Annotated in this window: 47 protein-coding genes, 1 pseudogene and 1 riboswitch (1 of these 49 running past the window's edge); of the genes and pseudogenes, 18 read left to right on the forward strand and 30 right to left on the reverse strand. The window is 75.0% G+C overall.

Annotated features, from left to right (window positions below; translation table 11 throughout):
* Positions 1-49: 49 nt before the first annotated feature.
* A complete protein-coding gene (locus ACFQ8C_RS10830) occupies positions 50-1495 on the reverse strand; it encodes a glyceraldehyde-3-phosphate dehydrogenase (RefSeq protein WP_360610183.1) in 1446 nt (481 codons plus the stop codon).
* 196 nt (positions 1496-1691) lie between these two features.
* On the opposite strand from ACFQ8C_RS10830, the gene ACFQ8C_RS10835 reads away from it, so the two are divergent.
* Entirely contained in the window at positions 1692-2927 is a 1236-nt protein-coding gene (locus ACFQ8C_RS10835) for a cytochrome P450 (protein ID WP_383454641.1), read from the forward strand.
* Here the strand turns inward: ACFQ8C_RS10835 and ACFQ8C_RS10840 are convergent.
* The 3 genes from ACFQ8C_RS10840 to ACFQ8C_RS10850 form a co-directional block, all read right to left on the reverse strand.
* On the reverse strand, positions 2875-3450 hold the full coding sequence (locus ACFQ8C_RS10840; RefSeq protein WP_383454643.1) for a hypothetical protein: 576 nt from the start codon (positions 3448-3450) through the stop codon (positions 2875-2877). The two genes, ACFQ8C_RS10835 and ACFQ8C_RS10840, sit on opposite strands and share 53 nt — an antisense overlap.
* Before the next feature lie 42 nt (positions 3451-3492).
* Positions 3493-4530, reverse strand: coding sequence for a serine hydrolase domain-containing protein (locus tag ACFQ8C_RS10845; protein ID WP_383454646.1), 1038 nt, complete (start codon positions 4528-4530; stop codon positions 3493-3495).
* A 99-nt stretch (positions 4531-4629) separates the two neighbouring features.
* Complete coding sequence (locus ACFQ8C_RS10850; protein WP_383454648.1) at positions 4630-6369, reverse strand: VanW family protein; 1740 nt, start codon at positions 6367-6369, stop codon at positions 4630-4632.
* 341 nt (positions 6370-6710) lie between these two features.
* On the opposite strand from ACFQ8C_RS10850, the gene ACFQ8C_RS10855 reads away from it, so the two are divergent.
* The 8 genes from ACFQ8C_RS10855 (at position 6711) to ACFQ8C_RS10890 (ending at position 14978) form a co-directional block, all read left to right on the forward strand.
* Entirely contained in the window at positions 6711-7514 is an 804-nt protein-coding gene (locus ACFQ8C_RS10855) for an IclR family transcriptional regulator (RefSeq protein ID WP_383454651.1), read from the forward strand.
* Between the two features lie 46 nt (positions 7515-7560).
* Positions 7561-7890 carry a putative quinol monooxygenase gene (locus ACFQ8C_RS10860; protein WP_383454653.1) on the forward strand — a complete coding sequence of 110 codons (330 nt, stop codon included), beginning with the start codon at positions 7561-7563 and terminating at the stop codon, positions 7888-7890.
* Between the two features lie 86 nt (positions 7891-7976).
* Positions 7977-9011, forward strand: a complete 1035-nt coding sequence (locus ACFQ8C_RS10865) for a LacI family DNA-binding transcriptional regulator (RefSeq protein ID WP_383454656.1) — start codon at positions 7977-7979, stop codon at positions 9009-9011.
* A gap of 77 nt (positions 9012-9088) precedes the next feature.
* A complete protein-coding gene (locus ACFQ8C_RS10870; RefSeq protein WP_383454659.1) occupies positions 9089-9376 on the forward strand; it encodes a hypothetical protein in 288 nt (95 codons plus the stop codon).
* A 92-nt stretch (positions 9377-9468) separates the two neighbouring features.
* Complete coding sequence (locus ACFQ8C_RS10875; protein WP_383454661.1) at positions 9469-10539, forward strand: phosphatase PAP2 family protein; 1071 nt, start codon at positions 9469-9471, stop codon at positions 10537-10539.
* 43 nt (positions 10540-10582) lie between these two features.
* Entirely contained in the window at positions 10583-12802 is a 2220-nt protein-coding gene (locus ACFQ8C_RS10880) for an NADP-dependent isocitrate dehydrogenase (RefSeq protein WP_383454663.1), read from the forward strand.
* A 96-nt stretch (positions 12803-12898) separates the two neighbouring features.
* Entirely contained in the window at positions 12899-13189 is a 291-nt protein-coding gene (locus ACFQ8C_RS10885; protein WP_383454666.1) for a hypothetical protein, read from the forward strand.
* Between the two features lie 124 nt (positions 13190-13313).
* Entirely contained in the window at positions 13314-14978 is a 1665-nt protein-coding gene (locus ACFQ8C_RS10890) for a sigma-70 family RNA polymerase sigma factor (protein ID WP_383454668.1), read from the forward strand.
* Between the two features lie 89 nt (positions 14979-15067).
* Here the strand turns inward: ACFQ8C_RS10890 and ACFQ8C_RS10895 are convergent, their stop codons facing one another.
* The 4 genes from ACFQ8C_RS10895 to ACFQ8C_RS10910 all read right to left on the reverse strand — a co-directional run bounded on the left by ACFQ8C_RS10895 (position 15068) and on the right by ACFQ8C_RS10910 (position 19053).
* Entirely contained in the window at positions 15068-15835 is a 768-nt protein-coding gene (locus tag ACFQ8C_RS10895) for a CAP domain-containing protein (protein ID WP_383454671.1), read from the reverse strand.
* Between the two features lie 186 nt (positions 15836-16021).
* A complete protein-coding gene (locus tag ACFQ8C_RS10900; RefSeq protein ID WP_383454674.1) occupies positions 16022-16921 on the reverse strand; it encodes a universal stress protein in 900 nt (299 codons plus the stop codon).
* A 133-nt stretch (positions 16922-17054) separates the two neighbouring features.
* Entirely contained in the window at positions 17055-18437 is a 1383-nt protein-coding gene (locus ACFQ8C_RS10905; RefSeq protein ID WP_383454677.1) for an acyl-CoA dehydrogenase, read from the reverse strand.
* A gap of 160 nt (positions 18438-18597) precedes the next feature.
* Positions 18598-19053 (reverse strand): RrF2 family transcriptional regulator, encoded by a 456-nt coding sequence (locus ACFQ8C_RS10910; RefSeq protein ID WP_383454680.1) that lies wholly within the window; start codon positions 19051-19053, stop codon positions 18598-18600.
* Positions 19054-19625: 572 nt separating this feature from the next.
* On the opposite strand from ACFQ8C_RS10910, the gene ACFQ8C_RS10915 reads away from it, so the two are divergent.
* On the forward strand, positions 19626-20507 hold the full coding sequence (locus ACFQ8C_RS10915; RefSeq protein ID WP_383454683.1) for a glutathione S-transferase C-terminal domain-containing protein: 882 nt from the start codon (positions 19626-19628) through the stop codon (positions 20505-20507).
* A gap of 12 nt (positions 20508-20519) precedes the next feature.
* Here ACFQ8C_RS10915 and ACFQ8C_RS10920 read toward each other — a convergent pair whose 3' ends face one another.
* The gene (locus ACFQ8C_RS10920; protein WP_383454685.1) at positions 20520-21557 is read right to left on the reverse strand and encodes an SDR family oxidoreductase; all 1038 of its coding nucleotides are present in this window, start codon (positions 21555-21557) and stop codon (positions 20520-20522) included.
* 141 nt (positions 21558-21698) lie between these two features.
* Here ACFQ8C_RS10920 and ACFQ8C_RS10925 point away from each other — a divergent pair, with 141 nt between their 5' ends.
* Positions 21699-21908, forward strand: coding sequence for a DUF5133 domain-containing protein (locus ACFQ8C_RS10925; RefSeq protein ID WP_383454688.1), 210 nt, complete (start codon positions 21699-21701; stop codon positions 21906-21908).
* 45 nt (positions 21909-21953) lie between these two features.
* Here ACFQ8C_RS10925 and ACFQ8C_RS10930 read toward each other — a convergent pair whose 3' ends face one another.
* Positions 21954-23225, reverse strand: a complete 1272-nt coding sequence (locus ACFQ8C_RS10930) for a D-alanyl-D-alanine carboxypeptidase family protein (RefSeq protein WP_383454691.1) — start codon at positions 23223-23225, stop codon at positions 21954-21956.
* Between the two features lie 257 nt (positions 23226-23482).
* Here ACFQ8C_RS10930 and ACFQ8C_RS10935 point away from each other — a divergent pair, with 257 nt between their 5' ends.
* Complete coding sequence (locus ACFQ8C_RS10935) at positions 23483-24754, forward strand: cytochrome P450 (protein ID WP_383454693.1); 1272 nt, start codon at positions 23483-23485, stop codon at positions 24752-24754.
* A gap of 5 nt (positions 24755-24759) precedes the next feature.
* Here ACFQ8C_RS10935 and ACFQ8C_RS10940 read toward each other — a convergent pair whose 3' ends face one another.
* From ACFQ8C_RS10940 to ACFQ8C_RS10960, 5 genes are all read right to left on the reverse strand, one after another.
* Complete coding sequence (locus ACFQ8C_RS10940; protein ID WP_383454696.1) at positions 24760-25032, reverse strand: hypothetical protein; 273 nt, start codon at positions 25030-25032, stop codon at positions 24760-24762.
* A gap of 62 nt (positions 25033-25094) precedes the next feature.
* Entirely contained in the window at positions 25095-25577 is a 483-nt protein-coding gene (locus ACFQ8C_RS10945; protein WP_383454698.1) for an NUDIX domain-containing protein, read from the reverse strand.
* Positions 25578-25646: 69 nt separating this feature from the next.
* The gene (locus ACFQ8C_RS10950; protein WP_383454701.1) at positions 25647-26648 is read right to left on the reverse strand and encodes an FAD-dependent oxidoreductase; all 1002 of its coding nucleotides are present in this window, start codon (positions 26646-26648) and stop codon (positions 25647-25649) included.
* Entirely contained in the window at positions 26645-28078 is a 1434-nt protein-coding gene (locus ACFQ8C_RS10955) for an FAD-dependent oxidoreductase (RefSeq protein WP_383454704.1), read from the reverse strand. The genes ACFQ8C_RS10950 and ACFQ8C_RS10955 overlap by 4 nt, the downstream gene beginning before the upstream one ends.
* Positions 28075-29544: an FGGY family carbohydrate kinase gene (locus tag ACFQ8C_RS10960; protein WP_383454707.1), complete on the reverse strand. Its 1470-nt coding sequence runs from the start codon at positions 29542-29544 to the stop codon at positions 28075-28077. Before ACFQ8C_RS10960 ends, ACFQ8C_RS10955 begins: the two co-directional genes overlap by 4 nt.
* A 398-nt stretch (positions 29545-29942) precedes the next feature.
* Here ACFQ8C_RS10960 and ACFQ8C_RS10965 point away from each other — a divergent pair, with 398 nt between their 5' ends.
* Positions 29943-30971, forward strand: coding sequence for a hypothetical protein (locus tag ACFQ8C_RS10965; protein ID WP_383454805.1), 1029 nt, complete (start codon positions 29943-29945; stop codon positions 30969-30971).
* 94 nt (positions 30972-31065) lie between these two features.
* Entirely contained in the window at positions 31066-32601 is a 1536-nt protein-coding gene (locus ACFQ8C_RS10970; protein ID WP_383454710.1) for an amino acid permease, read from the forward strand.
* Positions 32602-32687: 86 nt separating this feature from the next.
* On the opposite strand, the gene ACFQ8C_RS10975 is transcribed toward ACFQ8C_RS10970, so the two are convergent.
* Complete coding sequence (locus ACFQ8C_RS10975; protein WP_383454713.1) at positions 32688-33476, reverse strand: GntR family transcriptional regulator; 789 nt, start codon at positions 33474-33476, stop codon at positions 32688-32690.
* Between the two features lie 182 nt (positions 33477-33658).
* On the opposite strand from ACFQ8C_RS10975, the gene ACFQ8C_RS10980 reads away from it, so the two are divergent.
* Positions 33659-34999, forward strand: coding sequence for a DUF2252 domain-containing protein (locus tag ACFQ8C_RS10980; protein ID WP_383454715.1), 1341 nt, complete (start codon positions 33659-33661; stop codon positions 34997-34999).
* Here the strand turns inward: ACFQ8C_RS10980 and ACFQ8C_RS10985 are convergent.
* The 5 genes and pseudogenes from ACFQ8C_RS10985 to ACFQ8C_RS11005 form a co-directional block, all read right to left on the reverse strand.
* A complete protein-coding gene (locus tag ACFQ8C_RS10985; protein ID WP_383454718.1) occupies positions 34977-35822 on the reverse strand; it encodes an alpha/beta hydrolase in 846 nt (281 codons plus the stop codon). The genes ACFQ8C_RS10980 and ACFQ8C_RS10985 overlap by 23 nt on opposite strands.
* Positions 35823-35910: 88 nt before the next feature.
* Positions 35911-37302 carry an FAD-dependent oxidoreductase gene (locus ACFQ8C_RS10990; protein ID WP_383454720.1) on the reverse strand — a complete coding sequence of 464 codons (1392 nt, stop codon included), beginning with the start codon at positions 37300-37302 and terminating at the stop codon, positions 35911-35913.
* 117 nt (positions 37303-37419) lie between these two features.
* Positions 37420-37971 carry a PadR family transcriptional regulator gene (locus ACFQ8C_RS10995; protein ID WP_383454723.1) on the reverse strand — a complete coding sequence of 184 codons (552 nt, stop codon included), beginning with the start codon at positions 37969-37971 and terminating at the stop codon, positions 37420-37422.
* Between the two features lie 46 nt (positions 37972-38017).
* Positions 38018-40042 (reverse strand): FAD-dependent oxidoreductase, encoded by a 2025-nt coding sequence (locus ACFQ8C_RS11000; RefSeq protein WP_383454726.1) that lies wholly within the window; start codon positions 40040-40042, stop codon positions 38018-38020.
* A 244-nt stretch (positions 40043-40286) separates the two neighbouring features.
* Positions 40287-41293: pseudogene (locus ACFQ8C_RS11005) on the reverse strand (helix-turn-helix transcriptional regulator).
* Between the two features lie 148 nt (positions 41294-41441).
* Here ACFQ8C_RS11005 and ACFQ8C_RS11010 point away from each other — a divergent pair.
* Positions 41442-45209 carry a S8 family serine peptidase gene (locus tag ACFQ8C_RS11010; RefSeq protein ID WP_383454730.1) on the forward strand — a complete coding sequence of 1256 codons (3768 nt, stop codon included), beginning with the start codon at positions 41442-41444 and terminating at the stop codon, positions 45207-45209.
* Positions 45210-45265: 56 nt separating this feature from the next.
* Positions 45266-45787 carry a hypothetical protein gene (locus ACFQ8C_RS11015; RefSeq protein WP_383454733.1) on the forward strand — a complete coding sequence of 174 codons (522 nt, stop codon included), beginning with the start codon at positions 45266-45268 and terminating at the stop codon, positions 45785-45787.
* Positions 45788-45851: 64 nt separating this feature from the next.
* Here the strand turns inward: ACFQ8C_RS11015 and ACFQ8C_RS11020 are convergent, their stop codons facing one another.
* The 7 genes from ACFQ8C_RS11020 to dhaK form a co-directional block, all read right to left on the reverse strand.
* The gene (locus tag ACFQ8C_RS11020; protein WP_383454736.1) at positions 45852-46694 is read right to left on the reverse strand and encodes an ATP-binding cassette domain-containing protein; all 843 of its coding nucleotides are present in this window, start codon (positions 46692-46694) and stop codon (positions 45852-45854) included.
* Positions 46691-47440: a cobalt ECF transporter T component CbiQ gene (gene cbiQ / locus ACFQ8C_RS11025; RefSeq protein ID WP_383454739.1), complete on the reverse strand. Its 750-nt coding sequence runs from the start codon at positions 47438-47440 to the stop codon at positions 46691-46693. The genes ACFQ8C_RS11020 and cbiQ overlap by 4 nt, the downstream gene beginning before the upstream one ends.
* A 6-nt stretch (positions 47441-47446) precedes the next feature.
* Positions 47447-47809, reverse strand: coding sequence for an energy-coupling factor ABC transporter substrate-binding protein (locus ACFQ8C_RS11030; RefSeq protein ID WP_383454742.1), 363 nt, complete (start codon positions 47807-47809; stop codon positions 47447-47449).
* Positions 47809-48507: an energy-coupling factor ABC transporter permease gene (locus ACFQ8C_RS11035; RefSeq protein ID WP_383454745.1), complete on the reverse strand. Its 699-nt coding sequence runs from the start codon at positions 48505-48507 to the stop codon at positions 47809-47811. The genes ACFQ8C_RS11030 and ACFQ8C_RS11035 overlap by 1 nt, the downstream gene beginning before the upstream one ends.
* Before the next feature lie 28 nt (positions 48508-48535).
* A riboswitch (cobalamin riboswitch) is annotated at positions 48536-48758 on the reverse strand.
* Between the two features lie 187 nt (positions 48759-48945).
* Complete coding sequence (locus tag ACFQ8C_RS11040; protein WP_383454748.1) at positions 48946-49359, reverse strand: PTS-dependent dihydroxyacetone kinase phosphotransferase subunit DhaM; 414 nt, start codon at positions 49357-49359, stop codon at positions 48946-48948.
* The gene (gene dhaL, locus ACFQ8C_RS11045; protein WP_383454751.1) at positions 49356-49964 is read right to left on the reverse strand and encodes a dihydroxyacetone kinase subunit DhaL; all 609 of its coding nucleotides are present in this window, start codon (positions 49962-49964) and stop codon (positions 49356-49358) included. The genes ACFQ8C_RS11040 and dhaL overlap by 4 nt, the downstream gene beginning before the upstream one ends.
* A gap of 7 nt (positions 49965-49971) precedes the next feature.
* Positions 49972-50964, reverse strand: coding sequence for a dihydroxyacetone kinase subunit DhaK (gene dhaK / locus ACFQ8C_RS11050; protein WP_383454754.1), 993 nt, complete (start codon positions 50962-50964; stop codon positions 49972-49974).
* A 193-nt stretch (positions 50965-51157) separates the two neighbouring features.
* Here dhaK and ACFQ8C_RS11055 point away from each other — a divergent pair, with 193 nt between their 5' ends.
* Entirely contained in the window at positions 51158-52429 is a 1272-nt protein-coding gene (locus tag ACFQ8C_RS11055; protein WP_383454757.1) for an MFS transporter, read from the forward strand.
* A 97-nt stretch (positions 52430-52526) separates the two neighbouring features.
* Here ACFQ8C_RS11055 and ACFQ8C_RS11060 read toward each other — a convergent pair whose 3' ends face one another.
* A complete protein-coding gene (locus ACFQ8C_RS11060; protein WP_383454760.1) occupies positions 52527-54140 on the reverse strand; it encodes an alpha-amylase family glycosyl hydrolase in 1614 nt (537 codons plus the stop codon).
* A 143-nt stretch (positions 54141-54283) separates the two neighbouring features.
* Positions 54284-56276, reverse strand: the 3' portion of a protein-coding gene (locus ACFQ8C_RS11065) for a carbohydrate-binding protein (RefSeq protein ID WP_383454762.1). Its footprint extends 581 nt past the window's final position; 1993 of the gene's 2574 nt are visible here — the last part of the coding sequence; its start codon lies off the right edge, out of view — the gene reads right to left on this strand; its stop codon occupies positions 54284-54286.

The following is a 56276-nucleotide window of genomic DNA, read 5'->3' on the forward strand; positions in this document are numbered from 1 at the left end:
GCACTCCACCGGGAGTGCGGCGCGCCGTTCCGCGTGGCGCGGGCGGGGATCAGGCCGCCGGGGCCGGGAAGGTCGGGTACTCGACGCCCGAGACGTGCTGGACGACGCGGATGACCTGGCAGGAGTAGCCGAACTCGTTGTCGTACCACAGGTACAGGATCGCGTTGTCGCCGTCGACCTTGGTCGCGCCGGCGTCCACGATGGAGGCGTGGCGCGAGCCGACGAAGTCCATCGAGACGGCGTCGGGAGCCGTGGTGAAGTCGATCTGACGCTTCAGCGGCGAGTGCAGCGAGACGTCGCGGAGGTACTCCAGGACCTCGTCGCGGGTGGTCTCGCGGCCCAGGCGCAGGCTGAGGATGGCGATCGAGACGTCCGGGACGGGGACGCGGATCGAGCTGCCCGTGATCGGGGCCTTCAGCTCCGGCAGCGCCTTGGCGACGGCCGAGGCGGCACCGGTCTCGGTGATCACCATGTTGAGCGGCGCGGAGCGGCCGCGGCGGTCGGCCTTGTGGTAGTTGTCCAGCAGGTTCTGGTCGTTCGTGAACGAGTGGACGGTCTCCACGTGACCGCGCAGCACGCCGTACTCGTCGTCCATCGCCTTGAGCGGCGGGACGATGGCGTTGGTGGTGCAGGAGGCGCAGGAGAGGATCTGCTCGTCCGGCTTGATCGTGTCGTGGTTGACACCGTGCACGATGTTCGGCACGTCGCCCTTGCCGGGCGCGGTCAGGACGACCTTGTCGATGCCGGGGCGCAGGTGCTTGGAGAGGCCCTCGCGGTCCCGCCACTTGCCGGTGTTGTCGATCAGGATGGCGTTCTCGATGCCGTACGCCGTGTAGTCGACCTCGGAGGGGTCGTTGGCGTAGATGACCTTGATCGTGTTGCCGTTGGCGACGATGGTGCTGTTCGCCTCGTCGACCGTGATCGTGCCCTGGAACTGGCCGTGGATCGAGTCCCGGCGCAGCAGGGAGGCGCGCTTGACGAGGTCGGCCTCGCCGCCGCCGCGCACGACGATGGCGCGCAGGCGCAGGCCGTTGCCCGAACCGGCCTTCTCGATGAGGAGGCGGGCCACGAGGCGGCCGATGCGGCCGAAGCCGTAGAGGACGACGTCACGGCCGTCACGGCGCTCGATCTTGTTCGCACCCGTGGCGCCGGCGACGGCCTCCGCGGTGAACTCCTCGACCGTCAGGCCGCGCGAGTCGGCCTTGTACTCGGCGGCGAGCATGCCGATGTCGATCTGCGACGGACCGAGGTCGAGCGTGGTGAGCGTCTGCAGGAAAGGCAGCGTCTCGGTGACCGAGAGCTCCTCGCCGGCGATCTGGCGGGCGAAGCGGTGCGTCTTGAGGATGCTGACGACCGACTTGTTCACCAGGGAGCGGCTGTGGACCAGGACGGTGACGTCCTGCTCCCGGTGCAGCTTCCCGATGATCGGGATCATCGACTCCGCGATCTCCTCACGGTTCTTCCAGCTGGTGAACGAGTCATCATTGACAGTCACAAGATTTATCTTTCGAGCTAGACGGCGCTCATATGGTAACCCGCTGCTCCTTCACCCCGGCAAGGGGGGCCGAACGCGTGTCCGCGAGCTCACACCCGCGGAGCACTCGTTCTCGGCCGACCGGCCGGTCATCGCCCTGTCGCGACCGCGCCGCTCCCTCCAGGCTGGGGAGCCGACGCCGACGAAGGGAACCGCCGTGACGCACCCCGCCGAACCGATCGTGCTCGACCCCGCCGGAACCGACCCCCACGCCGAGCACGCCCGGCTCCGCGCCCGCGGCCCCGCCACCCCCGTCGACGTCCTCGGCGTCCGCGCCTGGTCCGTCTCCGACCCCGCCCTCCTGAAGCGGCTCCTCACCAGCCCCGAGGTCTCCAAGGACGCCCGCCGCCACTGGTCCGCCTTCGAGGAGGCCGTCCCCACCTGGCCGCTCGCCCTCTGGGTCGCGGTCCGCAACATGTTCACCGCCTACGGCGCCGACCACGCCCGGCTCCGCCGGATCATCGCCCCCGCCTTCTCCGCCCGCCGGGTCGCCGCCCTGCGCCGGGACGTCGACACGATCGTCACCGGACTCCTCGACGCACTCGCCACCGTCCCCGCCGGCACCGTGGTCGACCTGCGCGAACGCCTCGCCTACCCGGTGCCCATCGCCGTCATCGGGCGGCTCCTCGGCGTCCCCGAGAAGGACCGCGAGTCCTTCCGCACCCTCGTCGACGGCGTCTTCGACACCACCCTCGACACCGCCGCCGCCCAGGCCAACAGCGAGCGCCTCTACGCCCTCTTCCACGCCTTCATCGCCGCCAAGCGCGCCGAACCGGGCGACGACATGACCTCCCTCCTCCTCGCCGCCCGCGACGAGGAGGGCGACGGCTCCCGGCTGAGCGAGGACGAACTCGCCGACACCCTCCTCCTCATGATCAGCGCCGGCTACGAGACCACCGTCAACGTCATCGACCAGGCCGTCACCGCCCTCCTCGGCCACCCCGACCAGCTCGCCCACGTCCGCGCCGGACGCGTCGGCTGGGAGGACGTCGTCGAGGAGACCCTCCGCCACGAACCCGCCGTCAAACACCTGCCGCTCCGCTTCGCGGTCACCGACATCCCGCTCCCCGACGGCCGGGTCATCGCCCGGGGCGAGGCCATCCTCGCCTCCTACGCCGCCGCCAACCGCCACCCCGACTGGCACGGTCCCTCCGCCGACGCCTTCGACCTCACCCGCGTCACCAAGGACCACCTCGCCTTCGGCCACGGCGTCCACTTCTGCCTGGGCGCCCCGCTCGCCCGCCTGGAGGTCGCCGCCGTCCTGAGCGGCCTCTTCGCCCGCTTCCCCGACCTGGCGCTCGCCGTCCCCGCCGACGACCTCGAACGGATGCCCTCGCTCATCACCAACGGCCACCGGAGGCTGCCGGTGCTGCTGGGCCGGCCGGCCCGCTGAACCGGTCCGCGACCAGCCGCCGCAGCTCCGCCGCCGACGCGGGCGCGAGCCGGTAGACGCCCTGGACGCCGGCCGAGCGGAGCAGCCGCCCGTCCTCCACGTGCTTCAGGGTCCGCTCGCCCCGCCGGGAGGTGAAGGTCAGCCGCTCCAGCAGGTCGCCGGGGACCACGGTGTCGAAGGAGAGCGGGGAGCCCGGCGGGCCGAGCAGCACCTCGCTCACGAAACCGGTCTTGAGCCGCCGCCAGTACAGGAGCTTCGCGTAGTCGTCGTCATGGAGCTCGGCCCCCGCCTCCTCGTGGGTGAGGACGCGGGACACCTCCATCGACCCCAGCACATGGAGCCGGGTGCGGTGGGCCCGCACCGGGTAGACGGTGTCGCCGGGGCGCACCCCGGCCCGCAGGAAGCTGGGCTGCGAGCCGAAGGGCCCGCCGAAGAGGATCGTCGGCCGCAGGCCCTCCTCCCCGGAGCGCTCCAGCTCCCGGCAGAGGTCGTTGGTCCACAGCGTCGTGTAGGAGTTCGCCACGGCAGCACCGTAGGGGCCGCCACCGACAGCGCTGCCGCGGCCTCACGCGAAGGCGTACGCCCGGAACACCTCGCGGACCCGCGCCAGCGGAGCCGGGTCCCGGGTCACGTACAGCCGGTTGGTGAGCAGGACCGCCCAGCGGGCGCGGGCCGGGGAGACCCACATCGCGGTGCCGGTGAAGCCGAAGTGGGCCCACACGTCGTCCGCGGGGCCGGTGCCCGGCGCCGGGTGCCACAGGAGCCCGCGCGGCGGGTCGAGGAGACCCGTGCCGACGCGGAGGGAGGCGGCCGTCCAGGCGGGGGAGAAGCTCCCGGGCGGCGGGGACAGCACCCCGCGCAGGAAGCGGCCGGTGTCGCCGGCCGTGGTGAAGACGCCGGCGATCCCGCAGGCCCCGCCGAGGAGGCGGGCGGAGAAGTCGTGGACCGTGCCCTTCAGGTGGCGGCCGGTCTCCTCGTCGTACTCCGTGGGCGCGCAGCGGGCCGCCGCCTCCGGCGGCAGCGGGCCCCAGCGGGTGTCGCGCATGCCGAGCGGCGCCCAGACGCGCTCCCGGGCGAGATCGGCCAGCGGCCGGCCGGTCAGGTGCTCGGCGAGCCAGCCGAGGACGAGCGCCGCGCGGTCGGTGTACGCCACGGCCGCGCCCGGCGGGTGCCGCAGCGGCTCGGCGAGGACCCCGTCCCTGACGTCCTGCGGGTCGGAGCCGTACAGGAAGCGCAGATTGGCCCGGAGCGGCATCCCGGCCGTGTGGGTGAGCAGGTGGCGCGCGGTGACCCCGCCCACCGGCCGGCCGGCCGCGGCCGGCCAGTAGGAGCCGAGCGGCGCCGACAGGTCCAGTTTCCCGGCGTCGACCAGGGTGCCCGTCACCGCCCAGACCGTGAGGATCTTGGTGAGGCTCGCCACGTCGAAGAGCGTGTTCGGGCGGACCGGCTCCTCGGGGCGGGCCGGGTCGAGGACGCCGACCGCGCCGGCGGAGCGCGTACCGGCCGGACCGCCGACCGCCCACACGGCCCCCGGGCACACGCCCGCCTGGACCGCTCCGGCCAGCAGCCGGGCGTAGGGGGGAACCTCGCTGTGCTCCGCCACGGCACGCCTCCGGCAGGGGTCGGCGCGGCCCGGTCCGGCCGCACCCAGGCATGCATGCCCGCGCGCGGCGGGGAGGACACCGTTCCGGCCGGGACGGCGTCAGTTGCAGACGACCTCGTCGCGCGGGGTGTAGTGGGTCTTGAAGGTCTGCCGCTTGACCTCCTCGCCGCCGTTCTTGAAGACCCGGTCGACCGCGATGTCGAAGCCCTCCAGGGGCTCCTGCGGCACGCACTTCTCGCCGGTGGCCTCGCGCTTCTCCGGCTGGGTGATGGCGGTGCGCGGGCCGGCCACCGCCTCCACGGAGTCGTACTTCTTGGTGCCGTAGAAGGTGATGGTCACCGAGGAGTCCGTGGCGCTCGCCGCGATGTAGATCGGCTTGCCGGAGTCGTTGCGGAACTTCTGGTCCAGGCTGCCCCAGGCGACGGTGGCCTCGCGGCCCGCCGGGTAGCGCTCGATGTAGAAGGAGTGGGCGCCGTACTCGACCGGCTGCACGCCGGCGAAGAAGACCGCGTTGAACATGGTGGTCGCCACCGCCGACACGCCGCCGCCGGGCGCCTCCTGGTAGCGGCCGTCGAGGATCATCGTGCCGTCGACGAAACCGTTCTCCTCGGTGCGCTCGCCGACCGTCTCGTTGAAGCTCCACACCTCGCCCGGCCGCACCAGCGAGCCGTTGATCAGCTCGGCCGCCCGGCCGATGTTCACCGTCCGGTAGGGGGCGGTGGGGAAGTTCACGGTGAAGGTCGACATCTGCTCCTGGATGCCGAGCGAGGCGAGGGTGGCGTTGCTCACCTGGGGCTGGGTGACCTTGGTGGCCACGGAGGCGGTACGGGCCGCCTCCCCGGTACGGGTCAGCAGCGGGTCCACCGCGGCGGCGAGCGACTTCTCGGTCACCTCGCGGCCCGGCTTGCCGTCCTTCACGACGACGACCCTGCCGTCCCGCACGCCGAGGGTCCCCTCCACCGGCGCGCCCGTCATGGCGGCGAGCGGGCGGGCCACGTCCGGGTCGCGCAGCAGCGCGGTGGAGTCGAGGGAACCGGCCAGCCGGCCGTCCTCGTTCCGCACGGTCAGGTGGTCGCCCAGGGTCTCGGGGGAGATCCGCAGCCGCTGGTCGCCCACGGAGAGCGTCACCGGTCCGGAGACGGCCGGCCGCGCGTAGGAGTCGAGGAAACGGGTCAGCTCGGCGGCGGCGAGCTTCGGCTCGGTCACCGACACCGGCAGGGTGACGGCGGCCGCGCCGGGGGCGGCCGGGTAGGCGGCCGTGAGGGCCTCGGCGGCCTTCGCGGTGTCCAGCTTCTGCCCGGTGACGGGCCGGGTGGAGACGGCCTCGCCGTTCCGGAAGGAGACCGAGCCCTCCTTGACGGCCCGGTCGTTCTCCTTCGCCAGCGCGGCGACGGCCGCGCCGGTCTTCGCCGCGTCGTGGGCGAGGACCGGCTCGATCTCGCGGTCGCCGGAGGAGAAGAGACGGCCGATGACGGTGAACGGGTCGCGGGACGGGTCGGCGGCCCGGTCGGCCGTCGCCTCCGCGTCGACCGTCAGTCCGGCCGCCGCCGGGGCCACGCTCTCGGTGCGCTCGCCGACCTTCACCGCGATCGGCGCCGTCCACGCCGCCGGGGCCTGCGCCCGCAGCCGCTCGGCCGCCTCGGCCTTGCTCAGGCCGCCTATGTCGACGCCGCCGACCCGGGTGCCGGCGGATATGTCGTCGCCGGTGCTCACCAGGCCGGCCACGTAGAGACCGCCCGCCGCCACGGCGACGACGCCCGTCGCGATCGCGGCCGTCCGCCACCGTGGGCGGTTACCGGCGGCGGGCGTCGGGGCATGGTCGGTCCTGGGGCGGGGCACGCGCTCTCCCGGGGCGTCGGGGACAGGGGAATCCCCACGACGGTACGCCGAAAGAGTGTCAAATGCACATAAAGTGGCGATGACCTGCGGCGATGCCACCCCGAAACCGCCCCGCCACCCACGGTGCACCCGGGCTGCCGCCCCCGGCCTGCCGCACCCCCGCGTCACGCCGCACCGGGGCCCCCAGGCCTGCCACCCTCAGGCCCGCCGCACCCCGGGCTCGCGCCCGGCCCGCCGCACCCGGGCTCGCACCCGGCCCGCCGCCTCCGGGCTCGCGCCCGGGCCACCCCCCAGGCCCGCCGCGCCCGCCCCCCCCGGGGTCTCGCCGCTACCCTGGCCGGATGCCCGCCGACGAACCGTTCCCGCGCCACGAGTCGCCCGTCGATCCGCTCCGCGCCCCCGGGACCGGGCCCCGCTCGGTGGAGCGGGCGCTCGACCTGCTCGACCTCGTCGCGGACGCCGGACGGCCCGTGGGCGCCAAGGCGCTGGCCCGGGCGCTCGGCTGCGCGCTGTCGACCGTTTACCACCTGACCGGCCCGCTGCTGGACCGCGGCCACCTCGTGCGCACCGCCGAGGGGTACGCCCCCGGCCCCCGCGTCCCGGCCCTGCACCGCGCCCACCTCCGCCACCACGGACTCGGCGCCCCCACCGGCGAACTCCTCGGGCGGCTGCGCCGGGCGACCGGCGCGGAGGCGTACCACACGGCCTACCGCGACGGCCTGATCACCGTCGTCGACACCACCGCGCCCGTCACCGACACCGCCCACCCCTTCACCCCGGGCCCGGAGGCCCGCGCGCACGCCACCGCGCACGGCAAGGCGCTGCTCGCCGCGCTGCCGAGGGCCCGGCGCCGCCGCTATCTCGCCGAACACGGCATGGCCCGGTTCACCGAGCGGACCATCACCGGCGCCGAGCGCTTCGAGGCCGAGATGGCCACCGTCCGGGGCCAGGGCTACGCCGTCTCCGTCGGCGAGGCCGACCTCGCGTACACGTGCCTCGCCGTCGCGGTGCCCGACCGGGGCGACGGCATCGTGCACGCCCTCTCCGTCTCCCTGCCCACCGCGGACCTCGCCCGACGCCAGGGCGCCGTCCGGGCCGCCCTGGCCCGCGCGGTGCCGGACTTTCCGGCCCTGCCGGAATCCTGAGCCGTCCGTCTGGCCCGGGCCCGGCCGGCCGGCGCAGCCTGACGGCATGATCTTCATCGCCGTCCGCTTCACCGTCCGTCCCGACCTCGCCGACCAGTGGCCCGACCTGGTCGCCGACTTCACCCGCGCCACCCGCGAGGAGCCGGGCAACCTCTTCTTCGACTGGTCCCGAGGTGTCGACGACCCGAACGTCTACACCCTCCTGGAGGGCTTCGCCGACGACGAGGCCGGTGCCGTCCACGTCGCCTCCGACCACTTCGCCGCCGGACTCGCCGCCATGGCCGGAGCCGTCGCCGCCACCCCCGAGATCGTCAACGTCCGGACGGAGCAGCCGGGCTGGGGCCCGATGGCGGAGCTCGCGCCCACCGGCGCCTGATCCCGCCGGGAGCCGCCCGACCGCCTGATAGGTTCGCCGCACAGTACGGCCGGGCGGCGTCCCGGGGCCGAGGGGAGAAGCGGCACATGGCGGTGAGCGGGCGACAGACCGGCAGGCCCACCCTGGAGGAGGTCGCGGCCCGGGCCGGAGTCGGCCGCGGCACCGTCTCCCGGGTCATCAACGGCTCCCCGAAGGTGAGCGAACAGGCCAAGGCGGCCGTCGAGAAGGCCGTCGCCGAACTCGGCTACGTCCCCAACCGGGCCGCCCGCGCGCTGGCCGGCAGCCGCACCGACGCCATCGCCCTCGTCGTCCCCGAGACCGAGGCCCGGCTCTTCGCCGAACCGTACTTCCTCGACATCATCCGCGGCGTCAGCAGCGAACTCGCCGCCGCCGACAAGCAGTTGCTGCTCACCCTGATCCGCAGCGACCAGGAGCGGCAGCGCTTCGAGCAGTACCTCGCCGCCCAGCGCGTCGACGGCGTCCTGCTCGTCTCCGTGCACGCCGACGACCCGCTGCCCGACCAGGTCCGCGCCCTCGGCCTGCCCGCCGTGCTCAACGGCCGCCGCCGCGCCGACGAGCCCGTCGCCTTCGTCGACTCCGACAACACCGGCGCCGGCCGCACCGCCGTCGCCCACCTCGCCGCCGGCGGCCGGCGGCGCATCGCCACCGTCACCGGCCCCCTCGACATGTACGGCGCCCGCTGCCGCCTCGACGGCTACCGCGAGGGCCTCGACGAGGCCGGCCTCCCCGCCGACGACGCCCTCGTCGCCACCGGCGACTTCACCGAGGAGGGCGGCCGCCGTGCCATGCGCGAACTCCTGGACCGCGCCCCGGACCTCGACGCCGTCTTCGCCGCCTCCGACGTGATGGCGGCCGGCGCCCGGGCCGTGCTGCGCGAGGCGGGCCGCCGGGTCCCCGAGGACGTCGCCCTCGTCGGCGTCGACGACTCCGCCGTCGCCCGCCTCATGGACCCGCCGCTCACCAGCGTCCGCCAGCCCATCGAGGAGATGGGCCGCAGCATGGCCCGGCTGCTCCTCGCCGAGATCGCCTGCCCGAGCGAGCCCGACGACCAGCCCCGCCGGATGCTCCCCACCGAACTCGTCGTCCGCGCCTCCTCCTGACGGCCCGCCCGGTTCACCCCCGCGTGGCATGATCACGCCGACGCCGGCACCGGGCCGGCGACGACCGGGGGATCCCCATGGACTGGTACGTCGTTCCGGGGGCGTTCGCGCTCCTCCTCGCCGTCGGCGGCATCGCCACCCTGCGCACCGGCTTCGTCCCGCCCTGGCTCCGCCACCGGGTCCGCCGGGTCGCCCTCTACGGCTGGGCCCAGGTGATCATGGCCGGATCCTTCGCCCTCCAGAGCGCCGGGGGCTTCGCCGGCGAGCCCGCCGCGAGCTCGGCCCTCGGCCTCGTCTCGGTGCTCTCCCTGCTCGCCGCCCTCGTCCTCCTCCTCGTCTCCCAGCTCGGCCGCGCCCGCGACTGACACGGGATCCCGGGAAACGGGATCCCCGCCCCGGCGTGTCGTTCGGGTGAGCCCAGCGGGCGCCCGGGCCGCGCGTGGGTTCGAATCGGGTCATGGCTCCCTACGACAGGCGCACAGGCGGCTCCCCGAGGCCGCCGAAGACCGGTGGCACCTGGTGGTACGCCGCCGTGGCCGGCGAGGCCGCGGACTCCTTCAGCACCCGCGTCCGCACCCGGACCCGGCGGGCCTGCCTCGGGGCCGTCCTGCTGCTCACGCTCGTCTACGCCGGGCTCGTGCTCACCGCGACCGGCCGCCGCTGGGGCGACGCCGCCGTCACCGGCCGGCGCGCCGACACCCGGGTCGCCGCCTTCCTGCGCGACCACCCCTCCCTGGCCGGAGCGGCCACCCTCTCCCTCGTCCTCGCCTGCGTCCTCCTCGTCGGCCTCGGCGTGGTGCGCAAGCGGTACACGCTCGCCGGCGCCGCCGCGGGAGCCGTCGCCGTGGCCCTGGCCGTCACCGGACTCCTCCAGCTGTACGCCCCCCGCCCCCGGCTCGCCGAAGCCGCCGGGGCGCTCCTGCCCAGCGGCTTCCCCAGCGCCACCGCCACCCTGGCCTTCGGGGTCGCCTTCGCCCTCCCCCTGGTCGTGCCCCGGCGCTCCCGGGAGCTCGTCGTCGGCGCCGCCACCCTGTGGGCCGTCGCCCTCGGGGCCTACTCGATCGCCGCGGGCGACCACCGCCCGGGCGACGTCATGGCCGCCGCGCTGCTCGCCCTCGCCGTCCAGTGCGGGCTGATCGCCCTCCTCGCCCGCCGCGGCAAGGTCCGCCCCGGCAGCCGCCACGGCACCGTCCTGCGCGGCCTCCCGGCCACCCTGCCGCTCGCGCTGGTCGCCGCCGGCGGGCTGGTGGCCGGATTCGTACTCCTCGGCGACACCCTCGGACTGCCCGCCACCGCCCCGTACGACCCCGCGGAGCTCCGGCTGGCGCACCGCTGCGGCCAGGCCCTCGCCGCCGGGGTCGGCGCCGCCGCCGGGCTCGTCCTGCTCGCCCTCGTCCGCCACGTCGACCTGGACGGCGGCCCCGCCCCGTACCGGCTCGGCGGCCCCTTCGTGGAGGACTCCGGAGCCCCCGACCAAGGTGAGCTCGTGGGGCCCTTTACGGAGAACCACGATCACGAGATATCTTGATGTCGAGCAATCTCGCATACGCAGACGTGGAGCGGAGCACCTGGTGACTGACTCGACCATCATCTACACCCACACCGACGAGGCGCCTGCCCTGGCGACGTACTCGTTCCTGCCCGTGATCCAGGCGTACGCCTCCACGGCAGGTGTCACGGTCGAGACGCGTGACATCTCGCTCGCGGGCCGCATCATCGCGAGCTTCCCCGAGTTCCTCCAGGAGGAGCAGCGCATCGGCGACGCCCTCGCCGAACTGGGTGAGCTGGCCAAGACCGCCGAGGCCAACATCATCAAGCTGCCGAACGTCTCGGCCTCGATCCCGCAGCTGAAGGCCGCGGTCGCCGAGCTCCAGGCCCAGGGCTACGCCCTCCCGGACTACCCGGACGACCCGAAGACGGAGCAGGACGCGGACGTCCGCGCCCGCTACGACAAGATCAAGGGATCGGCCGTCAACCCGGTCCTGCGCGAGGGCAACTCCGACCGCCGCGCCCCCGGCTCGGTCAAGAACTACGCCAAGAACCACCCGCACCGCATGGGCGCCTGGACCCCCGAGTCCAAGACCAACGTCGCCACCATGAGCGAGAACGACTTCGCCTCCTCGGAGAAGTCCGTCGTCATCGCCGCGGACGACACCCTGCGCTTCGAGTTCACCGCCGCCGACGGCACCACCTCCGAGCTGCGCGCGCCGCTCAAGGTCATCGCCGGCGAGGTCGTCGACGCCGCCGTCATGCGCGCCGCCGCCCTGCGCACCTTCCTCAGCGAGCAGGTCGCCCGCGCCAAGGCCGAGGACGTGCTCTTCTCCGTGCACCTCAAGGCCACGATGATGAAGGTCTCCGACCCGATCGTCTTCGGCCACGTCGTGCGCGCCTTCTTCCCGAAGACCTTCGCGCAGTACGGCGAGACCCTCGCCGCCGCCGGCCTCTCCGCCAACGACGGTCTGGGCACCGTCCTGAACGGCCTCGCCGCCCTCCCGAACGGCGACGAGATCAAGGCCTCCTTCGACGCCGAGATCGCCGAGGGCCCCGCCCTCGCCATGGTCGACTCCGACAAGGGCATCACCAACCTGCACGTGCCGTCCGACGTCATCGTCGACGCCTCGATGCCGGCCATGATCCGCACCTCCGGCCACATGTGGGGCCCGGACGGCCAGGAGGCCGACACCCTCGCGGTCCTGCCGGACCACAGCTACTCCGGCGTCTACCAGGCCGTCATCGAGGACTGCCGCCTCCACGGCGCCTTCGACCCGGCCACCATGGGTTCCGTCCCGAACGTCGGCCTCATGGCGCAGAAGGCCGAGGAGTACGGCTCCCACGACAAGACCTTCGAGATCGCGCAGGCCGGCACCGTCCGCCTCGTCGACTCCGAGGGCACCGTCCTCCTGGAGCAGGAGGTCGCCGAGGGCGACATCTTCCGCGCCTGCCAGACCAAGGACCTCCCGATCCAGGACTGGGTCAAGCTCGCCGTCACCCGCGCCCGCGCCACCGGCGCCCCGGCCGTCTTCTGGCTGGACGAGAACCGCGCCCACGACGCGCGGCTCATCGCCAAGGTGGAGCAGTACCTGCCGGAGCACGACACCGAGGGCCTGGACATCCGGATCCTGTCCCCGATCGAGGCGACGAAGTTCTCCCTGGAGCGCATCCGCCGCGGCGAGGACACCATCTCCGTCACGGGCAACGTCCTCCGCGACTACCTGACCGACCTCTTCCCCATCCTGGAGCTGGGCACCAGCGCCAAGATGCTGTCGGTCGTCCCGCTCATGGCGGGCGGCGGCCTCTTCGAGACCGGCGCCGGAGGCTCCGCCCCGAAGCACGTCCAGCAGCTCGTCAAGGAGAACTACCTCCGCTGGGACTCGCTCGGCGAGTTCTTCGCGCTGGCCGCCTCCTTCGAGCACCTGGCCACCACCACGGGCAACGCCCGCGCCCAGGTCCTCGCGGACACCCTGGACCGCGCCACCGGCACCTTCCTCAACGAGGACAAGTCGCCGACCCGTCGCCTCGGCGGCATCGACAACCGCGGCAGCCACTTCTACCTGTCCCTGTACTGGGCCCAGGAGCTGGCCGCGCAGACCGAGGACGCCGAGCTCGCCAAGGCGTTCGCCCCGCTCGCCGAGACCCTCGCGGCGAACGAGACGAAGATCGTCGACGAGCTGAACGCCGTCCAGGGCTCCCCGGCCGAGATCGGCGGCTACTACCAGCCCGACCCGGCCAAGGCCGCGGCCGTGATGCGCCCGTCCGCCACGTTCAACGAGGCCGTCGCGTCCCTCGCCTGATCCGGAGGCCGACGCGTACCGCCCCGGCCGGAGCGATTCCGGTCGGGGCGGTCGCGTCGGTGGCGCGTACGCCATCCGGGTGTGACCCTGGAGGGCATGAGCTGGGCATCTTGGACGACCGCCGGTGTCTACACCGGGCGTGGTGGGGTGCTGACCGTCGAGGGCGGAATCGTCACGGGAGATCTGACCGTGCACACGACCTTCGTCGACGGTGAGGCACGCGTGGCCGTGCAGTACAGCGGCGCCTCCGACTGGTTCACCATGTCGGGAAGTCCCGTCCCCTGTTCCTCGGAGGAGGAGAGCCGTGAACTCCACGACGCCGTCGTGGAGGCAGTGAGGGAGGGCGCCGGGGCCACCGTCCCCCGCCTGCCCCATCCGACCGGCTAGCCGGCCGGACGACCACAGGCCCGAACCAGGCCGGATCCCCGGCCGGAAAAAGTGTTATCCCCACCCGGCCCCGCGCGTCTCCAGCAGGACGGGGACCAGGACCGGGCACGAGGGAGCACCATCCATGCACAGCGACGAGCAGCGCACCACCGCCCTGGTGGAGGCGGCGCGCGCGGGCGATCCGCACGCCAGGGACGAACTGGTACGCGCCTGCCTGCCGCTCGTCCACAACGTGGTGGGGCGGGCCCTCGACGGCCACGCCGACACCGACGACATCGTGCAGGAGACCCTGGTCCGGGCCCTCGACGGGCTGCCCGGGCTGCGCGACCCGGAGCGCTTCCGGTCCTGGCTCGTCGCCATCGCCATGAACGGGGTGCGCCGCCGCTGGCGGGAACGCCGCCAGGCACCCGTGCCCGGCCTCGACCGGGCCGTCGACCTCGCCGACCCGGCCGGCGACTTCACCGACCTCACCATCCTCCGCCTCGGCCTGACCGGACAGCGCCGCGACGTCGCCCGCGCCACCCGCTGGCTCGACGAGGAGGACCGCGAGCTGCTCTCCCTGTGGTGGCTGGAGGCCGCCGGCGAACTCACCCGCGCCGAACTCGCCGAGGCCCTCGGCCTGCCCCCGGCGCACACCGCCGTCCGCGTCCAGCGGATGAGGGAACGCCTGGAGACCGGCCGGGCCGTCGTCGGCGCCCTCGACGCCGAGCCCCGCTGCCCCGACCTCGCCGCCACCCTCGCCCCCTGGGACGGCCGCCCCTCCCCGCTGTGGCGCAAACGCATAGCCCGCCACCTGCGCGACTGCCGAGGCTGCGCGACCGGACGCGCCCGCCGGGGGCTCGCCCCCGTCGAAGGCCTCCTCGTCGGCATCGGCCTGGTCCCGCCCGTCGCCGGTGCCCTCCTCGACGCCGGTACGACCCCGGCCCTCGCGGCACAGCCGGCGGGAGCGGCGGAACCGCTGGGCCCGACGGAACCAGGGGGCCCGGCGGAACCGATGGGCTCGGGCCCGACGGAACCGGCGGGAGCGGCGCAGCCGGTCGGCGGGCCGCAGCCGGTCGGCGGGCCGCAGCCGGTCGGAGGGGCGGAGTCGGTCGGCGGGGCGGAGTCGGCGGGGGCTCACGCCGCGCCGTACTGGTCCACCGGGCGCCGCGCCGGGGTCGCCGGGGCCGGGGCCGCGGCCGTCGCCGTCCTCGGCGCGCTCGTGCTCACGCTCCCCGAGGCGCCCGAGCCCCCTCCCGCGCCCCGGCCCGTCGCCGCACCGCCCGCCACCACCCCCACGCCGACGCCCCCGGCCACCCCCACCGCGAGCACCGTCACCGCCGCGGCCACCCGCCCGGCGCCGCCCACCCGTACGCCCACCACCACCGCGCCCGCCCCGACCCGCACCACCGCACCGCCCCCGGCCGACCCGGGGGAGCGGGTCACGGAACTGGTCAACCGGCTCCGGGCGGACGCCGGTTGCGACCCGCTGCGCACCGATCCCCGGCTGACGGCCGCCGCGCGCGCCTACGCCCGGGACATGACGGCCCGCGGCTATTACGGCCACGCCAGCCCCGAGGGCGAGTTCGCGGACACCCGCATGACCGAGGCCGGTTACCGCTGGTCGGCCTGGGCGGAGAACCTGGCCGAGGGGCAGCGGGACCCGGCCTCCGTCGTCGCCGGCTGGCGGGACGACGCCGGGCACGCGCGCAACATGCTCGACTGCGCCTACCGCGACACCGGCGTGGCCGCGGCCCCCGGCCCGCGCGGCACGGTCTGGGTGCAGAAACTGGCCGCGCCCGCGAACTGAACCCGCACGGACCCGGACCGCACGGACCCGGCCCCGCGCACCCCGGCCCCGCGTGCACCGGACCGGCCGTCCGCCGGGCCGGCCGCGCGTCAGCCCTGGGTGCCGAAGTCCTGCACCCACCACGGCCCGTCGGCGGTGAGGGTCACGCCGACGCCGATGTCGTGGAACGAGCAGTTGAGGATGTTCGCCCGGTGAGCCGGGCTGTCCATCCAGTCGTCCATCGCCCGCTGGGGGGTCTTCGGCCCCTTGTGGATGTTCTCGCCCCACGCGGACCAGCTGTAGCCGGTGGCGCTGATCCGGTCGCCGCCGTCCCGCCCCTCGGGGTCGTCGTGCGCGTAGTAGTCGCGCGCCGCCATGTCGTCGGCGTGCCTCTGGGCGGCCTTGGCGAGCCGGGCCTCGGCCCGCAGCGGCCCGCACCCCGCCCTGTCCCGCTCGGCGTTGGCGAGGGCGATGACGTCCTGGACGTAACGGGAGGAGCGGGCCCGCGCGCTCACCGGCGCGGCGAGGGCGGCCCCGGTCTGCGGCGCGAGCCCGTCGTGGGCCGCCCCGTCCCGCGCCCCGGCGCCGACCTGGGGCGAGGCGGGGGGCGGGACGGGGCGGGACGGGGGCGGGGCCTGGGGGGCGGGGGGCCTGGCCGCGCGCGGGGCGGGCGGAGGGGACGGGAGGGCCGCGTACAGGCCGAGGAGGACGGTGAGGACGGCGGCCGTGGTGCCCGCGGCGAGGACCGACGCGGCGAAGCCCGGCCGGGGGAGCGCGCGGCGGCGGACCGGTCCGCCGCGGCGGTGTCGGCCGGACGGGGGGTTGCCGGGGCGGGGGTGTGCGAAGGGGTCGGAAGGGTCGGGACCGTCGTACCGCATGGAGCTCCGCTCTCTGGCCTGCGCCGCCGTCCGGTCCGGGCCCGTCCGGGCCCCGGGGCGACGGGGTCAAGGCTTTCCGCCCGCCGCCGCCCCGACACCCGCCGTCAACCGGGAGAGTCAACTCCGCGTGCCGACCCGCCGCACCGGCTTGACACGGCGGCCCGGCGGGTACGGTGCTCCCGGCCCTCAGCCCTGGGGGATCACGGCCACCGGGCACGGGGCCAGGTGGAGGGCCGCGTGGGCCACCGAGCCGATCCGCCGGCCCAGGGCGCCGCGCTTGGCGCGGCGGCCGACCACGAGGAGCTGTGCGGCCCCGGAGGTGGTGAGGAGGACCTGGCCGGCGCTGCCGAGTTCGACGTGTTCGGTCACCGGCACGTGCGGATAGCGCTCGCGCCAGGGGGCCAGGGCCTCGCGGAGCGCCTTCTCCTCGAAGGGCACCAGGCCGCCGGCGTCGTCGGCGAGCCGCATGGAGGTCGGGCTGAAGGCGTAGAGCGAAGGCAGGCTCCAGGCGCGCACGGCGCGGATGGCCGCGCCCCGGGCGTCGGCCGTCTCGAAGGCGAAGCGCAGCACCGCCTCGCAGTCCTCCGGGCTGCCCTGCTGGCCCACCAGGATCTCGCCCGTGGGCGGTTCGGCGGCCCGGTCGTCACGGGCGCGGACGGCGACGACCGGCCGGGTCGCCGCGGCGATGATCTGCATGCCGTACGAGCCGAGCAGGAAGCCGGCCACCGCCCCGTGCCCGCGCGAGCCGAGGACCAGCATCCCGGCCCGCTCCTGCGCTTCGAGGAGCGCCGCGACCGGCGTGTCCGTCAGCACCTCGGCGGTGACCGTGACGTCCGGGTACCGCTCCGCGATCTCCGCCTCGGCCGCCCGCACCACCTCCTCGGCGGCCCGCTCCTGGGCGTCCCGGTCCTGGACCAGCGGCAGGTCGAGCGGTTCCCACCGCCACGCGTGCGCGAGCCGCAGCGCGACGCCCCGGTGCCCGGCCTCCCGCGCCGCCCACTCCGCGGCGGCGAGACTCTCCGGCGATCCGTCCACCCCGGCCACGATCTCCGTCCCGGCACGGAACTCCTGGGCCTCGCGACTCATCTGACGTCCTCCCTGACGGCGGGCGACGGGTCCGGCCCGGCGGCCGGTCCCTCCTCACCCCCCAGCTTGGGCCCATCGGCCGTCGGAGGTGAGGGACGGAGGTCCCGACATGCCGGACCGTCCGTCCCGGGGGTCAGGCGCTGCGGGCCAGCCGGGTGTGGGTGTTGTTGAGGTAGTGGTCGCCGATGTCGCGGAGCCGGTGGGCGGGGCGGGTGCGGGCGGTGAGGGCGCGGGCGTTGCGCCAGAAGCGGTCGAAGCCGGGGCCGCCGCCCCCGGCGCCCGGGGCGGCGGGCGGGGCGCCCTCGACGAGTTCCAGGATGCGGGTGGTCAGCTGGACGGCCGTCCGGCCGGTGACGGTCTCGGCGGCGGCCACCAGGACCGCGAGGTCGGCGCGCTCCTCGAAGCCGAGCGTCCAGCCGGAGCGCAGGCCGTGCGCGAGGGCGTCGGTGGCGCGCTCGGCGACGGCGGCGGCGGTGTGGGCGGCGGTGGCCAGTTCGCCGTAGGAGAGCAGCAGGTACGGGTCGTCGCCCTGTTCGGGAAGGCCGTGGTCCGACAGCCCGTGGTCCGTCAGCCGGTGGTCCGTCGGTCCGTGGTCCGCCGGCCCGCGGGCCGACCGGCCGCGGGTCCCCGGGCCGTGGGCCGGTGCGGCGTCACGCGGCGCGGGTGATCGCTCCGGGGCGAGGGCCGACCGGTTCACGTCCCGGGCCTCGGCGAGCGCGCCCTCCGCGATGCCGAGCGCCACGTGCACCAGCAGCAGCCTGAGCACCAGCGGGGCGAGCGTGGTGAAGGGGGCGATCGCGTGTTCGTCGGCGGGGAGGGTGCCGAGGACCCGGGTCCGGGGGACGGGGACGTGGTCGAAGACGACCGTGCCGGCGCCGGCCAGGCGCTGCCCGACCCGGTCCGGCGCCGGGTCGGCGAAGACCCCCGGGTGTGCCGGGTCCACCAGCACGACCAGCAGGTCGCCGGTGCCCGCCGGGCGGGCGGCGACCACGAGCCGGTCGGCGACGGTCACGGCGGAGTCGAAGGCGCGGCGGCCGTCGAGGAGCCAGCCGCCGCGGTCGGCGCGGGTGAGGGTGAGGCCGGGGGCGGTGCGGGCCGACGGGGGCTCGGCCGAGCCGGCGAGCAGCCAGCCCTCGGCGGCGGTGCGGGCGTCGAGGCGAGGGAAGGTTTCTCCGGCCCGCCCCGAGGGGCCCGCGAGGAAGCGGCTCGTCCAGGACAGGGCGTAGTGGTGGGCGAGGAGCTCGCCGACCGAGCTGTCGGCGGCGGAGAGCTCCCGCACGGCGGAACACGCGGTCCGCAGGTCGGCGCCGTGGCCGCCTCCGCCGAGCGTCGGGTCCGGGTCCGCCGCCGTCAGGAAGGCGGGGAGGCCCGCCTCCTGGAGGCGTTCGACCTCGTCGCCGGGGCTCTTCCCGGCCCGGTCGCGGGCGTGCGCGTCGACGGCCAGGTCGTCGGCGAGTTCCCGCACGACCCGCCGCCAGAGCGTGTCGTCCCTCGGCCCCGTCTGCTGTGTGCTCATCCCACCCCGCCCGCCCTCCAGTAATCCCACTGAATCACTAGGGATAGTGGCAGAGCGAGGCCCGGGGCCCCAAGAGGCGTCCGCTATGTGGATGAGGGTGTTTCGTTCTGTGAGATGGCGTCAAGTCGCCGCAGGTGGGACGGGGTTGACGTGAGGGCGGTCAGGGGTTGGTCCACGCCTCCGGGTCGTCCGCCCGGGCCGTGATCCCGGCCGGCAGGTGTGCCGAGGCGACCTCCGCGAGCGAGACGCCCAGTACCTCGCGGACGCTGGCGCGCAGGGCGATCCACAGCGGCAGCAGGGACTCGGCGGGGCCCGTGTAGGCCAGGTCCGGCGGGCGCTCGCCGCGCACCGAGACCAGGGGGCCGTCCACGCAGCGGATGACGTCCGCGACCGAGATGGTCTCGGCGGGGCGCGCGAGCCAGTAGCCGCCCCGCCCGCCGCGCTGGCTCTCCACGAGCCCGCCCTTGCGCATGTCCCCCAGGATGCCCTCCAGGAACTTGTGCGAGATGCCCTGTCCCTCGGCGATCGCCTCGGCCTTCAACGGCCCCGCGTCCCGGGCGGCCGCGAGCTGGAGGGCGGCCCGCACGGCGTAGTCGGCCCTGGCTGAAATGCGCATGCGGCGCATTATTCCGTACGGCTCCGAGAGGCGCCGGACGCCCGCGGCCGGGCCGCGACTCCGCCCGTGCGGGGCGCGGGGAGCGCCGTCCGGCCGTCGGACGGACCGGTCCCGGGGGGCAAGTCCCGGGGCGGGGGCGGGGCGCGCCCGTACGTCCTGTCCGCGCCCTTGACGGCGTCCTCGGGCCGCCCGACACTCGGGAGAGGAATCCGAGCGGACGGGTAGGGAATCATGCGAGACGGCGACGGGTTCGACGGGGCCGGTCCGCATCCGGCCCGTCCCCTCCCGTCCCCTCCCTCGCGGCCCCTGCGGTCCCTTCCGTCGAGGCCCCTGCGGCTCCTTCCGTCCCGGGCCCTGCCGCGCCCCCTGGTCCTCACCTCGCGCCGTCACATCGACCTGCTGCGGGTGTGCAGCGCGGCCTGACCGCGCTCCGGGCCGGGGGCCGGGTCGGTCCCGTCCGGCCGGCCCCCTCGTACCGCCTTCCCGTCACTCCGCTGCCGCCGCACGGGCGTTCCCGCCTGCCGTGGAGCACGCCCGTCCGGACCCAGCGCCGAGCCAACCCTGGGAGCACCATGTCCGTCGTCGTCCCGTCCTCGCTGCTGCCCGCCTCCGCTTCGCCCGCCTTCCGGGGGCGGATCGGCCGCGACGCGGCGAGCGGCCACTACGCCGTGCCGTACCGCTATCGCCTCCACGTCGCCCCGGCCGACCCCGACTGTCTGAGCATCGCCGTCACCCACGGACTCCTGGGCCTGGACACCACGCTGCCGCTGCGGCTCCTGCCCGAGCTGCCCGACGCCCCGGACGGTTCGTACACCGTGCTCCGGCCGCTGTACGAAGCCAGCGCCCACCTCTACACCGGTCCCGCCGCCGCCCCCGTGCTCGGCGACATGTGGACCGGACGGATCGTCAGCACCCATGTCCCCGACATCCTCCGCGACCTCGCCCTCCGCTTCCGGGGCGACGGCCCCGACCTGCTGCCGGAGGGGCACCGGGAGGAGATCGACGCCGTCGCCGCGCTCTGCGCGGACGGCATCCACCGGGCCGCGCAGCGCGCGGGCGAGCTCGGGCTCGACCCGGAGGCCGGCGCCCGGCGGGAGGCGGAGGACGCGCTCGGCGCGCTCTTCGCGGCGCTGGGCGGGCTCGACGCGCGGCTCGCCGGACGGCCCTACGTCCTCGGGCACGCCCCGACCCTCGCCGACGTGCACGTGTGGGGGGCCCTGGTGCAGCTGGACACCGTGCACCGCTGGCACCTCGACGCGGAGGCCCTGCGCCGCGTCGCCGCCCACCGTGACCTCTGGGCGTACGCCCAACGGCTCGCCGCCCAGCCGGTGTTCGCCCGCCACCTCGACGTGGCCGCCGTCCTCCGCCGGCACCGCGCCCACTGCAAGGGGCGGGAGGCGGCCGGCGCGGCCATCCCGATCGTCGACTGGGGCGCGGCCGGCACCGGCCGCTGAGGGGGCGGGCCGTCAGGCGACGCGGCGCCCGGCCAGGGGCGCCGTGTCGTCGCCCGCGCCGGAGCGCACCCCGCGCAGGAAGGCCTCCAGGGCCTCCACCGACGACGCCGCGGGCTCCCAGCCGAGCTCTTCGCGCGCCCGGTCCGTGGACATCACCGGGAGGTGGCGCAGGAGGTCGAAGAGGCCGGGGGAGGCGGGGGCGAGGCGCAGGTGCCAGGCGGCCGCGAGGGCGCCGCGGACCGCGCCCGCCGGGACCTTCACCGGCCGGGCTCCGAACATCTCGCCGAGCAGCGCCGCGTCCACCACCGGGTCCGCGGCCAGGTTGTACGCGCCCCGCACGTCCCGGAGCACCGCCCGGGTGTAGGCGTCGGCGGCGTCGTCGGTGTGCAGGACCTGGAAGCGGAGGCCGGAGGGCTCCGGCAGCAGCGGGAGCAGGTCGGGGCGGACCAGCTGGCCGGGCAGGAACCGGCCGGCGAAGATCCTGCGCTGCTCGCTCGCCGACTCCTCCTTGAAGAGGAACGCCGGCCGCATCCGCACCACCCGGGTCTGCGGGTGGTCGCGCTCGAAGGTGTCCAGGGCCCGTTCCAGGTACGCCTTCTCCCGGCTGTAGGCGGCGCCCGGCCAGCCGTGCGTCGGCCAGGCCTCGGAGACCGGCGCGCCGCTCTCGGGGCCGGGGGAGTACGCCCCCACCGAGGAGGCGCACACCAGCGCGGGGACGTGCGCCGCCGCGACCGCGTCCAGGACCCGCAGGGTGCCCAGTACGTTGGTCCGCCAGGTCGTCACGGGGTCGTGCGTCGGGCCGAAGCGCCACGCCAGGTGCACGACCGCGTCGGCGTCGGCCACGTGCTGGGCGAGCCGGGGCTCGTCGCCGTCCAGGGACAGGTCGACGGCGGCCCACTCGACGCCGGGAAGGTCGAGGCCGGGCAGCCGTCGGGCCAGCCCGAGGACGGAACCGACCCCCGGGTCGCGCGCCAGTGCCCGCACCACGCTGGTGCCCACGTTCCCGGTGGCGCCGGTGACGACCACCCTCAGTCGCGTACCAGAGTTCATGTCTTCGACCCTCCGCCATCCGGGCGACCCCCGCACCTCGGCCCGCCCGGCGTCACGGAACGTGACCGTGCGGGTCGCGCGGGTGGCCGGTCGCGAGCACCATGGAGCGACGCACGAGACGGGCCCGTTACGGAGGAACCCATGCTGCTGCCCGACCGGAACACCGTCGAACGGCTCCTCCGGCATTACCGCGTCCAGGAGCAGTGCGTGCTGGACGGCTCGTGCGACCTCACCGTCCGCCGCCGCTTCGAGGACACCGCGTACACGCTGTGCGTGCTCATGGGCGTCCGCTCGACCCCCGAAGCGCTGCGGGCCGCCGAGCGGTACGTCGCCCCCCGGGCGTCCCTCTGACGGTCCGCCCGCGCCGCCGCCCCGCGCAGGGGGCGGCGGCGCGGGTCAGACACGCGACACCCGGCGGCGCCAGGCCCACAGCGCGAGGGCGGCCGCGCAGGCCGAGCCCACGAGGGAGAGGGGGAGCGCCACCGAGGGGCCCGCGTCGTCGGGCTCCACGACGGCGCGGGGCCGGTCCGCCGGGGCGCCGAGGGCGGCGGCCGGGGCGCCGGCGCCGCCGCGTACGGAGACGGCGCGGGTGTCCTCCGGCTTCTCCTCCGGCTTCTCCTCCGGCGTCTTCGGCGGCAGCAGCGAGCCGACCGGTCGGACCTTGTCCGCCGCGTCGAAGCCCCAGTCGAGGAGCTCGCGCGCCTCCTCGTAGACGGCGAGTCCACCGCCCGACTGCGGGTTCATCACCGACACGACCAGGGTGCGGTCGCCGCGCCGGGCGGCGGCGACGAGGGTGTTGCCCGCGTTGCTGGTGTAGCCGTTCTTGATGCCGAGGAGACCCGGGTAGCGGCCCACGCCGTCCGCCCCGGTGAGCAGACGGTTGGTGTTGGCGATGCCGTACGACCACGAGCCGGCCGGGAAGTCGGCGTACGCGGTCGAGCAGTAGCGGGTGAACTCCGGGTCGCGCACGCCCGCCCGGCCGAAGACCGCCAGGTCGTACGCGGACGAGACCTGGCCCGGCGCGTCGTATCCGTCGGGGGAGACGACGCGCGTGTCCAGCGCCCCCAGCGAGCGGGCCTTCTCCTGCATCTGGCGGGCCGTCGACTCCCAGCCGCCGCTCATCGACGCGAGGACGTGCACGGCGTCGTTGCCCGAGCTGAGGAAGACGCCGTTCCACAGGTCGGAGACCCGGTACGTGTACCCCTCCTTGACCCCGACGAGGCTGCTGCCCTCGCCGATCCCCGTCAGCTCCTCGTCGGCCACCGTGTGCTGCTCGGACGCCTCGTGGTGCGGGAGCGCCGTCAGCGCGAAGAGGGTCTTGAGCGTGCTGGCCGGCGGCAGCTTCCGGTGCGCGGCGCGGGCGGCGAGCACGTCGCCCGTCCCGGCGTCGGCCACCACCCAGGAGAGCGCCGAGGGAGTCGGCACGTCCGGTGCCCCGGCCAGCGGCTGCACCTGTGTGCCCGCCCTGTCGAGCCGCCCCGCCTCCATGAACCGCCGTGCGGGAGGGGTCGGTTCGGTGACGGATTCCGGTCCGAGGGCGGGGGCGTGGGCCTGGGCGGTCGCCGGGGCGCGGGGCGGGGTCGCGGCGCCGGCCACGGGGGCGGGGAGCACGAGCAGCATCGCGGCGGAGCCCGCGGCGGCATGGCGAAGAGCTGACGTGACGATCATTCAGTCACCGTAGGAAGGGGGTGGGGGGCGCGCAGGACGGAGTGCGCCACCCGGCCTAGAGAACGCGGCGTCGGGCGGCGCGTCGTGCCGCCGGGCGGGTGGTCGTGCGGGGGTTCCGCTCCCCTGCGCGGGTGAGGGCGTCCCGGTCCGCCGGGAGCATACGAGGCAACTCCACGCGAACACGTGTGCGTTGACCCTAGGATGCGGGCGGCCTGCCGTCGCCCGTTCGGTGGCCTCACACACCGTCAGGAGTGGACATGGACGCACGCACCGGAGCAGCCGAGGACCCCGCCCCGGCGCCGGAGCCGTACCGCCTCGACCCGGCAGGCGGCTGCCCGCACGCCGCCAACGCCCGGCTGCGCGCCCGGGGGGCCGTCGCCCCGGTGCTGCTGCCCGGCGACATCGAGGGCATGGTGGTCCTCGGCCACGACGCCCTGCGCGACTTCCTCTCCGACCCCGACGTCGCCAAGGGACCCCGGCACTTCACCGCGCTCTCCGAAGGCCGCGTACCGGAGGGCTGGCCGCTCCGCACCTTCGCCACCGTGCCCGGCATGACCACCGCGGACGGCGCCGACCACCGCCGGCTGCGGACCCTCGTCAGCAGCGCCTTCACCGCCCGCCGCGTGGAGGAGCTGCGCCCGCGCGTGGCGGCGGTGGCGGAGGGCCTGCTCGACGGCCTCGCCGAGGCCGCCGAGGCCGGCGGCGGCGTCGCCGACCTGCGCCGCCACTACGCCCTCCCGCTGCCGCTCGGCGTCATCTGTGAACTCCTCGGCGTCGACCCCGCGCACCAGGACCGGCTGCACCGCCTGTCCAGCCTCGTCGTGGCCACCGACACCGAGCCGGCCCAGGCCGTCGCCGCCAACCGCGAACTCCTCGGACTGCTCGCCGCCATCGCCGCGGCCAAGGCGGCGGCGCCCGGCGACGACCTCACCAGCGCCCTGATCGCCGCCCGCCACGAGGGCGGCGACCGGCTCACCCAGCCGGAGCTGATCGGCACCCTGCTGCTCATGATCATCGCGGGGCACGAGACCACCCTGAACCTGGTCACCAACGCCGTCCGCGCGCTCTGCGCCCACCGGGACCAGCTGGCCCTCGTCACCGAGGGCCGGGCGAGCTGGGCCGACGCGGTCGAGGAGACCCTGCGCTGGGACAGCCCCGTCAGCTACTTCCCCTTCCGCTACCCCACCCGCGACCTGACGGTCGACGGCACCCTCATCCCGCGCGGCACCCCCGTCCTCGCCGGATACTCGGCGGCGGGCCGCGACCCCGAGGCGCACGGCCCGGACGCCGACCGCTTCGACCTCACCCGGACCGGCGCGGCCAAGCACCTGTCCCTCGGCCACGGCCCCCACTACTGCCTGGGAGCCCCGCTCGCCCGCATGGAGGCGGCCGTCGCCCTCGAAGCGCTCTTCACCCGCTTCCCCGGACTCGCCCCGGCCGTCCCCGAGGCCGGGCTGACCCGCCACGCCGGCTTCGTCGGCAACAGCGTGCGCGCCCTGCCCGTCCGGCTCGGCGCCCCCGCCCGGTAGCCCGCTCAGCCGCGCCGGCCCCGGTCCATGGCGGGGGCCGGCGCGCCGGGAGGCGACGAGGGGGAGGGCCGCAGGGTGGAGACGAGCCGCAGCAGCCGGTCCTCGTTCCCCGCGAGGCCCGCCGCGCGCAGCGCCTCGTCGGCCTCCGCCATGGGGTTCGTCAGCATCACCCCCGCGTACGGTGCGAGGCACGGATCCGTCAGCACGGCCTGGGTGGATTCGAGCAGACGCAGGTACGCCTGGGCCGCGGCGCGCTCGGTGGCGGTGATGGTGGTCATGTCGGGCTCCCTCTCGACGGCTTGACGCACCCCACCCTCTCGCACGGGTCTGACAATGGCCCTCAGGCCCGCCCGCGCACCCGCGTGACAAGCCGCTCCAGGAACTCCCGCTGCCCCGTGACCAGCAGCGGAGCGGCCGCTTCCGGGGTGAACCACCCCACCCGGTCCAGCTCCGGGAACTCCGCGAGCGCCCCCGAACGCGGCGGCCACTCCATCGAGAACGTCCCGGGCACGACCGCCGCCGGGTCGAGGTCCCCCTCCACCGCCCACACGGTGACGGTCTTGCCGCCGGCCTGCCGCACCTCCCCGAGGCCGAGCCACTCGCCCTCCGGCACCGGTAGCCCCAGCTCCTCCAGGAACTCCCGCCGGGCCGCGTCCTCCGGCCGCTCGTCCGGCCCGTACTCCCCCTTCGGCACCGACCAGGCGGCCTGGTCCCGGCGTGCCCAGAACGGCCCGCCCATGTGCCCGATGAGCACCTCGATCCCGCCGTCCCCCGCCCGCGCACGACGGAAGACGAGCAGACCCGCACTGCGCCTGGCCGCCATGTCGCCAGTCTGGCTGAGCGGGGCGGGACACGCACGGCCACCGGCCCACCGGCCCACCGGCCCACCGCGTCAGCCGCGGCGGCCGACGGCGGCCCGCGCGCCCCCGGAGGACCGGTGCGCCCGGCCGTCGAGATGCGCCCGTACGGCGTCGGCGACGGCCCGCCCCTCGGCGGCGGCCCGCACCGCGGGCGCGCCGCCGCGCAGCAGGCCGCCCGCCGCGAACACGCCCGGGACACCGGTCCGCAGGGCCGTGTCCACCAGCGGCGCGCGGGTGGCGGGCGCGAGCGGCAGGCCGGCCGCGCGGGCCAGCTCGTGCTCGGGGACCCAGTCACCGGTCAGGACGAGGGTGTCGCACCCGACCGACCGGGTGCGCCCGTCCCGGTCCCGGACGGTCACCCCGGCGAGCCTTCCCCGCCCCGTCAGCTCCGCCACCACCGTCTCCCGCAGCACCGGGACGCCCGCGGTGCCGGGCGCCGCGCACGGCTCCTCGCAGACCACGGCCGCGACCGCGACGCCCGCGCGGCGCAGCAGCGCGACGGCGTGTCCGGCCATCGGACCGCCTCCGACGACCACGGCGCGCCGGCCGATCCGTTCCGGGCGCGGGCCGAGAAGGGCCACGGTCCGGTGCAGTTCGCCGGTCGTGAGGACCCCCCGGGGGCGGGAGCCGGGGAGCAGCCGGGCCGGGCGGGCCCGTTCGCGGGCCCCGGTCGCGAGGACCACCGCCCGCGCGGCGACGGTCTCCAGCCCGGCCGGCGCGGTCGCCTCCAGCGCGAGCGGCCCCGCCCAGCCGGTGACCGACACGCCGGTACGCAGGACGGCGCCGGCCCGCACGGCCGCCCGCACGGCGCGCCGCGCGTACCCGGGACCGTCCAGGCCGCGCCCGCGCGCGTCCGCGCCGAACCCCGGGTGGCCGCAGAACCGGGGCACGCCGCCGCCCTCGGGCTCCCGCTCCAGGACCTCGACCCGCCCGACCCCGCCCGCCGCGAGCCGGGCCGCCGCGGCGAGCCCGGCCGGGCCCGCGCCGACGACCAGCACGTCGACGGCCCGCGCCTGACGTGACCGTGCGTTCACCGGGCCCCGGCCCCCTTCCCGTGCTCCTCCAGCAGGGCGCGCAGCGTCGGCCGGCAGTGGCTGCCCTGGCAGCGGCCGGCGCCCGCCCGGGTCCGGCGGCGCAGGCCGTCGAGCCCGGCGGGCGGGACGGGCGAGCCGAGCGCGGCGCGCACCTCGCCGCGGGTGACGTGCTCGCAGTGGCAGACGACCGCGCCGAACTCGGGGTCGCGGGCGACGGCCGACGCGTCCCGGTACGGGCGGGGGAACGCCTCGCCGAGGTTCGGCACCCGGACCGGCGCGAGGGGCCGCTCCGGGCCGGTCCGCAGTCCGCACTCGGCCAGCAGTCCGAGGACGTGTTCGGCGAGGGCCAGGGAGGCGGACAGACCGGTGGAGCGGATCCCGCCGACCGTGACGTACCGCAACTCGGGGTGGGCCGCGCACCGGTAGTCCTCCCGCCCGGTGGCGGCCCGCAGACCCGCGTACGCGGCCGTCACCTCCTCCTCGGCGAGGCCGGGCACGATCCGGGCCCCCTGCTCCCGCAGCCCCGCGAGGCCGTCGGCCGTCGTCCCGGTGGCGGTCCGGTCGTCGAGGTCCTCGGCGGTCGGCCCGACCAGCACGTTGCCGTACACGGTGGGCGTGACGAGGACCCCCTTGCCGAGCGGACCGGGGACGGGCAGCAGGATGTGCCGCACCAGCGCGCGGGCGAACTTGTCGAGGACGAGCAGCTGGCCCCGGCGGGGGGTGACCGTGAAGTCCCGTACGCCGAGCAGCGCGTCGAAGCCGTCGGCGTGCAGACCGCAGGCGTTGACCAGGAACCGCGCGGTGAGCGGCCCGCGCGTGGTGGCCAGCCGGTGCGGCGCGCCGGTACGGGGCGCGGGGACGACCTCCGTCACCCGGCGGCCGAGCAGCAGGTCCACGCCGGACAGGACGGCCTGGGTGGCGTAGGCGAGGGTGGTGCTCCAGGCGCAGACGATCGATTCGCCCGGCACGGCCAGCGCGCCGAGCGCGCCGGGGCCGAGGTGGGGCTCGCGGCGGCGGAGTTCCGCCGCGTCGACGATCCGGGTGGCGTGGTGGCCGTTGCGGGCCGCCTTCGCGGCCAGCCCGGGCAGGGCGGCCCGCTGCTCCTCGTCCCAGGCGACCAGGAGCGCGCCGACCGGTTCGACGGGGATCCCCGTCTCGGCGGCGTACGCGGTGAGGAGCCGGTGGCCCGCCCGGACGAGCCCGGCCTCCAGGGTCCCGGGGGAGGCGTCGAAACCGGTGTGGAGGATCGCGGTGTTGGCCTTGGAGGTGCCCTCGCCGACGTCGTCCGCCGCGTCGACCAGCGCGATCCGCAGCGGGTACCGGGCGAGTGCCCGCGCGACCGCGCACCCCACCACCCCCGCCCCCACCACGACGACGTCGTACGCGTCGGCCGCGCCGTCCGGCAGCGGCCCGCGCGGGCCGGCGCTCACCCCGCCGCCTCGGGCTCCGCACCGTCGGCGGGCCGGCGTTCCAGGAGCGCCGACACCTCCGCCCGGAAGCGCCCGAGCCGGTCCGCCGCCTCGTCCGCCGAGATGGCGGGCTCGTAGACGGCGGAGGGCTTCCACGGCGGTACGGCCTCCGGGACGCCGAGGCCCGGGTCGTGGCCGAGGAGGGCCATCGCGCCGACGCCGAGCGCGGTCGCGTCGGGCAGCGCGGAGACCTCCACCGGCAGCTGGAGCAGATCCGCCTGGGTCTGCATGAGCAGCGCGGAGCGGGTCAGGCCGCCGTCGGCGCGCAGGGCGTCCAGGGGCGTGCCCCGGTCGCGGGCCGCCGCCGCGGCGAGTTCGACGACCTGCGCGGCGATGCCCTCGACGAGGGCCCGCACCAGGTGTCCGCGGCCGGTGTCGAGGCCGAGGCCGGTGACGGTGCCGCGGGCCTCCCCGCGCCACCAGGGGGCGGCGAGCCCGGCGAGCGCGGGCACGAAGGTGACACCGCCGCTGTCGGGCACCGTGCCGCCGACGGCGTCCAGGTCCCGCGCCCCGGCGATGACCCCGAGGTCGGTGAGCCAGCGGACCGCCGACGCGACGGTGTACACCTGCCCGTCGAGGCAGTGCTCGGTACGTCCCCGCAGCCGCCAGGCCACGCAGCCGACGAGGCCGGTCGTGGTGCGGCGGGGGAGGGGGCCGGTGCGGGCGAGCAGGAACGCCCCGGTGCCGTAGGTGCACTTGGCGGCGCCCGGCGCGGTGGCGCTCTGCGCGAGGAGGGCGGCCTGCTGGTCCACGACGAGCCCGGTCAGCGGCAGGGGCGGGCCGAACGCCGTGGTGGTGCCGACGGGTTCGTCGCAGTCGACGACGCGCGGCAGCTTCTCCCCGCCGAGGCCGTAGAGGTCGAGAGCGGGCTCGGACCAGGCGACGGCGGCCGGATCGAGCAGGCCGGTGCGGCCCGCCGTGGCCGCGTCGGTGACGAAGGCGCCCGTCAGCCGGTGCGTCAGCCAGGCGTCGCTCGTCGTCACCACCCCGGCGCCGGTGGCGTGTCGACGGATCCAGGCCATCTTCGGCGCGGCGAAGTAGGGGTCGACGGGAAGACCCGTCAGCTCCGTCAACCAGGCCTGACGAGGCGCGAGTTCCGCGCAGACGCCGGCCGCCCGGCGGTCCTGCCAGACCAGGGCGTCGGTGAGCGGATCGCCCGTCACCGGATCCCAGGCGAGGACCGTCTCGCCCTGGTTGGCGAGGCCCACGGCGACCACCGGGACGCCCGCCTCGGCGAGTGCCGCGCGGCCCGCCGTGACCACGGAGGCGTACAGCTCGGCGGGGTCGGCCTCGACCCGCCCGCCCGGCAGGTGGCGGGGGCGCACCGGGGCCGTTCCGGTGCCGAGCACCCCCCGCTCCGGACACAGGACGAGTGCCTTGGTGCCGGAGGTTCCCTGGTCGACGGCGAGTACCGGACCGCCCGTCATGTGCCTGCTCCCGTCGTGGAGTTCGCCGGCGGAAAGGGGTCAGGCTGGCGGGCGGACGGCGACCCGTCAACCCTTCCCCGGTGAGCCTGTCAGGTCGTCCCCGGCTACCTGACGGTAGCTCAAAATGATGCACTGGCCGAATAGTTACGGTCACAGGAATGATCCGGACGATCACCATCGGTCGCGCCTATAGTGAGCGCCGCTCGCCGACGGACCGCGGGCGCCGTTCGCCGCCCGACCGCGCCCGACCGAGGACCGATGACCACGCCCACCACCCGGCCCACCGCCCGTCCCGCGACCCCGCCCGCGCCCCCGCCCGCGCCCCCGCCCGCGCCCCGTCCCGCGCCCCCGCCCGCGCCCCGTCCCGCGACCCCGCCCGTGCTCCGTCCCGTCCGCTGATGCCCGGACACGGCTTCCGCCCCGTCTTCCACCCGGCCGGCCACGACCACGCCCTTCGCCACGCGCTCCAGGATCTGCGCACCGGTCGCTGGGGCGAGATGGCGCGGCTCCTCGAAGGCCCGGACGGCAGGGACGGCCCCGACGGCCACGGAGGCCCGGACGACAGGACCGGCGCCGGACACTGGGACGGCTGGACCCGGCGCACCCAGATCCTCGCCACCGTCGCCGCCGGCACCGACGTCGTCCACACCTGGCGCGCCGAACGGCCCGGGAGCGCCGCCGCCTCCGTCATGCACGCCCGCGTCGCCGTCGAGCGCGCCGTCCGCGCCCACCGCGCCGGCCACCCCCGCGCCCGCGCCCTCCGGCAGGAGGCGTGGACCGCCTGCCGGGAGGCCGCCGACCGCGCCCCCGCCGACCCGGTGCCCTGGATCTGCCTCCTCGCCCTCGCCGCGCTGGACCCGCGCGGCGACGGTGCCGGGCACCGCACCGCGCCGCCCGCGCCGATGCTGCCGCCCGGCCCCTGGGGGGTGCTCGCCGAGGCCGAGAAGCGCGATCCGTACAACCGCGAGGCCTACCACCGCATGCTCCAGTTCGTGTACGCGCGCACCGAGGGTCCGCTCGCCGAGGCCGTGAACTACGCCCAGTGGGCGGCCGCGTCCGCACCGCGCGGCTCGGCGCTGCACGCCCTGCCGCTCTACGTCCGGGCCGAGCGCTACCGGCGCGACCGGGGGCACGAACACGCCCTGGACCTGCACTGGGTGGCCGAGGACGCGGTGCGCGAGGCCCGCAGGGCGATGGACACCTGGTTCCTCTTCTGCGCGGTGCCGGAGGCCTCCCAGCTGGACCTCAACCACCTGGCGCACGCCCTCTTCGGAGCCCTGTGCTTCGCCGACGCGGCGCGGGTCTTCGAGGCCCTCGGCCCGTACTACACGACCGCGCCCTGGGCCCACCGCACCCCGCGCCCGGCCGACCGCGCCCTCGCCGAGGAGGTCTTCCTGCGGGCCCGCGCCCGCTGCCTCGCCGGCTGAACCCGCGCCCGTGCGCGCACCCGTACCCGCACCCGCACCCGTTCCCGTCCCGTTCCCCGATACGTACCGCTCCCCCCGCCCGGAGGTTCCCCCGATGGCCCGCACCACCCCGCCGGACGCACCGCACGGCCCGTCCCCGGCCTTACCCGACGAGGAGGCCCGGTTGCGCGAGCTGGGCTACCAGCCGGTGCTCGCCCGCCGCATGGGCGGGTTCGGCAACTTCGCCATCAGCTTCTCGGTGATCTCCGTCCTCTCCGGCTGCATGACCCTGTACGGCTTCGGGCTCGGCACCGGCGGCCCCGCCGTCATGCTCTGGGGCTGGGTGGGCGTCGGTCTCTTCGTCCTCTGCGTCGGCCTCGCCCTCGCCGAGGTCACCAGCGCCTACCCGACCTCCGGGGCGCTGTACTACATGGCGGACAGGCTCGGCGGCCGCCGCTGGGGCTGGTACACCGGCTGGCTGAACCTGCTCGGCCTGCTCGGCGCCATCGCCGGCATCGACTACGGAGCTGCCCTCTTCACCGGCGCCTTCCTCAACCTCCAGTGGGGCTTCGAGCCGACGCCCGGCTCCACCTTCCTGATCTTCCTGGCGATCCTGCTGCTCCACGCCACCCTCAACCTCTTCGGCGTCCGCCTCGTCAGCGTCCTCAACTCGATCAGCGTCTGGTGGCACCTCGCGGGCGTCGCGGTGATCGTCGGCGCCCTCGCGATCGTCCCCGACCACCACCAGTCGGCCGGCTTCGTCTTCACCGAGTTCGTCAACGACACCGGCTGGGCCAACCCGTTCTACGTGGCCGCGATCGGACTGCTCCTCGCCCAGTACACCTTCTCCGGATACGACGCCTCCGCCCATCTCTCCGAGGAGACCGCCAACGCCTCCGTCACGGCGGCCAAGGGCATCGTCCGCGCCATCTGGGTCTCCTGGATCGCCGGCTTCGCCCTGCTCGCCGGGCTCACCTTCGCCATCCAGGACTACGCGGGCACCGTGGGCAGCGAGACGGGCGTCCCGCCCGCCCAGATCCTCCTCGACGCCCTCGGCACCGGCGGCGCCACCGCCCTGCTCCTCGTCGTCATCGTCGCCCAGCTCTTCTGCGGCAACGCCGAGGTGGCGGCCGCCAGCCGGATGGTCTTCGCCTTCAGCCGCGACAACGCCCTCCCGGCGTCGGCGACCTGGCGGAAGGTCAGCTGCCGCACCCAGACCCCGGTGCCGGCGGTCTGGCTGTCGGTCGTCGCCGCCGCGGTGCTCGCCCTGCCGTCGCTCTACTCGACGACCGCGTACGGCGCCGTCACCGCCATCAACGTCATCGGCATCACCCCCGCCTACGCCATCCCGATCCTGCTGCGGCTGCGGGCCGGGCGCGACTTCACGCCCGGCCCGTGGAGCCTCGGCCGCTGGAGCCGGCCGATCGGCTGGACCGCGGTCGGCTGGGTCGCGGTGGTGACCGTCCTCTTCTGCCTGCCCCAGAAGAGCCCGGTGACCGTCGACACCATGAACTACGCGGTGATCGCCCTCGCCGTCGTCCTGCTCCTGGCGACCGTCTGGTGGTACGCCGCCCGCCGGTCGTACGGCACGCCGACCCCGTACGGCGGCACGGCCCGCGAGGAGGCCGAACTCGCCGAGAACATCGTCTGAGTCCCCGTCCGAGTGCCCGTCCGAGCCCCGCCAGAATGTCCGTCAGGGACGGTTCGGAGGTGGGGCGGAAGCGGGTCGGGGGCCGGTCAGAGGCTGTACTCGTACGTCCAGGCCGCCTCCCGGGCCGAGAAGTCGATGTCCGTGACCTCCAGGACGTGCCCGTGCTGATCGCTCACCACCCGGTGGACGCTCAGCCGGGCCGCGCCGCCGGCCGCCGCGCCCGCGCCGCCGCCGGTCGGGACCCGGACCGACTCCCGGTGGGTGGCGCGCAGGCCCGCCTGGTGCATCCAGTGGTACAGCAGCCGCAGGTCCGGCTGGTGCACGCAGTGGCGGGTCCGCCGGTAGCGGGCCAGCTGCGGGATCTCGTCCAGCGCGGCGCGGGAGAACCAGGAGACCGCCCGCTGGAGCTCCGGGCCCTGCGGGGCCAGCACCCGGTGGCGGTGCACCAGCGTCGGCTCGCCCGGCGCCAGGTGCAGCCGGCCGGCCAGCGCCGAGGGCGGCGACTCCCAGTCGAGCGAGGCCCGCACCAGGGCCTCCGCCGCGCGCGGCCCGCCCGGGAAGACCGGCCGCGCGGCGGACGGTGCCGACGGCGGGGCGGGAGGCGGCCCCTCGCCGCCCTCCGGGCCGTCCGCGGCGAAGGTGCCGCGCCGGTCGGTGACCACGAGCCTTTCCTCGCGCAGCAGTTGGAGCGCGCTGCGGACGGTCTGCCGGTTGACGTGGTACCGCTGTGCCAGGGACCGTTCCGAGGGGAGTCTGCTCCCGGGGGCCAGGGCGTGGCGGACGAGGTCGTCCCGCAGGGCGGTGGCGACCCGCAGATAGCGGGGGACCACCCCCTCAGGGGGCTCGGAATAGGGCGCGGAATCGGGTACGGCCATGATCAACCCCTTCTTCGCTCAGCGTCACCGCGTGGGCCGTATGGGTGATCAATTCCTATCATTGGTCTAAACCATTTTGCTAGGGCGGCCGTGCAGAGTGGCCGAAACCCGCGTCGCGCCCTGTAATGGGGACCAGGCGACAGGGCCGGCCGAGGCCGGCGGTGGAACAGGGGTGAGGCCGGATGACGACGCCCTCCGAGCACGCCGAGCGCGGCCGCGCGGCCCGCAAGCGGGTCCCGCGCTCCTCGCACGGCCGCTGGATACCGAGCTCGCAGCGCCCCGACCCGCTCACCGTCCTGGAGCACCAGGCCGCCGACCGGCTGCCCGACCTCGTCCCCGTGCGGTACGGACGGATGGCCGCCTCGCCCTTCGCGTTCCTGCGCGGCGCCGCCGCCGTCATGGCCGCCGACCTCGGCGCCACCCGGAACACCGGACTCACCGTCCAGCTCTGCGGCGACGCCCACCTGCTCAACTTCGGCGTCTACGCGTCACCCGAACGGACGCTTCTCTTCGACGTCAACGACTTCGACGAGACCCTGCCCGGACCCTTCGAGTGGGACGTCAAACGCCTCGCCGCCAGCATCACCGTCGCCGCCCTCCAGAACGGCAGCCCGCGCCCCAAGGCCCACCGCGCCGCGCTCGCCGCCGTCGAGGCGTACCGCACCACCATGCGCCGCCTCGCCGGCCTCGGGGAGCTCACCGTCTGGTACGAGCGGATCGACGCCGACGAACTCACCACCCTCGTCCGCCCCGGCGAACGCGACCGGCTCACCCGCACCCTCGCCAAGGCCCGCCGCCGCACCAGCCTCCAGGCCCTGGACAAGCTCACCACCCGCGACGGCGACGGCACCCGCCACATCGCCGAGGACCCGCCGCTCCTGGAACGCGTCGCCGACCTCGACCGGATCACCCTCGGCAAGATCTTCAGCGACTACCGCAGCTCGCTCTCCGAGGAACGCCGACTCCTCCTCGACCGCTACCGCTTCCGCGACGCCGCCCGCAAGGTCGTCGGCGTCGGCAGCGTCGGCACCCGCTGCTTCGTCGTCCTCCTCGAAGGCCGGGACGACGGCGACCCGCTCATCCTCCAGATCAAGGAGGCCGGCCGCTCGGTCCTGGAGGCGTACCTCCCGCCCACCGTCTACCCCCACCAGGGCCGGCGCGTGGTCTGCGGCCAGCGCCTCACCCAGGCCGCCAGCGACATCTTCCTCGGCTGGATGACCGGTCCGGAAGAACGCCACTTCTACTGGCGCCAGCTGCGCGACATGAAGGGCTCCGCCGAGGTGGAGGCGATGCCCCCCTCCATGCTGCGGGAGTACGCCAGGCTCTGCGGCCGCGCCCTCGCCCGCGCGCACGCCCGCTCGGGCGACCGCATCGCCATCGCCGCCTACCTCGGCTCCTCCGACGTCTTCGACCGCGCGGTCGCCGACTTCTCCCTCACCTACGCCGGCCAGAACGCCGACGACTACGCCTCCCTCGGCGCGGGCATAGCCGCCGGCATGATCACGGCTGCCCCGGGCGTCTGACGGGCCGGGCACCGAGCGCGGCCCCGACGAACCGGATCGCCTCCCGGGTCCGGACCTCCGCCTCCGGCCCCAGGTGCCCCGCGCCGTCGACCAGCCGGTAGGTGTGGGCGATGCCGAGCTCCACGAGGACGCCGTGCAGATGGGCCGCGCCCTCGTGCAGCAGGAACTCGTCGGCGGCCCCGCAGTCCACCAGGACCGGCAGCGCGGCCCCGCGGATCGCCTCGGCGTGACGGCGGGCCCGTCCCTGGACGGAGTTCCCCGCGTACGTCGTCGCGGCGTCGCCGGTCCCGTGCGCCATGGCCCGGTGGAGCTCGCCCAGGACGGAGGGCAGGTTCGCCGCGGGCACGTCCTCGGGCGTCTCGCCGGGGAAGACGGCCGGCGAGAGCGCCGCGACCGCCGCGAAGCGCTCCGGGTCGCGGAAGGCCGCCTTGAGGACGCCGTAGCCGCCCATCGACGCCCCGATGAGCGCGGTCCCGCCGAACGGCCCGAAGGCCGCCGCGAGATGCCCGGGGAACTCGTCGGCGACCAGCGTCTCCCACGAGGCCCCGTCGGGCCGGTCGAGGTAGAAGCCGTCGAGCGTGGGGGTGCTCACGCACGCCACGACGGCGCGGGGGAACTCCCCGCGCCGGTAGAGCTCCTCGTAGAGCGGCCGCGCGCGCTCCAGCGACGCCGCCGACGACATCGCGCCATGGAGGTGGAGGACGAGCGGCAGCCGCTCGCCCGCCACGCGGTCGGACGGGAGGAGGACCTGGTAGTCGACGTCGCCACCGGCCGAGGCCGAGGCGAAGTGCTCCTTGCGGAGGTGCAGCGAGTCGTCGTTCATGGGCCCTTCCCGGGTGGTCCTGCGGCCGTTGCCTCCCCCATGATCGACTTTCCTCCGGGGGAGGCAACGGGTTTTCCGCGACCGGGGGTCAGGCGTCCCTGCGCAGCGGCGGACCCGCCGGCGTCTCCGGCACCGGGGAGAAGAGCGCCGCGCGGACCAGCGACGGAGCGAAGAGGCTGGTCAGCGGGGCCGTCAGGGTCAGGACCGCCCGGAAGGGCACCCCCACCGCCGGATCGCCCGCCGCCCGCTCCTGGATCCGGGCGAGGTACCAGCCGGTGAACCGGTCGGCCGGCTGCGGGCGGGCCGCGTCGCCCGTCGCGCCCGGCATCTTCTTGTCCGCGCCCGCCGAGATGTCCCAGGCCTGCCGGGACGCGTCGAGGAGCGCCCGCTGCACCCGCCGGGTGGTCGGGACCCGCCGGGTGTCGGACAGCGCCCGCCGCAGCGCGACCGCGGCGAGCGCCGCCGTCGCCATGCCCTGCCCGTAGATCGGGTTGAACGCGCACAGCGCGTCGCCGGTGGCGAGGAAACCGGCCGGACGGCGGCCCGGACGGTCGTACCTGCGGCGGATGTTGGCGGTCCGCCGGAAGCCGTGGACCGGCGTCACCGGCTCCGCGCCCGCCACCCACTCGCTCAGCACCGGATGCGGCAGCCGCTTCGCGTACTCCTCGAACGCCCCGTCCTCGGTGGGCGGTTCCTCCCCGCGCAGCCCCGAGAAGGTGACCATGTGGTGGCCGTCGCCCAGCGGCACGATCACCCCGCCGTACGGCTGCCGCGGACCCGGCACGATGTAGTAGCCCTGCGCGTCCGTGGCGGGCACCGCGTCCGTCGCCTTGTAGACCCGGGAGGCGTAGGCGAGGCCCGTGTCGAGGGTCTCCTCGTGCGGCGCCTCCGCGCCGATCGCGGCCAGCCAGTCCGCCGCCTTCGTCGAGCGGCCGGAGGCGTCCACCACCAGATCGGCGGCGACGGTACGGGGCTCCTGCCCGGCGCCCGCGCCCCGCTCCCGGAGCCGCACCCCCGTCACCCGCTCGGCGGTGCCGGTCAGGCCCACCGTCTCGGCGCCCTCGACGAGTTCGATGCGCGGGTCGGCGAGCACCCGCTGCCGCACCAGCCACTCCAGCTGGGGCCGCGGGCCGCTGTAGAAGTGAGCGGAGGCGGGGAGCCGGGTGAACCACTGGCCCGCCTGCCACTGGACCATGTCGGTCGGCATGGCCACCTTCGGGGCGCCCAGCTCCCCCAGCTCGCGCATGAAGCCGGGCAGCAGCTCGTCGAGCGCCTGCTGGCCGCCCTCGATGAGCACGTGCAGGTGCCGGCCCTGCGGCACCCCGGGCCGGGCGTCCGGCCCCTCGGGCAGCCTGTCGCGCTCGACGACCGTCACCCGCTCCGCGTGTTCCGCGAGCACCCGTGCCGCCAGGAGTCCGGCGAGACTTCCCCCGATGACCACCGCGTGTCGTGTGCCGCGGCGCCCCAAGTCGTCGGTCATACCCGCCCTTTCCCTCGTGGACCATGAACCGGTACCGACCAGTATCCACGGCGGCGGAGGAGCGCACCGGCGCGTGCCGGGGGCGGAAGGGCGCGGAGCGGGCGCGTGCCTCCCGGATCAGGCGTCCGGTCGGTCCTCCGGCCCCAGTTCCTCCAGTGCGGCCGTCAGCCACTCCACCCAGAACCGCTCCAGGTCGATGCCGCCGCGCAGGACGAGATGGCGCAGCCGGTCGGGCTCGGTGGCGCGCCGGTCGGCGGGGAAGTCGCGCTCCTCGATGACGAAGTACTCGTCGAGCTGGGCCCGGTGGAGGGCGAGGTGCCGCTCCAGTTCGGCCCGCAGCCCGGCCGAGCCGACCACCGCGGCGGCGCGCATCCGCAGCAGCAGCGCGGACCGCAGCGGCTTCGGGTCCTCGGCCGCGCCGACCCACTCCCGCAGGAAGTCCCGTCCCGCGGGCAGCACTTCGTACTCCTTGCGCTGCCCGCGCACCGGCACGGGGGAGGGCAGGGCGCGGATCTGCCCCGCCTCCTCCAGCCGCCCCAGTTCCCGGTAGATCTGCTGGTGCGTGGCCGACCAGAAGTAGCCGATCGACTTGTCGAAACGGCGCGTCAGTTCGAGACCGGAGGACGGCTTCTCGAGCAGCGCCGTCAGGATCGCGTGCGGGAGGGACATGCTCGCATCCTAGGTTCGGTCGGCCGCGGTGATCAGGGTGCGGACGTCACAGGGTGGCGGCGAGCCGGGTGCCCTGGTCGATCGCGCGCTTGGCGTCCAGTTCGGCGGCGACGTCGGCCCCGCCGATGAGGTGCGCCGCGCGGCCGGCGGCGACCAGCTCCTCGTACAGGCCGCGGCGGGGCTCCTGGCCGGAGCAGAGGACGATCGTGTCGACCGGCAGGAGCTGCCGCTCGCCGTCGACGGTGAGGTGCAGGCCCTCGTCGTCGATCCGGTCGTAGGTGACGCCCGCGACCATGGCGACGCCGCGGTGCTTGAGCTCGGTGCGGTGGATCCAGCCGGTGGTCTTGCCGAGCCCGGCGCCGACCTTGGTGGTCTTGCGCTGGAGCAGGTGGACCTGGCGGGGCGGCGCGTTCCGCTCGGGCGCGCGCAGTCCGCCCCGGTTCTCGTAGGAGGTGTCGACGCCCCACTGGCGGAAGTACGTCTCGGGGTCCTGGCTGGCGCCCTCGCCGCCGTCGGTGAGGAACTCGGCGACGTCGAAGCCGATGCCGCCGGCGCCGATGATCGCGACCCGCCTGCCGACGGGCGCGCCGTCGCGGAGCACGTCGAGGTAGCTGAGGACGCTGGGGTGGTCCTGGCCCTCGATGCCGGGGTCGCGGGGGGTGACGCCGGTGGCGACGACGACCTCGTCGTAGCCGTCGAGGTCGGCGGCGGTCACCCGGGTGTCGAGGCGGACGTCGATGCCGTGCTCGGCGAGCTGGACCCGGTAGTAGCGCAGGGTCTCGTCGAACTCCTCCTTGCCCGGGACCCGCTTGGCGACGTTCAGCTGGCCGCCGATCTCGGAGGCGGCGTCGAAGAGGGTGACGGAGTGGCCGCGCTCGGCCGCCGAGACGGCGCAGGAGAGGCCGGCGGGACCGGCGCCGACGACGGCGACGCGCTTGGCGAGGCGGGTGGGGGAGAGGACCAGTTCGGTCTCGTGGCAGGCGCGCGGGTTGACCAGGCAGGAGGTGATCTTGAGGTTGAAGGTGTGGTCGAGGCAGGCCTGGTTGCAGCCGATGCAGGTGTTGATGGTCTCGGCGCGGCCGGCGGCGGCCTTGTTCACGAAGGCGGGGTCGGCGAGGAACGGCCGGGCGAGCGACACGAGGTCGGCGCGGCCGTCGGCGAGGATCTCCTCGGCGACCTCGGGGGTGTTGATGCGGTTGCTGGTGACGAGCGGCACGGACACCGCGCCCATCAGCTTCTTCGTCACCCAGGTGTAGGCGCCGCGCGGCACGGAGGTGGCGATGGTGGGGATGCGGGCCTCGTGCCATCCGATGCCGGTGTTGATGAGGGTCGCGCCGGCCGCCTCGATCTCCTTGGCGAGCCGGACGACCTCCTCCAGGGTGGAGCCGCCGGGGACGAGGTCCAGCATGGAGAGCCGGTAGACGATGATGAAGTCGGTGCCGACCCGCTCGCGGATCCGGCGGACGATCTCCAGCGGGAAGCGGACCCGGTTCTCGTAGGAGCCGCCCCAGCGGTCGGTGCGCCGGTTGGTGGCGGCGGCGATGAACTCGTTGATCAGGTAGCCCTCGGAGCCCATGACCTCGACGCCGTCGTAGCCGGCCTCCCGGGCGAGCTCGGCGCAGCGCGCGTAGTCCTCGACGGTCTGCTCGACCTCGGCCTCGGTCAGCTCGTTGGGCACGAAGGGGCTGATGGGCGCCTGGATCGCGCTCGGCGCGACGAGGCCGGGGTGGTAGGCGTACCGCCCGAAGTGCAGGATCTGCATCGCGATCCTGCCGCCCTCGGCGTGCACGGCGTCGGTGATCAGCCGGTGCTCGGCGACCTCCTCGCCGGTGGTGAGCTTGGCGCCGCCGTCCCACGGCCGCCCGGCCTCGTTGGGCGCGATGCCGCCGGTGACGATGAGACCGGCGCCGCCGCGGGCCCGCTCGGCGTAGAAGGCGGCCATCCGCTCGAAGCCGTGCTCGGTCTCCTCCAGGCCGACGTGCATCGAGCCCATGATCACCCGGTTGGGCAGGGTGGTGAAACCGAGGTCGAGCGGGCTGAGCAGATGCGGGTACGGGGTCGTCGCGGTCACGGGGGCGCCTCCTCGCGCAGGGATCGTCGCATCCTGTTGTAGGCGACCCGGCCGTTCTTATGCAACTAGTTGCAGAAGGATCGGGGTGTGATGGTTACTACTCGGTAGGAGCGTGCCCGGGCCTTGACGCCGGCCTCACCCCGGACACCGGCCGCGCTGTGGAGCCCTGTCGCCCGCCGGGCGCCTGCCCCTCACCTGGCTCCTGCCCCTCACCTGGCTCCGGCCCTCACCGGGCGCTGGCCCCTCACCGCGCGTCCGCCCCCCGCCGGGTGCCCGGCGGGCCGCCGATCCAGCCGAGCTCGTACGCGCGCCAGCCCAGCTGGATTCTCGTGGTGGCGCCCGCCAGGTCCATCAGCCCGCTCACCCGGCGCTTCACGGTGCGCAGTCCCATCCGCAGCTGCTTGGCGACGCTGGCGTCCGTCATGCCCACCAGGAGCAGGGCGAGGATCCGCAGGTCGGTCGCGTCCGGCCCCGCGGGCGCGTTCTCGACCAGCTCCCCCTCGCTGCCGAGGGCGAGCGGCAGCGCGCCCCGCCAGACCCGTTCGAACATGCCCATCAGCAGGTCCAGCACCCCGCTCGCGTGGATCACCAGCGCGGCGGGTTCCGCTCCGGGCTCCTCCAGCGGGAGCATCGCCAGCGCCCGGTCGGCCACCACCAGCTTCGTCGGCACCTTCTCGGTCAGCCGCACCTCCTGCCGCCGCCCGAGCCCCGCCGTCAGTTCGGCCGTCTGTCCCGGCAGCGACAGCGCCTCCCGCTCCAGCACCACGCGGTAGGCGACCCCGCGGGCCACGGCCGCCTCCTCCACCGGGTTCTCCGTCGGCGTGACCGCGACCGGGGCGGCGGTCACCAGCACGCACAGCTCCTCCACCGCGCCCATCTGCAGCTGGAGGAACCGGTGCGAGACGGCGCTCGCGCCCGTCACCACCTCCACCAGTTCGTGCGCCGTCGGCCGTGACCCCTCCGAACGGTAGGTGTCCGCCAGCGCCTCCGCGGCCCGCCGGGCCTCGTCCAGCACCTGCCGCCGCCGGGTGAGCAGCGCGCCCAGGGCGACCCCGGGCGGCGCCGGCACCCAGCGCCCGGGGCGGGCCGTGCGGCGAGTCCCCGCTCCTCCAGCCGGTGCAGCGCCGCGGCCACGACCGGCTCGCCGAGCGCGAGCCGGCGTGCGAGTTCCGCCTGGCCGGCGCCGCCGAGCCGGACGAGGCCGCGGTACGCCGCCTCCTGTACGTCGTCGAGTCCCACCGCTCCGAGCACCTCGGGACCCCCTTTCCGGAGGGTGTCCTTCCACCGTCCTCGTGGCGGGAAACGGCCGCGGCACCTTCCCGCCCGTGGCGGCTGTTCCGCGCCGTCCGCCTTCTTTGCCAAGGTGTCGCCACCGCACAGCAACGATCAAGGGAGAACGATGCGCCCGATATCGCGTACGGCCCTGGGAGCGGCGACCGCCGCCGTCCTGGCCGTCACCGCGCTGACGCCGTCGGCGGCCGCCCGACCGGAGCCCGGCGCCCACGGCGACAGACCACTCGTCGGCACCTCTCCGGCCCCGGGGCGGCAGGACCGGCCCGTGACCGTCACCCTCGTCACCGGCGACCGCGTCCTGGTGGCCACGGACCGCGACGGCCGCGCCACCGCGACGGCCCTGCCCCGCGACGACGGCAGCGTCCCGCTCCTGGAGACCCGCCAGGCCGGCGAGGACCTGTACGTCTACCCGGACGGCGCCGCCGGCCCGCTCGCCGCGGACCGCGTCGACGAGGAGCTCTTCAACGTCACCGGACTGATCCGGCAGGGCTACGACGACTCCCGCACCACGAGCCTTCCGCTGATCGCCGTCTACGACTCCTCCGTCGACGTCGCCCGTGCCGTGCCCGCCTCCCCGCGCGGCTCCGCCCGCGGCCCGGTGCTGAAGTCCGCCCGCGGCGTCGCGCTCACGGCCGACAAGAAGAACGCCGCCGCCTTCTGGGCCGACGTCACCTCCCCGCGCACCCGCTCCGGCGCCGACGTCGCCAAACTCTGGCTGGACCGCAAGGTCGAGGCGACCCTCGAACGCTCCACCCGGCAGATCGGCGCGGACCTCGCCTGGGCCGCCGGATACGACGGCACGGGCACCAAGGTGGCCGTCCTCGACACCGGCGCCGACGCCGAACACCCGGACCTCAAGGGCCGGATCACCGCCTCCCGCAACTTCACCGACTCCGCCGACACCACGGACCGCCAGGGCCACGGGACCCACACGATCTCCACCGTCGGCGGCTCCGGCGCCGCGAGCGACGGCAGGAAGAAGGGCGTCGCACCGGGCGCCGAGCTGCTCAACGGCAAGGTCCTCAACGACGGCGGCTCCGGAGCCACGTCCTGGATCATCGCCGGCATGGAGTGGGCCGTCGCCCAGGGCGCCGACGTCGTCTCCATGAGCCTCGGCAACCCGGCCCCGACCGACTGCACCGACCCGATGGCCACCGCCACGGAGCAACTCGCCCGCTCCACCGACGCGTTGTTCGTCGTCGCCGCAGGGAACACCGGACCGGGACTCAACACCGTCTCCTCGCCCGGCTGCGCCCCCAGTGTCCTCACCGTCGGCGCCGTCGACCGCGACGACTCCACCGCCCCGTTCTCCAGCCGCGGCCCGGCCCTCGTCTCGCACACGCTCAAGCCGGAGATCGCCGCCCCGGGCGTCGCCATCTCCGCCGCGGCGGCGGGCGGGCGCGGGGTGTACGCGTACCGCTCGATGTCCGGTACGTCCATGGCCACCCCGCACGTCGCGGGTGCCGCCGCCATCCTCAAGCAGCGGCACCCCGACTGGACCGGCAGCCGGATCAAGGCCGCCCTCGTCTCCTCGGCGAAGGCGGACGTCCCCGGCGACGCCCGCGAGACCGGCGGCGGCCGGCTCGACGTCGGGGCGGCCCTCGACGCGACCGTGATCGGCACGCCGGCCGTCCAGGGCGGCTCCTTCGCCTGGCCGCAGGACGCCGGCGACCGCACCACGGTCGCCGTCCCCTACACCAACACCGGAGACCGGCCGGTGACGCTGGACCTCGCGCTCCACCGCGTCACCGGCAACGACGGCTCGGCGATCACGAGCCCGGTCGCGCGCCTCGGTACGCGCCGCGTCACCGTCCCCGCCGGCGCCACCGTCGAGGTCCCCCTCGCGCTGGACCCGGACGCACGGCTGGAGCCCGCCCAGTACGGCGACATCACCGGCCGCGTCCTCGCCACCGCCGACGGGGTCCGCGTCTCCACCCCCTTCTCCCTGTACGTGGAGCCGCGCACCGTCACCCTGACGGTGAAGACCGTCGACAGGCTCGGCAAGCCGGCCTCGGGCACCTCCGCCCTCGACGTCGTCAGCACCGACACGGCCACCGGCGAGCGCCGCTACAACCAGGGCGCGGCGGAGCAGACGTACCGGCTGCGCCCCGGCAGCTACTTCCTGTCCTCCTTCGTCGTCACGCCCGACGGCGGCGACGGCGCGAAGCTCGCCGACTCGATCACGTACCTGGGCCGCCCCCGGATCGAGCTGACGAAGGACACCACCGTCGTCCTCGACGCCCGCCGCGCCCACCGGCTGCGGCTGCGGACCGACCGCCCGACCGAGGTGCGCAGCGCGATGCTGGGCTTCTCGCGCTCCTGGGACGACACCTGGGGTCACTCCGGGACCCTCTCCGGCGGCCGTACCGTCCGCGGCTACTACGCCTCCGTCGACGGCGAGGCGGGCGACGGGGACTTCGCGTTCACGAGCTACTGGCGCGCGGCGGCTCCGCTGCTCTCCGAGTTCGCCGTCGTCGGGGGCGAGGACCTGCACCCCGTCACCGCCTCCTCGGGCTCGGTCAACCTCGACGGAACGGGCGAGGCGCCCCTCGTCGACGCCGGGACCGGCACGCCCGCGGAGCTCGCCGCCGCCGACGTGCGGGGGAAGATCGCCCTGGTCCGGATCGCCGACGGCGCGACGAGCGTCTCCGTGCAGGCCCGCGACGCCAGGGCCGCGGGCGCGACGGCCGTCCTCGCCCACCACGCCGCCCCCGGCCGCTGGCAGCCCTCCCTCGGCACCACCACCGAACTCCCCGTCCTCGCCGTCGAGTCCGTTGAGGCCGGAGCCCTCCTGGACCGGCTGACCACCGGCGGCGTCACGCTCCGCTGGAAGGGCGTCGCGAAGAGCCCGTACACGTACACCCTCGCCTTCCCGCAGCGGGGCGAGATCGACGAGGACCGCACCTATCGCGTGCACGACGACCACCTCGGCCGCACCACCTCGGCGTACCACTCCATGGGCGTCGCCACCGACTACATCGACGCCTCGATCGCCGCCCGGCCGGACGGCTCCCGCGTCCTCCTGCCCTTCGACAGCGTCGCCGTGCCCAACACCCGGACCGACTTCCACACCCCCGGCGACACCACCTGGCAGCGCTACCTCTCCAGCAGCTTCCCCTGGGGCGAGTTCATGGTCGCCGCACCGCACGCCTACACGAAGGGGGAGCGCCGCGACGAGCACTGGTACGACGGCGTCGTCACCCCGCGAGCCCCGATCGACGCCACCGGAGCACCCCTTCTGGCCGCGGAACGCCAGGGCGACCTGATCGGCGTGGCCACCGCGATGTGGGGCGACGGCACCCACTACGCCGAAGCCGGATCGTTCGGTGACATCGGCAACCTGAAGCTGCGCCGCGACGGCGAGCAGATCGGCGGCTCCGTCTACCCCTACGGGGTCTTCGACGTGCCGGCGGAGGAAGGCACGTACGAGCTGGAGCAGTTCGTCCAAAAGATCGGCACGCCGGCGAAGGTGTGGCAGCGGTCGACCTCGGTCGCCACCGTCTGGCGGTTCCGCTCCGTCCGGGACGAGAACGTCTACTCGCAGCCCGTCCCGCTCCTCTTCCCCCGCCTCGGACTGCCCGGGGAGGACGGTGCCAAGACCCTCGCCGCGCGGGCCGGACAGAGGATCACCCTGAACGCGACCGGCCACGGCGGCTACACCCCCGCCGCCCTCGTCTCGGCCTCGCTGGCGTACTCCTACGACGGCGGCGCGACCTGGACCGAGGCCCCGGTCGCCCGGCACGACGGCACCTGGACCGCGACCGTGGACCACGGCGGCGCCTCCGGCGAGCAGGTCACCCTGCGCGCCGAACTGACCGACGCGAACGGCAACTCCGTCCGCCAGACGGTCACCCGCGCCTACGACGTGCGCTGAGCCCCGAGGCCCCGCCGGACACCCGGCGGGGCCACCGCGTGCCCAGGGTGTGCCCCATGGGCACGACACTCGTCCACGAGGGCACCGCCTTCGTGAACTTCCGGGACCACACCTTCGCCGACCGGCACGCGCACGCGTACCGCTGGGTCGACGTGAAGCGCTTCCGACTCCCCTCCGGGGACGTGGCCGATCGGGACCTCCTCGCCGCCCTCGTCGCGCACGAGCAGTTCCGCGACGACTACGCCGGCGGCGGAGTGGACCCCGGGGGCACCCGGCACGGCCCGTACCGGCTCCACCTCGTCACGCCCGACGCGTACCGGCGGATCGACCGCGAACGGGCCTCCGACCTCCTGAGGACCTGGGCCGAGCAGCACGGACCCGTTCCCGGCACGCTCGCCGAGGCCCTGCGCCGCGAGGTGCTCGACGCCCTCGCGGACGCGGACGCGGTCCACCACCTCGACGGGCTGGGCGAGGACGAGTACCACGACTGGGCGAGCGTCCACGGCGAGTTCCACGAACTCGTCCTCGTCGACCGTCGGGCCGGACGGCTCGCCCTCCTCGTCGCGGCCGACGACTGAGCCGCCGGCCCGACCGCTCACCCTCCTCGTCGCGGCCGACGGCCGAGCCGTCCGGCCCGACCGCTCACCCCACCCGGTCCAGGAGCGCGTCCAGGTCCTCCGCCGTACGCGGGCCCGGGACGCCCTCCGCCAGCATCCCCCGCGCCCGCAGCAGCCGCCCGACCGACACGGCCCACGGCCGGCGCAGCCGGGCCGCGTCCAGGAGGGCGTCGTCGGCGAGCAGTTCGGCGACCGGACCGGTGCGCAGCCCGGCGGGGGAGAGGACGGCGGCCTCGTCGGCCCACCGCAGCGCCAGGTCCACGTCGTGGGTGGCCATGACCACCGTCGTGCCCGCCGCCCGCAGCCGCTCCAGGGTCTCCAGGAGCCGCTCCTGCCCGTGCGGGTCGAGACCGGCCGTTGGCTCGTCCATGATCAGGACCCGCGGCCGCATCGCCACCGCGCCCGCGATCGCCGCCCGCTTCCGCTGCCCGTAGGAGAGCAGGTGCGTCGGCCGGTCCGCGAGCGCCGTGATGTCCAGCGCCTCCAGCGCCTCCGCCACCCGGAGCCGCACCTCCTCCTCCGGCAGCCCCAGGTTCATCGGCCCGAAGGACACGTCCTGCGCCACCGAGGCGGCGAACAGCTGGTCGTCCGGGTCCTGCACCACCAGCTGCACCGAGGTCCGCAGCCGGGTCAGCCCCTTCCGGTCGTACGCCACCGCCGTACCGTCCAGGAGCAGCGTGCCCTCCCCGCAGCGCAGCCCGCCGCTCAGCAGCCGCAGCAGCGTCGTCTTCCCGCCGCCGTTCCGCCCGAGCAGCGCGACCGCCCGGCCCTCGGACACGGCGAAGGAGACGTCCGTGAGGACGGCGGGCCCGTCCTCGTACGCGAAACCCGCGCGCGCCAACTCCACGACCGGGGTGGGGGACGTCATGGGAGAAACCTTTCCAGTACGAGGGTGAGCGCGACGAGCCCCGCGAGGAGGCCGCCCGTCGCCGCGAGGAACGGGCGGGAGACCGGCGCCGCGGGCAGCAGCACCCGCAGCGTGCCGTCGTACCCGCGCCCGGCGAGGCCGGTCTGGAGCCGCTGCGCCCGGTCGAAGGCGCGCACGAAGGAGGTCGCGCCGAGTCCGGCCAGCGACCGCCACACGGCCGCCCGGGTCGTCGCCCCGAGCCGTGCCGCCTGCGCCTGGCGCACCTTGGCCTGCGCGTCGAGGAGCAGGAACACGATCCGGTACATCACCAGGGCCACGTCCACCACCGGCGCCGGCACCCCGGCCCGTACGAGGCGCGGCAGCACGTCCGAGACCGGCGTGGTGAAGGCGAACAGCAGCACCCCCAGCGAGGCCGACGCCGTCCGCAGCAGCAGCTCCCCGGCGTGCGTCGGACCGTCCGGAGCCCAGGCCACGGGACCGGCGGGCCCGCCCACCGAGAACAGCAGCGGAACGGCCCCCGTGACGCAGAAGCCCAGCGGGATCCGGAAGGCCCGCCACAGCTGCCGGCCCGGCACACCGGCCGGACCGAGCAGCACGGCGAGCGTGGCCGCCGCGACCAGGAGCGCCCCCGGCCACGGCGGCAGGCACACCGCGCAGAGTGTCAGACCGAAGCCGAGCACGGCCTTCTCGGCCGGATGGCGGCGGCGCCAGCGGCTGCTGTGCGCCGCCGCGTCGATCGGCAGCATCGGCGGCTACGCGTCCGTGCCGGTGCCCGGGGCGGTCGCGTCCGCGCCGCTCCCCTCGCGGGCCGCCGCCCGCTCCTCGCCCTGCCGCCGGCCGCGCCGCAGCCCGAAGTAGTACGCGAGGACACCGGCGCCCAGCGCCGCCTGGAGCGAGAACAGCGCCGACTCGATCTCACCGGACGGCGGCTCGTACAGCGGGCTGAACCACGGCTCGTAGTCCGGTTCGATCTCCGTGATCGCGGTCTCGGCCTCGGCGTCGGCGCCGGTGAACGGCTCCTCCTTGTGATCGCCGAGACCGAGCGCCAACGGCAGCACGGCCAGCGCCGCGACCAGCAGGAGCAGCAGGGAATTGATCTTCGCGTTCCGGCTCATCACGCCGCCGCCTCCTCGCGCCGCTCCGCCGCCTGCGGCCGGGCGAGCACGCCCAGCCGCAGCAGATCACCCTTGCTGGACTGCGTGAGCAGCCGCATCACCAGGACGGTCAGCAGCCCCTCGCTCACCGCGAGCGGGATCTGCGTCACCGCGAAGATCCCGCCGAACTTGGCGAGCGACCCCGCCACCCCGCTGCCCGGGTCGGGGAAGGCGAGGGCCAGCTGGACGCTGGTCACGCAGTAGGTGGAGAGGTCGGCGGCGAACGCGCCGAAGAACACCCCCACCATCAGCGGCGCCCCGAACCGCCGGAACAGCACGTACGTGCCGTACCCGGCCCACGGCCCGACGATCGCCATCGAGAAGACGTTCGCGCCCAGTGTGGTCAGCCCGCCGTGGGCGAGCAGCAGCGCCTGGAACAGCAGGGTGATCGTGCCGAGCACCGCCATGATCGGCGGCCGGAACAGGATGGCACCCAGTCCCGTACCCGTCGGATGGGAACAACTTCCCGTCACCGACGGCAGTTTGAGCGCGGAGAGGACGAAAGTGAAGGCGCCGGAGGCGCCGAGCAGCAGGGTGGACTCGGGGTTGGCGCGCACCTCGCGGGTGAGCGCGCGGACGCCGTGGACGACGAACGGAGCCGATGCGACGCCCCAGGCGGCCGCGTGGACGGGGGGTAGGTACCCCTCGGCGATATGCATGATCGGGAGACCCTCTCCAGCACCTCGTGGATGGACAACGCGCCCTGGCCGGTCTCCTGGCTGACGGTAGTGCCGCCCGACTCCGCCTTCCCACCCCGCGACGGTCTCCCGCGGCGGAGCAGTGGCTTCCCCGAGGGGACGGAGCCGGACCTCCCGATCACAGTGGCGAGGGCCGCACCGGTACTGCACCGGTTTCCCGAACACCAAGGCCCTGCGACATTAGTGTGTTGACCTGCTTCATCACAATGCGGGGTCGGTCACTCGCGGTCCGACACCGCGCCCGGACCGCGCCCGGACCGCGCCCAGGCCCCGGCGTCGGACCCCCGTTGTCAGACCCCCGCACTAGCGTGGACGTGTCCAAGTGCGTTGCTGCTGCTCGGACGACCAGGGGCGCCCCGACGGCGTGGAACCCAGCCGGGGCGCCCCTGACAGCGGGCGTCAGACCTTGCGGTAGGCGTACGCCTCCGAGGCCGCGGCCGCCACCGCGTCGAGGTCCCCGCCGGCACTCGCCGTCACCAGGGCGGCCACGGCTCCCTCGACGAAGGGGGCGTCGACGAGCCGGGCCCCTTCCGGGAGTTCGTCGCCCTCCGCGAGCAGCGCCTTCACCGTGAGGACCGCGCTGCCGAGGTCCACCAGGAGCGCCACCCCGGCCCCCGCGTCGACGTCCCTCGCCGCCGCGGCGATCAGCTCGGAGCTCGTACCGAGTCCGCCGTCGGGGGTGCCGCCGGCCGCCGCGACCGGCGCCGTGTCACCGCCGCCGGCGAGCCCGCGGGCCAGCTCCGCGACGGCCGCGGCGACGACCGCGCTGTGCGAGACCAGCACGATCCCCACCCGGTCCCCGACCCCGCTCATCCGGCCGTCACCTCCTCCAGGGCGGCGAACAGCAGCGCCGAGGACGTCGCCCCCGGGTCCTGGTGTCCGACCGACCGCTCGCCGAGATAGCTGGCCCGCCCCTTGCGGGCCCGCAGCGGTACGGTCGCGAGCGCGCCCGCCTCGGCCGCCGCGCGCGCGGCCGCGAACGACTCGCGCAGCGCCGCGACGGCCGGCGTCAGCGCGTCCAGCATCGTCTTGTCGCCCGGTACCGCCCCGCCGAGCTGCCCGACGGCGGCGACCCCGGCGGCCAGCGCGTCCGCCAGCTGCTCCCGCGAGACCTCCCCGGCCTCGCCGAGCGCCTTCCCGGTGCGCCGCAGCAGCGTTCCGTAGAGCGGTCCCGAGGCTCCGCCGACGGTCGAGATCAGCTGCCCTCCGGCGGTGACGAGGACCGCGCCCGGCGTCGCGGGCGGCTCCTTCGCCAGCGTCCCGGCCACGGCGGCGAAACCGCGCTTCAGGTTGGCCCCGTGGTCCGCGTCGCCGATCGCCGCGTCCAGGTCGGTGAGCCGCCCGGCCTCCCGCTCGACGGCCGCCGCGACGGCCTCCATCCACCGCACCGCGAAGGCGCCGCCGTACGTCTCCGTCATCGCCCGCTCACCGGCCCCAGCGCAGGGCGGCGGTGGCCACCGGCGCGTCCCACAGCCGCAGCAGCTCCTCGTCCGCGGCGCACAGGGTCACCGAGCAGCCCGCCATGTCGAGCGAGGTCACGTAGTTCCCGACCAGCGTCCGCGCCACCGGCACCCGGCGCGCGTCGAGGATCCGCCGCACCTCGGCGTTGAACCCGTACAGCTCCAGGAGCGGCGTCCCGCCCATCCCGTTCACCAGAAGCAGGACGGGATCCGAGGGGCGCAGATCGTCCAGGACGGCGTCGACGGCGACCTCGGCGATCTCCCGGGCGGTCATCATCCCGCGCCGTTCCCGCCCCGGTTCACCGTGGATGCCGACGCCCAACTCCAGCTCCCCGGGCGGCAGGTCGAAGGTCGGACTCCCCTTGGCCGGGGTGGTGCAGGCACCCAGCGCCACCCCGAACGACCGCGAGCGCGCGACCACCCGCCGCGCCACCGCCTCCACCCGCTCCAGCGGCGCACCCTCCTCGGCCGCCGCCCCGGCGAGCTTCTCCACGAAGAGCGTGGCCCCGGTCCCGCGCCGCCCCGCCGTGTACAGACTGTCCGTCACGGCCACGTCGTCGTCGACGAGCACCTTGGCGACCTGGATGCCCTCGTCCTCGGCGAGCTCGGCGGCCATCTCGAAGTTCAGCACGTCCCCGGTGTAGTTCTTCACCACGAACAGCACCCCGGCGCCGCTGTCCACGGCGGCCGCGGCCCTCACCATCTGCGTCGGCACGGGCGACGTGAAGATCTCTCCGGGGCAGGCCCCGTCCAGCATCCCCGGCCCCACGAACCCCGCGTGCAAGGGCTCGTGCCCCGACCCGCCCCCCGAGACCAGCGCCACCTTCCCCGCGACCGGCGCGTCCCTCCGCACCACCACCCGCCGCTCGACGTCCACGGTCAGCTCCGGATGAGCGGCGGCGAGCCCGCGCAGCCCATCGGCGACGACGGTCTCCGGCACGTTGATCAGCATCTTCACGGATACCTCCTGAGGAGATGTCAGGCCCGATTCGAGGGGCGGGCCTTTGCGGTGCGCGTCACTACGCGATTATCGACGCAGGGAGGCGGGCGCGCACGGGTGCGCCACCGGTCGGGGCCGGGCCGTGTCGGTGAGAGAGTCGGTCCGACGGGGCAGCGCGATGTCGTCGGAGTCAGCAGGGGGAGCTCGCAGTATGACCGGTACCACGGAGGCCCTCGGCGGGTCGGCCGCAGTCGACGATGCGGCACGAGGCGTCACGCGCCCGTTCTACGTGTACGCCGTGCTCGCCAACACGCTGTTCCAGCGCGGCGTCTTCGTCCTCTTCCTCCAGCAGCGGGGCTTCTCCGCCGGGCAGGTGGCCCTGCTCCAGACCCTGCTCTACCTGGTCAGCGGAGTCGCGGAGTTGCCGACGGGGATCATCGCCGACCGCATCGGCAGGCGCGCCGCCATCGTGATCGGCCAGGTGCTGATAGCGGGATGTCTGCTCGGGCAGGTGGCGTTCTCCCCCTACTGGGTGTTCCTGACGTTGTTCATCGTGCAGGGCGTCGGCATGGCATGTGTGTCCGGTTCGGACACCGCTCTGCTGTACGACCTTCTCGTGCGCCGCGGTGCGACGGCCGGCTACGTCAGGATCAGGTCCCGGTTCACCATGCTCGGGACGGTCACCTCGGGAGTCGCCATCGTCCTCGGCGGCCAACTGCAGCGGATCTCCTGGGCGGTCGTCTACGTCGGTTCGGCGGCGTGCCTCCTCCTGGCCGTGGTGGTGCTGATGTCACGGGTGCCCGAGATCCGCGGCGCGGACGCGGTGGACGAGCGGGACGGAGCCGGTGAGGGGCACGGCGACACCACGGCGTGGCGGGCGGTGCTCCGGGTCGCCACGCCGGCGCTCGTGACGCTCGTCGTGGTGTCCGGACTGATGCACGCGACGCTGACGCCGTACATCGTCTTCCTGCAGAAGACCCTCTCCGATCAGGGGGCGGGCACCGCGTTGGTCGGCGGGGTCGTAGCGGCGGGATTCTTCGTCGGCGGGCTCACTCCGCTGCTGTCGGACCGCGCGGACCGGCGCCTCGGGTATCGGGTCGTCGTCCCGGTGTCCCTCCTGACGCTCGCCGTGGCGCTCGGCCTGAGCGGCCTCGGCCTCGTCTGGGTCACCATCGCCGCGTTCCTGCTCCTGGTCGGGATCCCCGAGATCACCGCCGTGATCGTGGACAACGTGTTCAACGAGGCCGTGCCGTCGCGCCACCGGGCGAGCCTGCTGTCGATGATCACGTTCGTGGAGTCGGGGCTCATCGGCATCGGCTATCTCGTCCTCGGCACGCTCATGGACGGGTCGGGCTCCAGCGTGGGCATGGCCGCCTACGCAGCGGTCCCCCTGCTGGCATGTCTCCTGTGGCTCCCGGTGCTCTTCCGAGGAGCACGGGTGACCACCGGGACGGAGAAGCCCGCCGACCGGAAGGCAGCGTGACCCTGACCCGCGGCCGGTACCGGGCCGGCGCCGCATCCGGCGCCGGCCCGGGTCCTCTCCGTCGGCCGCGGCACGGGTGCCGGGGCGCGTGGTGGGGTCAGACGCGCAGCCAGGCGGCGGTGTCGGGAGGAAGCAGACCGCCGGCGAGGGGGAGGGAGGACAGCAGGACGTCGGTGTGGGAGGGGAGGGGGACGGTGGTGGCGGAGAGGTTGACCACGCACAGGAAGTCGGTGCCGCGGGTGAAGGCGAGGACGTCCGGGGCGGTGGTGAGCCACTGCGCGGGGCCGTCGCCGAGGGAGGTCTCGGCGGCGCGCAGCGTGAGGGCGGTGCGGTAGAGGGTGAGCATGGAGGCCGGGTCGTGTTCCTGGGCGGCGGCGGTCAGGTGGGCCCAGGTGGAGGGTTGCGGAAGCCAGGGCCGGGTGGTGGCGTCGGCGGGGCTGAAGCCGTAGGGCTCGGTGGTTCCGCTCCAGGGGAGGGGGACGCGGCAGCCGTCGCGGCCGGGGTCTTCGCCGCCGGTGCGGTGGTAGATGGGGTCGTCGCGGCGGTCGGCGGGGATGTCCTCGACCTCGGGCAGGCCGAGTTCTTCGCCCTGGTAGACGTAGACGGCGCCGGGCAGGGCCATGGTGAGCAGGGCGGCGGCGCGGGCGCGGCGGCGGCCGAGGTCCTCGTCGACGACGGGGTTGTACTGGCGGATGCCGGCGGCGGTGCTGGTGTCGGGGCGTCCGTAGCGGGTGACGTGGCGGGTGACGTCGTGGTTGGACAGTACCCAGGTGCTGGGGGCGTTCACGGTGGCGTGGACAGCGAGGGTCTGGTCGATGACGGCGCGCAGGGCGGTGGCGTCCCAGGCGCAGCCGAGGAAGTCGAAGTTGAAGGCGGCGTGGAGCTCGTCGGCGCGGAGGTACCGGGCGAAGCGGGCGGGGTCGGCCAGCCAGACCTCACCGATGAGGGCGCGGGGCTCGGGGTAGGAGTCGGCGACGGCGCGCCAGCCGCGGTAGATGTCGTGGTTGGCGTCGAGGTCGACGTAGGGGTGGGGGTCGGGGAAGACGGTGTGGTCGTAGTCGGGCAGCGCGGGGTCCTTGCTGCACATGGCGGCGGAGTCGACGCGGATGCCGTCGACACCGCGGTCGAACCAGAAGCGCAGGATGTCCTCGTACTCCGTGCGGACGAGGGGGTCGCGCCAGTTGAGGTCGGGCTGTTCGGGGGCGAACAGGTGGAGGTACCACTGGCCGTCACGGACTCGCGTCCAGGCGGGGCCGCCGAAGATGGACTCCCAGTCGTTGGGAGGGATCTCGCCGGACTCGCCGCGGCCGTCGCGGAACCAGAAGAGCTCGCGTTCGGGTGAGCCGGGGGCGGCGGCGAGAGCCTTGAGGAACCACTCGTGTTCGTTGGAGACGTGGTTGGGGATGACGTCGACGATGATGCGGATCCCGCGCTCGTGCGCCTCGCTGATGAGGGCGTCGGCGTCGGCGAGGGTGCCGAAGCGGGGGTCGATCTGCCGGAAGTCGGTGACGTCGTAGCCGGCGTCGGCCATGGGGGTCAGGTACCAGGGCGAGAACCAGATGGCCTCGATGCCGAGGTCCTTGAGGTAGTCGAGTCTGGAGCGCACCCCCGTCAGGTCGCCGATGCCGTCGCCGTTGCCGTCGGCGAAGCTGCGCGGGTAGACCTGGTAGATGGCTGCGTGACGCCACCAGTCGGTGGTGCGCGGGGTCATGGGACCTGCCTTTGTGAGTGGGGTGGAACGGGTGCGCGGGCCCGGCAGCGGGGGTGGGCCGGGCCCGCGGGTCTTGGGGGCTGGTGGAGGGACCGCGGGCCCGGGCGGTCAGGGAGGCGACCGGGCCCGCGGTCGGTCGGTGGTTACCAGCCGGAGTTGCCGCTGCCTCGCTGGATGGTGAAGCCGCCGGTCATGTCGAGGGCGGTGCCGGCGGTCTGGGAGACCTTGGTGTTGGCGAAGGTGCCGTTGCCGGTCGCGTTGCCCTCGATGCCGTGGTGGCCGGTCCTGGCGATGGTCAGGCCGTCGACGCGGAGGTCGGAGACCTGCTTCTGCCAGGAGACGAGGAGGCCGCTGTAGGTGGAGTCCTCGACCGTGTTGTCGGTGAGGACGACCGGCTGGGTGATGTCGTACCGGTCGGCGTAGACCCAGAGGGCACCGAGCTTGGCGTTCCAGTTGACCTCCATGCTGCCGGTGCGGCGCAGGAGGTTGCCGGAGACGGTGGTGGTGCCGCTGAAGGGGTCGCCGAAGCGGGTGGAGACGGTGATGCCGGCGGCGGCGACGACGGTGTCGGAGACGAGGTTGTTCTCGACGCGGTTGCCGCTGCCTCCGTAGACGGCGGCGCCGTTGGCGAGGGTGGGCAGCTGGACGGTGTTGTTGCGGAAGGCGCTGTCGGTGACCGCGGCTCCGTCGGACCACATCGCCAGGGCGTCGTCGCCGGTGCCGCGGATGCTGCTGTTGGAGACGACGGTGTTCTTCACCCCGCCGTGGAGGTTGACGCCGTCGGCGTAGGTGTTGCGGATGCGCAGGTCGCCGGCCTGGAGGCCGTCGGTCGGGGCGGAGATCCACAGACCGACCTTGGTGTGCTGGATCCAGACGTTCCTGATGACGGATCCGGTGCCGAAGTCGCCCTCGATGGCGGCGTGGCCGCCGGCGTCGTCGCGGACGGTGTTCTGTCCGTCGATCATGAGGTTCTCGATGGTGCTGGTGCCGCCCTGGCCGAGGAGTCCGCCCTTGAGGCCGGTGCCCCGCAGCACGGTGTGCCAGACGCCGGCGCCGCGCAGCTTCACGCCGGAGAGGTTGACGTGGTCGGAGACGTTGTAGGTGCCGGCCGGGAGGAACAGGCCCTTGCCCTGGCTCTTGGCCGTGCTCAGTGCGGTCTGCAGCGCGGAGGTGTCGTCCTGGTTGTCGTTGGGGGTGACACCGAGGGTCTGCGCGGAGACGTATCCACTGGGCAGAGTGGCCGCGGCACCGGTCTCCTCGGCCTCGATCAGGTCGATCGTGTAGGAGGCGGCGGTGTCGCCGGCGTCCTTCTGCAGGCGCAGCACGGTGCCGGCGGGCAGGGTGCGGCCGAAGGCGGCGCGGGACTCGTCGAAGAAGCGGTGGCCCTGGCCCTCGCCGGGGTTGTTGGTGTACGGGTAGGCGCCGTAGACCCAGGCGTAGCGGGAGGTGAGCTGGAGGTCGGGCAGGGCGGTGCCGTCGGCGTAGGCGCTGAGGGTGGCGTCGATTCCCTTGCCGTCGCTGCTGTCGGGCAGGGAGTAGCGCAGGTTGACGGCGTTGGCGGGCTTGGTGAGCGTGACCTCGACGTAGTCGCCGGTCTGGGTCAGCTTGACGGCCTTGCGGCCGGAGGCCTCCGAGGCGAGCGTGAGGTAGGTGCGGTCGGGGCCGACGGTCGAGCCCTTCACGGTGCCGGCCTCGGCCTCGTAGGTGGTGAAGGGCAGGGTGGCGCCCACGCCGGACGGGTCGGTGTCGCCACCGCCGTCGCCTCCGTCACCACCGCCGGGGGTGGTGGGGGTGGTGGCCTTGAGGCTGTCGATGTTGACGTTGCCGCTGTCGGCGGTGGTGAACTCCAGCGTGAGGGTGTTGGCGCCCTGGGTGAGGGTGACCGGTACGTCGACGGTGGACCAGGAGGCCCAGCCGCTGGTGGCCGGCAGGGTGAACTGTCGGGAGGTGGTGCCCGCGGTCAGGGTCAGCGTCTGGGCCGCGCCGGTGCCGTTGGCGTAGCGGACGGCGACGGTTCCCGAGCCGGCGTGGGCGGAGGAGACGCTGGTGGTGATCGACGCGTGGCCCTTGTTGAGGTCGGTCAGGCCGCCGACGTAGCCGGTTCCGGTGTAGCCGGCGTGCTCGCTTTCCACCGTG

This window comes from Streptomyces sp. NPDC056503, from assembly GCF_042794995.1.
GTDB lineage: Bacteria > Actinomycetota > Actinomycetes > Streptomycetales > Streptomycetaceae > Streptomyces.

What these genes read in the sequence shown, in the direction of transcription:
- ACFQ8C_RS10885 (WP_383454666.1), top strand. Translation starts at nt 12,899, where the DNA reads ATGAGCTGGGCATCTTGGACGACCGCCGGTGTCTACACCGGGCGTGGT.
- dhaL (WP_383454751.1), bottom strand. Translation starts at nt 49,964, where the DNA reads ATGACGGAGACGTACGGCGGCGCCTTCGCGGTGCGGTGGATGGAGGCC.
- ACFQ8C_RS11020 (WP_383454736.1), bottom strand. Translation starts at nt 46,694, where the DNA reads ATGACGTCCCCCACCCCGGTCGTGGAGTTGGCGCGCGCGGGTTTCGCG.
- ACFQ8C_RS10980 (WP_383454715.1), top strand. Translation starts at nt 33,659, where the DNA reads ATGACGACGCCCTCCGAGCACGCCGAGCGCGGCCGCGCGGCCCGCAAG.
- ACFQ8C_RS10875 (WP_383454661.1), top strand. Translation starts at nt 9,469, where the DNA reads ATGGCTCCCTACGACAGGCGCACAGGCGGCTCCCCGAGGCCGCCGAAG.
- ACFQ8C_RS10860 (WP_383454653.1), top strand. Translation starts at nt 7,561, where the DNA reads ATGATCTTCATCGCCGTCCGCTTCACCGTCCGTCCCGACCTCGCCGAC.
- ACFQ8C_RS11060 (WP_383454760.1), bottom strand. Translation starts at nt 54,140, where the DNA reads ATGACCCCGCGCACCACCGACTGGTGGCGTCACGCAGCCATCTACCAG.
- ACFQ8C_RS10985 (WP_383454718.1), bottom strand. Translation starts at nt 35,822, where the DNA reads ATGAACGACGACTCGCTGCACCTCCGCAAGGAGCACTTCGCCTCGGCC.
- cbiQ (WP_383454739.1), bottom strand. Translation starts at nt 47,440, where the DNA reads ATGCTGCCGATCGACGCGGCGGCGCACAGCAGCCGCTGGCGCCGCCGC.
- ACFQ8C_RS10890 (WP_383454668.1), top strand. Translation starts at nt 13,314, where the DNA reads ATGCACAGCGACGAGCAGCGCACCACCGCCCTGGTGGAGGCGGCGCGC.
- ACFQ8C_RS10935 (WP_383454693.1), top strand. Translation starts at nt 23,483, where the DNA reads ATGGACGCACGCACCGGAGCAGCCGAGGACCCCGCCCCGGCGCCGGAG.
- ACFQ8C_RS11040 (WP_383454748.1), bottom strand. Translation starts at nt 49,359, where the DNA reads ATGAGCGGGGTCGGGGACCGGGTGGGGATCGTGCTGGTCTCGCACAGC.
- ACFQ8C_RS10865 (WP_383454656.1), top strand. Translation starts at nt 7,977, where the DNA reads ATGGCGGTGAGCGGGCGACAGACCGGCAGGCCCACCCTGGAGGAGGTC.
- ACFQ8C_RS11010 (WP_383454730.1), top strand. Translation starts at nt 41,442, where the DNA reads ATGCGCCCGATATCGCGTACGGCCCTGGGAGCGGCGACCGCCGCCGTC.
- ACFQ8C_RS10855 (WP_383454651.1), top strand. Translation starts at nt 6,711, where the DNA reads ATGCCCGCCGACGAACCGTTCCCGCGCCACGAGTCGCCCGTCGATCCG.
- ACFQ8C_RS11015 (WP_383454733.1), top strand. Translation starts at nt 45,266, where the DNA reads ATGGGCACGACACTCGTCCACGAGGGCACCGCCTTCGTGAACTTCCGG.
- ACFQ8C_RS10990 (WP_383454720.1), bottom strand. Translation starts at nt 37,302, where the DNA reads ATGACCGACGACTTGGGGCGCCGCGGCACACGACACGCGGTGGTCATC.
- ACFQ8C_RS11035 (WP_383454745.1), bottom strand. Translation starts at nt 48,507, where the DNA reads ATGCATATCGCCGAGGGGTACCTACCCCCCGTCCACGCGGCCGCCTGG.
- ACFQ8C_RS10945 (WP_383454698.1), bottom strand. Translation starts at nt 25,577, where the DNA reads ATGGCGGCCAGGCGCAGTGCGGGTCTGCTCGTCTTCCGTCGTGCGCGG.
- ACFQ8C_RS10930 (WP_383454691.1), bottom strand. Translation starts at nt 23,225, where the DNA reads ATGATCGTCACGTCAGCTCTTCGCCATGCCGCCGCGGGCTCCGCCGCG.
- ACFQ8C_RS10910 (WP_383454680.1), bottom strand. Translation starts at nt 19,053, where the DNA reads ATGCGCATTTCAGCCAGGGCCGACTACGCCGTGCGGGCCGCCCTCCAG.
- ACFQ8C_RS10960 (WP_383454707.1), bottom strand. Translation starts at nt 29,544, where the DNA reads ATGACGGGCGGTCCGGTACTCGCCGTCGACCAGGGAACCTCCGGCACC.
- ACFQ8C_RS11055 (WP_383454757.1), top strand. Translation starts at nt 51,158, where the DNA reads ATGACCGGTACCACGGAGGCCCTCGGCGGGTCGGCCGCAGTCGACGAT.
- ACFQ8C_RS10870 (WP_383454659.1), top strand. Translation starts at nt 9,089, where the DNA reads ATGGACTGGTACGTCGTTCCGGGGGCGTTCGCGCTCCTCCTCGCCGTC.
- ACFQ8C_RS10915 (WP_383454683.1), top strand. Translation starts at nt 19,626, where the DNA reads ATGTCCGTCGTCGTCCCGTCCTCGCTGCTGCCCGCCTCCGCTTCGCCC.
- ACFQ8C_RS10920 (WP_383454685.1), bottom strand. Translation starts at nt 21,557, where the DNA reads ATGAACTCTGGTACGCGACTGAGGGTGGTCGTCACCGGCGCCACCGGG.
- ACFQ8C_RS10995 (WP_383454723.1), bottom strand. Translation starts at nt 37,971, where the DNA reads ATGTCCCTCCCGCACGCGATCCTGACGGCGCTGCTCGAGAAGCCGTCC.
- ACFQ8C_RS10905 (WP_383454677.1), bottom strand. Translation starts at nt 18,437, where the DNA reads ATGAGCACACAGCAGACGGGGCCGAGGGACGACACGCTCTGGCGGCGG.
- ACFQ8C_RS10970 (WP_383454710.1), top strand. Translation starts at nt 31,066, where the DNA reads ATGGCCCGCACCACCCCGCCGGACGCACCGCACGGCCCGTCCCCGGCC.
- ACFQ8C_RS10965 (WP_383454805.1), top strand. Translation starts at nt 29,943, where the DNA reads ATGCCCGGACACGGCTTCCGCCCCGTCTTCCACCCGGCCGGCCACGAC.
- ACFQ8C_RS10940 (WP_383454696.1), bottom strand. Translation starts at nt 25,032, where the DNA reads ATGACCACCATCACCGCCACCGAGCGCGCCGCGGCCCAGGCGTACCTG.
- ACFQ8C_RS10900 (WP_383454674.1), bottom strand. Translation starts at nt 16,921, where the DNA reads ATGAGTCGCGAGGCCCAGGAGTTCCGTGCCGGGACGGAGATCGTGGCC.
- ACFQ8C_RS10895 (WP_383454671.1), bottom strand. Translation starts at nt 15,835, where the DNA reads ATGCGGTACGACGGTCCCGACCCTTCCGACCCCTTCGCACACCCCCGC.
- ACFQ8C_RS10925 (WP_383454688.1), top strand. Translation starts at nt 21,699, where the DNA reads ATGCTGCTGCCCGACCGGAACACCGTCGAACGGCTCCTCCGGCATTAC.
- ACFQ8C_RS10975 (WP_383454713.1), bottom strand. Translation starts at nt 33,476, where the DNA reads ATGGCCGTACCCGATTCCGCGCCCTATTCCGAGCCCCCTGAGGGGGTG.
- ACFQ8C_RS11030 (WP_383454742.1), bottom strand. Translation starts at nt 47,809, where the DNA reads ATGAGCCGGAACGCGAAGATCAATTCCCTGCTGCTCCTGCTGGTCGCG.